This window comes from Halopelagius longus (assembly GCF_900100875.1).
Taxonomy (GTDB): Archaea; Halobacteriota; Halobacteria; order Halobacteriales; family Haloferacaceae; genus Halopelagius; species Halopelagius longus.
Genome location: NZ_FNKQ01000001.1, coordinates 57672 through 114676, shown reverse-complemented (window position 1 = coordinate 114676; position 57005 = coordinate 57672). Strand labels below are relative to the sequence as shown.

The 57005-nt window shown below is 64.8% G+C and carries 51 protein-coding genes, 1 tRNA gene and 1 other RNA gene (2 of these 53 cut by a window edge); 20 read left to right on the top strand and 33 right to left on the bottom strand.

Translation table 11 applies throughout. The features are described 5' to 3' along the window. Positions 1–389, top strand: the end of a protein-coding gene (locus BLS11_RS00530; RefSeq protein ID WP_092531439.1) for an MBL fold metallo-hydrolase. The gene continues 844 nt to the left of window position 1, outside the view; only the last 389 of its 1233 coding nucleotides appear in the window; its start codon lies off the left edge, out of view; its stop codon occupies positions 387–389. An 88-nt stretch (positions 390–477) separates the two neighbouring features. Here BLS11_RS00530 and BLS11_RS00525 read toward each other — a convergent pair whose 3' ends face one another. Beyond that, the gene (locus BLS11_RS00525) at positions 478–1248 is read right to left on the bottom strand and encodes an SDR family oxidoreductase (RefSeq protein WP_092531437.1); all 771 of its coding nucleotides are present in this window, start codon (positions 1246–1248) and stop codon (positions 478–480) included. A 70-nt stretch (positions 1249–1318) separates the two neighbouring features. Further along, entirely contained in the window at positions 1319–3127 is a 1809-nt protein-coding gene (locus BLS11_RS00520; protein WP_092534347.1) for an SLC13 family permease, read from the bottom strand. A gap of 212 nt (positions 3128–3339) precedes the next feature. Between BLS11_RS00520 and BLS11_RS00515 the strand changes: the two genes are divergently transcribed. From BLS11_RS00515 to BLS11_RS00505, 3 genes are all read left to right on the top strand, one after another. Then, the gene (locus BLS11_RS00515; RefSeq protein ID WP_092531435.1) at positions 3340–6678 is read left to right on the top strand and encodes a PAS domain S-box protein; all 3339 of its coding nucleotides are present in this window, start codon (positions 3340–3342) and stop codon (positions 6676–6678) included. A gap of 76 nt (positions 6679–6754) precedes the next feature. Beyond that, complete coding sequence (locus tag BLS11_RS00510) at positions 6755–8644, top strand: ABC transporter ATP-binding protein (RefSeq protein WP_092531433.1); 1890 nt, start codon at positions 6755–6757, stop codon at positions 8642–8644. Positions 8645–8730: 86 nt separating this feature from the next. After that, positions 8731–9075 carry a DUF8152 family protein gene (locus tag BLS11_RS00505; protein WP_092531431.1) on the top strand — a complete coding sequence of 115 codons (345 nt, stop codon included), beginning with the start codon at positions 8731–8733 and terminating at the stop codon, positions 9073–9075. On the opposite strand, the gene BLS11_RS00500 is transcribed toward BLS11_RS00505, so the two are convergent. The 5 genes from BLS11_RS00500 to rnpB form a co-directional block, all read right to left on the bottom strand. Then, positions 9072–9362 carry a WNWW family protein gene (locus BLS11_RS00500; protein WP_245698646.1) on the bottom strand — a complete coding sequence of 97 codons (291 nt, stop codon included), beginning with the start codon at positions 9360–9362 and terminating at the stop codon, positions 9072–9074. The two genes, BLS11_RS00505 and BLS11_RS00500, sit on opposite strands and share 4 nt — an antisense overlap. Before the next feature lie 48 nt (positions 9363–9410). After that, positions 9411–10280, bottom strand: coding sequence for a hypothetical protein (locus BLS11_RS00495; protein ID WP_092531429.1), 870 nt, complete (start codon positions 10278–10280; stop codon positions 9411–9413). A 53-nt stretch (positions 10281–10333) separates the two neighbouring features. Beyond that, a complete protein-coding gene (locus BLS11_RS00490) occupies positions 10334–11425 on the bottom strand; it encodes a zinc metalloprotease (RefSeq protein ID WP_092531427.1) in 1092 nt (363 codons plus the stop codon). Between the two features lie 54 nt (positions 11426–11479). After that, positions 11480–14146: a heavy metal translocating P-type ATPase gene (locus BLS11_RS00485; RefSeq protein WP_092531425.1), complete on the bottom strand. Its 2667-nt coding sequence runs from the start codon at positions 14144–14146 to the stop codon at positions 11480–11482. A gap of 129 nt (positions 14147–14275) precedes the next feature. Then, an RNA gene (gene rnpB, locus BLS11_RS00480) (RNase P RNA component) lies at positions 14276–14694 on the bottom strand. A gap of 143 nt (positions 14695–14837) precedes the next feature. On the opposite strand from rnpB, the gene BLS11_RS00475 reads away from it, so the two are divergent. Next, positions 14838–15440 (top strand): TIGR00296 family protein, encoded by a 603-nt coding sequence (locus BLS11_RS00475; RefSeq protein ID WP_092531423.1) that lies wholly within the window; start codon positions 14838–14840, stop codon positions 15438–15440. 116 nt (positions 15441–15556) lie between these two features. On the opposite strand, the gene BLS11_RS00470 is transcribed toward BLS11_RS00475, so the two are convergent. The 4 genes from BLS11_RS00470 to BLS11_RS00455 form a co-directional block, all read right to left on the bottom strand. Beyond that, on the bottom strand, positions 15557–16720 hold the full coding sequence (locus tag BLS11_RS00470; RefSeq protein WP_092531421.1) for a nicotinate phosphoribosyltransferase: 1164 nt from the start codon (positions 16718–16720) through the stop codon (positions 15557–15559). Positions 16721–16796: 76 nt separating this feature from the next. Continuing rightward, positions 16797–17291, bottom strand: a complete 495-nt coding sequence (locus BLS11_RS00465) for a DUF7979 domain-containing protein (protein WP_092531419.1) — start codon at positions 17289–17291, stop codon at positions 16797–16799. Positions 17292–17327: 36 nt separating this feature from the next. Next, the gene (locus BLS11_RS00460) at positions 17328–18689 is read right to left on the bottom strand and encodes an Hvo_1808 family surface protein (protein ID WP_092531417.1); all 1362 of its coding nucleotides are present in this window, start codon (positions 18687–18689) and stop codon (positions 17328–17330) included. Between the two features lie 53 nt (positions 18690–18742). Further along, complete coding sequence (locus BLS11_RS00455; RefSeq protein WP_092531415.1) at positions 18743–20212, bottom strand: Hvo_1808 family surface protein; 1470 nt, start codon at positions 20210–20212, stop codon at positions 18743–18745. Positions 20213–20355: 143 nt separating this feature from the next. On the opposite strand from BLS11_RS00455, the gene BLS11_RS00450 reads away from it, so the two are divergent. Beyond that, the gene (locus tag BLS11_RS00450) at positions 20356–20937 is read left to right on the top strand and encodes a cysteine hydrolase family protein (protein ID WP_092531413.1); all 582 of its coding nucleotides are present in this window, start codon (positions 20356–20358) and stop codon (positions 20935–20937) included. Positions 20938–21022: 85 nt separating this feature from the next. On the opposite strand, the gene BLS11_RS00445 is transcribed toward BLS11_RS00450, so the two are convergent. The 3 genes from BLS11_RS00445 to BLS11_RS00435 all read right to left on the bottom strand — a co-directional run bounded on the left by BLS11_RS00445 (position 21023) and on the right by BLS11_RS00435 (position 24557). Next, on the bottom strand, positions 21023–22789 hold the full coding sequence (locus BLS11_RS00445) for an alkaline phosphatase D family protein (protein WP_175454335.1): 1767 nt from the start codon (positions 22787–22789) through the stop codon (positions 21023–21025). 211 nt (positions 22790–23000) lie between these two features. After that, positions 23001–23522: a PaaI family thioesterase gene (locus BLS11_RS00440; RefSeq protein WP_092531409.1), complete on the bottom strand. Its 522-nt coding sequence runs from the start codon at positions 23520–23522 to the stop codon at positions 23001–23003. A 66-nt stretch (positions 23523–23588) separates the two neighbouring features. Continuing rightward, on the bottom strand, positions 23589–24557 hold the full coding sequence (locus BLS11_RS00435; protein WP_245698644.1) for a DUF8155 domain-containing protein: 969 nt from the start codon (positions 24555–24557) through the stop codon (positions 23589–23591). A gap of 52 nt (positions 24558–24609) precedes the next feature. On the opposite strand from BLS11_RS00435, the gene BLS11_RS00430 reads away from it, so the two are divergent. Then, positions 24610–25335, top strand: coding sequence for a lipoate--protein ligase family protein (locus BLS11_RS00430; RefSeq protein WP_092531407.1), 726 nt, complete (start codon positions 24610–24612; stop codon positions 25333–25335). Between the two features lie 41 nt (positions 25336–25376). Further along, positions 25377–26675 (top strand): dihydroorotase, encoded by a 1299-nt coding sequence (locus BLS11_RS00425; protein ID WP_092531405.1) that lies wholly within the window; start codon positions 25377–25379, stop codon positions 26673–26675. Between the two features lie 117 nt (positions 26676–26792). Here BLS11_RS00425 and BLS11_RS00420 read toward each other — a convergent pair whose 3' ends face one another. The 5 genes from BLS11_RS00420 to BLS11_RS00400 form a co-directional block, all read right to left on the bottom strand. Then, positions 26793–27161, bottom strand: coding sequence for a DUF7268 family protein (locus BLS11_RS00420; protein WP_092531403.1), 369 nt, complete (start codon positions 27159–27161; stop codon positions 26793–26795). An 18-nt stretch (positions 27162–27179) separates the two neighbouring features. Further along, a complete protein-coding gene (locus tag BLS11_RS00415) occupies positions 27180–28124 on the bottom strand; it encodes an ABC transporter permease (protein WP_092531401.1) in 945 nt (314 codons plus the stop codon). Further along, entirely contained in the window at positions 28121–29146 is a 1026-nt protein-coding gene (locus BLS11_RS00410) for an ABC transporter permease (RefSeq protein WP_092531399.1), read from the bottom strand. The genes BLS11_RS00415 and BLS11_RS00410 overlap by 4 nt, the downstream gene beginning before the upstream one ends. 23 nt (positions 29147–29169) lie before the next feature. Continuing rightward, positions 29170–30864, bottom strand: coding sequence for an ABC transporter substrate-binding protein (locus BLS11_RS00405; RefSeq protein ID WP_394327371.1), 1695 nt, complete (start codon positions 30862–30864; stop codon positions 29170–29172). A 104-nt stretch (positions 30865–30968) separates the two neighbouring features. Next, positions 30969–33440 carry an ABC transporter ATP-binding protein gene (locus BLS11_RS00400; protein ID WP_092531395.1) on the bottom strand — a complete coding sequence of 824 codons (2472 nt, stop codon included), beginning with the start codon at positions 33438–33440 and terminating at the stop codon, positions 30969–30971. 93 nt (positions 33441–33533) lie between these two features. Between BLS11_RS00400 and BLS11_RS00395 the strand changes: the two genes are divergently transcribed. After that, positions 33534–34043, top strand: coding sequence for a DUF7529 family protein (locus BLS11_RS00395; RefSeq protein ID WP_092531393.1), 510 nt, complete (start codon positions 33534–33536; stop codon positions 34041–34043). A gap of 21 nt (positions 34044–34064) precedes the next feature. Here BLS11_RS00395 and BLS11_RS00390 read toward each other — a convergent pair whose 3' ends face one another. Beyond that, positions 34065–34916, bottom strand: a complete 852-nt coding sequence (locus tag BLS11_RS00390) for a DUF5806 family protein (protein WP_449404956.1) — start codon at positions 34914–34916, stop codon at positions 34065–34067. Positions 34917–35013: 97 nt separating this feature from the next. Between BLS11_RS00390 and BLS11_RS00385 the strand changes: the two genes are divergently transcribed. Together BLS11_RS00385 and BLS11_RS00380 are read left to right on the top strand one after the other, a co-directional pair. Further along, the gene (locus tag BLS11_RS00385) at positions 35014–35382 is read left to right on the top strand and encodes a universal stress protein (protein ID WP_092531391.1); all 369 of its coding nucleotides are present in this window, start codon (positions 35014–35016) and stop codon (positions 35380–35382) included. Next, positions 35379–35924 (top strand): GNAT family N-acetyltransferase, encoded by a 546-nt coding sequence (locus BLS11_RS00380; protein ID WP_092531389.1) that lies wholly within the window; start codon positions 35379–35381, stop codon positions 35922–35924. The genes BLS11_RS00385 and BLS11_RS00380 overlap by 4 nt, the downstream gene beginning before the upstream one ends. Positions 35925–35958: 34 nt before the next feature. Here BLS11_RS00380 and BLS11_RS00375 read toward each other — a convergent pair whose 3' ends face one another. Then, positions 35959–36417 (bottom strand): universal stress protein, encoded by a 459-nt coding sequence (locus tag BLS11_RS00375; protein ID WP_092531387.1) that lies wholly within the window; start codon positions 36415–36417, stop codon positions 35959–35961. A 101-nt stretch (positions 36418–36518) separates the two neighbouring features. Between BLS11_RS00375 and BLS11_RS00370 the strand changes: the two genes are divergently transcribed. Together BLS11_RS00370 and BLS11_RS00365 are read left to right on the top strand one after the other, a co-directional pair. After that, complete coding sequence (locus BLS11_RS00370; RefSeq protein WP_092531385.1) at positions 36519–36986, top strand: universal stress protein; 468 nt, start codon at positions 36519–36521, stop codon at positions 36984–36986. 71 nt (positions 36987–37057) lie between these two features. Continuing rightward, complete coding sequence (locus BLS11_RS00365; protein ID WP_092531383.1) at positions 37058–38308, top strand: DHH family phosphoesterase; 1251 nt, start codon at positions 37058–37060, stop codon at positions 38306–38308. Between the two features lie 15 nt (positions 38309–38323). Here BLS11_RS00365 and arsN2 read toward each other — a convergent pair whose 3' ends face one another. From arsN2 to BLS11_RS00345, 4 genes are read right to left on the bottom strand one after another with little or no spacing between them, the layout of a single operon-like run. Next, positions 38324–38764, bottom strand: coding sequence for an arsenic resistance N-acetyltransferase ArsN2 (gene arsN2 / locus BLS11_RS00360; protein WP_092531381.1), 441 nt, complete (start codon positions 38762–38764; stop codon positions 38324–38326). 43 nt (positions 38765–38807) lie between these two features. Further along, on the bottom strand, positions 38808–39284 hold the full coding sequence (locus BLS11_RS00355) for a DUF5807 family protein (protein WP_092531379.1): 477 nt from the start codon (positions 39282–39284) through the stop codon (positions 38808–38810). A 57-nt stretch (positions 39285–39341) separates the two neighbouring features. Continuing rightward, positions 39342–39773, bottom strand: coding sequence for a DUF7112 family protein (locus BLS11_RS00350; protein WP_092531377.1), 432 nt, complete (start codon positions 39771–39773; stop codon positions 39342–39344). A 12-nt stretch (positions 39774–39785) separates the two neighbouring features. Then, positions 39786–40196 carry a 30S ribosomal protein S6e gene (locus BLS11_RS00345; RefSeq protein WP_092531375.1) on the bottom strand — a complete coding sequence of 137 codons (411 nt, stop codon included), beginning with the start codon at positions 40194–40196 and terminating at the stop codon, positions 39786–39788. Between the two features lie 137 nt (positions 40197–40333). Here BLS11_RS00345 and BLS11_RS19805 point away from each other — a divergent pair, with 137 nt between their 5' ends. Then, positions 40334–40456, top strand: coding sequence for a hypothetical protein (locus BLS11_RS19805; RefSeq protein WP_258555490.1), 123 nt, complete (start codon positions 40334–40336; stop codon positions 40454–40456). 90 nt (positions 40457–40546) lie between these two features. On the opposite strand, the gene BLS11_RS00340 is transcribed toward BLS11_RS19805, so the two are convergent. The 3 genes from BLS11_RS00340 to BLS11_RS00330 all read right to left on the bottom strand — a co-directional run bounded on the left by BLS11_RS00340 (position 40547) and on the right by BLS11_RS00330 (position 42623). Beyond that, the gene (locus BLS11_RS00340; protein WP_092531373.1) at positions 40547–40924 is read right to left on the bottom strand and encodes an Hsp20/alpha crystallin family protein; all 378 of its coding nucleotides are present in this window, start codon (positions 40922–40924) and stop codon (positions 40547–40549) included. Positions 40925–41068: 144 nt separating this feature from the next. Further along, the gene (locus tag BLS11_RS00335) at positions 41069–42166 is read right to left on the bottom strand and encodes an aminopeptidase (RefSeq protein ID WP_092531371.1); all 1098 of its coding nucleotides are present in this window, start codon (positions 42164–42166) and stop codon (positions 41069–41071) included. Between the two features lie 58 nt (positions 42167–42224). Then, complete coding sequence (locus BLS11_RS00330) at positions 42225–42623, bottom strand: CBS domain-containing protein (RefSeq protein ID WP_092534335.1); 399 nt, start codon at positions 42621–42623, stop codon at positions 42225–42227. A 127-nt stretch (positions 42624–42750) separates the two neighbouring features. Between BLS11_RS00330 and gnd the strand changes: the two genes are divergently transcribed. From gnd to BLS11_RS00310, 4 genes are all read left to right on the top strand, one after another. Further along, complete coding sequence (gene gnd, locus BLS11_RS00325) at positions 42751–43650, top strand: phosphogluconate dehydrogenase (NAD(+)-dependent, decarboxylating) (protein ID WP_092531369.1); 900 nt, start codon at positions 42751–42753, stop codon at positions 43648–43650. Positions 43651–43761: 111 nt separating this feature from the next. Further along, positions 43762–44349: a 2Fe-2S iron-sulfur cluster-binding protein gene (locus BLS11_RS00320; RefSeq protein ID WP_092531367.1), complete on the top strand. Its 588-nt coding sequence runs from the start codon at positions 43762–43764 to the stop codon at positions 44347–44349. A gap of 240 nt (positions 44350–44589) precedes the next feature. Further along, positions 44590–46008: an MATE family efflux transporter gene (locus BLS11_RS00315; RefSeq protein ID WP_092534332.1), complete on the top strand. Its 1419-nt coding sequence runs from the start codon at positions 44590–44592 to the stop codon at positions 46006–46008. 52 nt (positions 46009–46060) lie between these two features. Beyond that, positions 46061–46133 (top strand) — tRNA-Arg (locus BLS11_RS00310). Between the two features lie 364 nt (positions 46134–46497). On the opposite strand, the gene BLS11_RS18920 is transcribed toward BLS11_RS00310, so the two are convergent. Further along, the gene (locus BLS11_RS18920; RefSeq protein ID WP_139172747.1) at positions 46498–46842 is read right to left on the bottom strand and encodes an ArsR family transcriptional regulator; all 345 of its coding nucleotides are present in this window, start codon (positions 46840–46842) and stop codon (positions 46498–46500) included. A gap of 72 nt (positions 46843–46914) precedes the next feature. Further along, positions 46915–47712: a BRCT domain-containing protein gene (locus BLS11_RS00305; RefSeq protein ID WP_092531365.1), complete on the bottom strand. Its 798-nt coding sequence runs from the start codon at positions 47710–47712 to the stop codon at positions 46915–46917. 108 nt (positions 47713–47820) lie between these two features. On the opposite strand from BLS11_RS00305, the gene BLS11_RS00300 reads away from it, so the two are divergent. Together BLS11_RS00300 and BLS11_RS00295 are read left to right on the top strand one after the other, a co-directional pair. Next, the gene (locus BLS11_RS00300) at positions 47821–51618 is read left to right on the top strand and encodes a helicase-related protein (protein WP_092531363.1); all 3798 of its coding nucleotides are present in this window, start codon (positions 47821–47823) and stop codon (positions 51616–51618) included. A 79-nt stretch (positions 51619–51697) separates the two neighbouring features. Next, positions 51698–52234: a TBP family protein gene (locus BLS11_RS00295; RefSeq protein WP_175454334.1), complete on the top strand. Its 537-nt coding sequence runs from the start codon at positions 51698–51700 to the stop codon at positions 52232–52234. Between the two features lie 23 nt (positions 52235–52257). On the opposite strand, the gene BLS11_RS00290 is transcribed toward BLS11_RS00295, so the two are convergent. From BLS11_RS00290 to BLS11_RS00280, 3 genes are all read right to left on the bottom strand, one after another. After that, a complete protein-coding gene (locus BLS11_RS00290) occupies positions 52258–55884 on the bottom strand; it encodes an Eco57I restriction-modification methylase domain-containing protein (RefSeq protein WP_092531359.1) in 3627 nt (1208 codons plus the stop codon). Between the two features lie 83 nt (positions 55885–55967). Next, entirely contained in the window at positions 55968–56219 is a 252-nt protein-coding gene (locus tag BLS11_RS00285) for a hypothetical protein (RefSeq protein ID WP_092531357.1), read from the bottom strand. 84 nt (positions 56220–56303) lie between these two features. Further along, positions 56304–57005: the 3' portion of a competence protein CoiA family protein gene (locus BLS11_RS00280; protein ID WP_092531355.1), read on the bottom strand. 549 nt of this gene lie beyond the right edge of the window; 702 of the gene's 1251 nt are visible here — the last part of the coding sequence; its start codon lies beyond the right edge, outside the window; it ends in the stop codon at positions 56304–56306.

Sequence of the window (57005 nt, the reverse complement as noted above, 5' to 3'; positions counted from 1 at the left end):
GCATCGCCGCGCAGAACACGGTCATCGTGACGACCAGCGGGATGCTCTCGGGCGGACCGGCGATGACCTACGTGCCGGCGATACGGTCGAGTCCGACGAACAAAGTCGCACTCACGGGGTATCAGGTCGAGGGGACGCCCGGGCGCGAACTGCTGGAGTCGGGGCGGGCGGAACTCGACGGGCGCGTGATGCCCGTCAGCGCGCAGGTGGAGTGGTACGACTTCTCGGCGCACGCAGACCGAGAGGGCCTGTTGAGCCTGCTCGACTCCTACCGCGACAGTCGCGTCCTCGTCAACCACGGCGACCGCTGTGCGGCGTTCGCCGAGGAACTAAGAGCGGACGGGTTCGACGCTGCCGCGCCGGACATCGGCGACGCCGTCACGGTGTAGGTGTCGTCCGGCGGGACGCGTCCGCCCGCGACTTACGTCACCTCCGGCCCGCTTCGATATATGTACGCCGCCGGAGCGGTCGCTCTCCTCAGAGCGTACTCGTGAGGCCGCCGTCGAGGACGAGCGACTCCCCGTTGGCGTAGTCGGAGAGGTCGCTCGCGAGGAACACCGCGCCGCCGGCCACGTCTTCGGGTTCGCCGACGCGCCCCTGCGGAATCTGCCGAAGGAGCGCCTCTTCGGCGTCTCCGCCGACGAGTCCGGACTGCTCGGTGAGGGTCGTTCGGATGAGTCCGGGGTGGATGGCGTTCACGCGAATCCCCTCGCCGCCGAGTTCGTCGGCCAGCGAGTACGTCAGGAGCCGAACCCCTCCCTTGGAGGTGCTGTACGGTGTGGTGCCGCCGGCCCCCTGCAGTCCCTCGACGCTGGAGATGTTGATGATGGTGCCGCCGCCGTTCTCTACCATCCGCTCGGCCGCCACCTGCGCCCCGAAGAACGCGCCCTTGAGGTTGACGTCCATCAACCGGTCGTACTCTTCCTCGGTCACCTCGAGGAACGGCGTCCCCAAGGCGAACCCGGCGTTGTTGACCATCACGTCGATACCGCCGAACTCCTCGGCGGCCTCGACGGCCTCCTCGAGTTGGGTACGCTCGCTCACGTCGCAGTCGACGTAGACGGCCGACGCGTCCGTCTCCTCCGCGATGCGTTCGTGGGTCGGCGCTCCCCCCTCGCGCGGTTCCTCGCGGATGTCCGCGACGACGACGTCCGCACCGTGCTCTGCGAACGAAAGCGCGATGGCGCGGCCGATACCGCTCGCGGCACCCGTTACGACGCTCGTTCGTCCGTCTAGAAGATCGCTCACGTGTCAAAGATCGCTCAAGACCGGTTAAGTGTTCGGCTCGCGGCCGCCGACGAAACGACTGGGCCGCGACCTACGCGCCGAGACCCCAGAAGAACGCGATGCCGAGCACCGTGACGACCGACAGGAGAAACTGTAACGGCGCGCCGACGCGGAGGAAGTCCGAGAACGTGTAGCCGCCGGGGCCGTAGACGAAGAGGTTCGTCTGGTAGCCGACGGGCGTCATGAACGCCGTCGAGGCGGCGAACGTCACCGCGAGGACGAACGCGAAGGCGTTCGCGCCGATGGACTGGGCGGCGTTGGCGGCGACGGGAATCATCAGCACGACGCTGGCGTTGTTGCTGATAACGCTCGTCAGCAGGCCCGTCGCGAGGTAGAACACCCAGAGGACCCCGATTGCCGGCAGGAACGTCGCCGTCGAGGCGACGGCGCTGCCGAGAAGCGCGGCGGCCCCCGTCTGCTGGAGGGCGATGCCGAGGGGGATGACGCCCGCGAGCAGGAAGATGACGTTCCACTCGACGGAGGAGTACAGTTCGGTCGGTTCCAAGACGCCGGTGAACACCATCGCGACCACCCCCGCGAGCGCCGAGACGACTATCGGGAGGACGTTCAACGCCGGAAGCGCGACGACGCCGGCGATGATGGCGACTGCGAACGGAATCTTCTCCGTCCGGTACGTCGTCTCGTCGAACTCGTGGGCGACGATGAAGTCCTCGTTCTGGACGAGACGGGAGAGGCTGTCCGACGGGGCCTGCACCAACAGCGTGTCGCCGACCCGGATGCGGATGTCCTCGAACCGGTCGCGGACGACTTCGCCGCGGGAGCGGAAGGCGAGGACGTTCGCGTCGTACCGTTGCCGGAAGGTCGAACTGGAGAGCGTCTCGCCGACGAGGAACGACCCCGACGGGACGACGACTTCCACGAGGACGGGGTCCTCGTCCTCGGAGTGCAGGTCGTCTTCGCTCTGCGGCCCGCCCGCGAACGTGAGACCCTCCGCGTCGATGATGCGTTCGAGCGTGTCCCGGTTCGTTCTGAGGCGGAGCGTGTCGTTCTCGTGAATCTCCTTGCGGGCGAGCGGTTCGTCGAAGCGCTCCCCGTAGCGGACCAACTGGAGGGCGTCGATGTCGAGTTCGTCGTCGCCGAACGCCTCCTCGACGGTCTGGCCGGTGAACGACGAGTTCGCGGGGACGACAACGTCCGCGAGGTACGCCTGCAGGGCGTACTCCTCGACTAAGTCCTCGTCGGCCGGAATCCGCTCGGGAATCAGCCGGACGCCGACCGTCATGAGGTAGAGTGCGCCGACGGCGAAGACGACGACGCCGAGCTTCGTGAACTCGAACATCCCGAACGCCGAGAGACCGAGCTCGGGCGACTCCGCGCCGAGCTGCGCCGCGATGTCGCTCGCGAGGATGTTCGTCGAGGTGCCGATGAGCGTCAGCGTCCCGCCGAGCATCGACGCGAACGAAAGCGGCATGAGCAGCTTCGACGGCGACGTCTTCCCCTCGTGTGCGAGGTCGGAGATGACCGGCACGAGGATGGCGACGACGGGCGTGTTGTTGATGAACCCCGAGACGGGGCCGGTGACGCCGACGGTGGCGGCGAGCTGCTTGGTCCGGCTGGTCCCGGCGAACGCGGCCATCTTCCGGCCGATCAACTGGACGATGCCGGTCCGGTTGATCCCGGTGCTCAGGATGAGCATCGCGAGCACGGTTATCGTGGCCGGGTTGGCGAACCCGGAGATGCCCTCTTGAGGCGATATCTGCGTCCACGGTTCGAGGACCATCAAGAGGACCATCACGAGGATGGCCGTGACGTCGATAGGAAACCACTCGGTGGCGAACAGAACGAGCGCCAGAAGGATGAGCGCGAAGACGACGAGCATCTCGGCCGTCACCGGCGTCGAAGCCACGCTCTGAATCGGCGAGAACGCCGAGGAAAAAGGCATACCGAGAGGAGACGCTTCCGACGGAAAAAGGAGTGGTATCCGCCTCGACCGTCTGCCGTCGGTAGGCGGGGCACGTTCGAGTGCGAACCGAACGGAGAGCGCTCCGGGGCGACGCGCAGTTTAACTCGGTTAAGATACTCTACAGTGCAATGAGTACCAAATCGGACGCTACCGAGGGGGCATTCTGGGCGGATGCCGACGACGACGTAGCACGCCGGCGGTATCAGACGCTCCTCGATACGCTCGGCGACGGCATCTACCACCTCGACGCCGAGGGGCGGTTCGTCGCGGTGAGCGACGAACTCGTCGAGACGACCGGGTTCGCTCGGGAGGAACTCCTCGGCGAACGCGTCACCGTCCTCCTGACGGACGACGACGCAGACCGGGTGAAGCGGGCGGTCGCGCGCCGAGCCGAGTCGGAGAGCCGCGAAGCCGTCCCCCTCGAACTCGGCGTCCGAACCGCCGACGGCGGCACGGTCCCCTGCGAACTCCGGGTCAACCCGCTACTGGAGGACGGCGAGTTCCGGGGGAGCGTCGGGGTCGTCCGCGACCGTTCGGAGACGGACCGCCCGGATGCGCTCGATTCGTCGCCCGCGTCCCCCGAGTCGGTCAGCACCGTCCTCGACGAGGCGGACATCGGCGTGTTCGTCCTCGACGACGAGTTCCGCGTCGCGTGGGCCGACGAGACCGCAGAGGAGTACTTCGGCCTCGACCGGGACGACGTCGTCGGGCGGGACAAACGGGAGGTCATCCGGGAGACGGTCAAAGAGAGGGTCGTAGACTCCGAACGGTTCGAGGAGAACATCCGCGCGGCGTACGCGGACAACAGCTACATCGAGCAGTTCGAGTTCCGGGTCACCGAAGGCGAGGGACGCGAGGGTCGGTGGCTCGAACACTACAGCAAGCCGATAGCGTCGGGGCAGTACGCGGGGGGACGAATCGAGCTCTACTACGACATCACGGACAGAGCGGAGTCCGAGGACGCCCGCAAGGAGACCGAAGCGCAGTTTCGGTCGCTGGTCTGCGCCGTCGAGGAGTACGCCATCGTCCGTCTGGACGCCGAGGGCCGCGTCGCAAGTTGGAACGAGGGCGCAGAGAGGATCAAAGGCTACGACCGCGCGGAGATAGTCGGCGAGCACGTCTCGACGTTCTACACCGAGGAGGATAGGGCGGCCGGCGTCCCCGAACGGAACCTCGAACGGGCGACGGAGGAGGGAGTGATCGAGGACGAGGGGTGGCGCGTCAGGGCGGACGGGAGCCGGTTCTGGGCGAACGTGACCCTCACCGCCGTTCGCGGCGACGACGGGACTCACCGCGGATACCTGAAGGTGACGCGCGATGCGACCGAACAGCGCGAACGCGAACAGGAACTGCAGAGCGAACTCCAGCGCATCCTCAGCCGAATCTCCGACGCGTTCTACGCCGTCGACGAAGAGTTCCGCCTCACGCACGTCAACGAACGCGCCGAGGAACTGCTCCAGCGCTCCGAGTCGGAACTGCTCGGCGAGACGCTGTGGGACGTGTTCCCCTCAGCCGCCGAAATCGACGACGTCTGGGACGCCTTCCAGACGGCGAGGCGTTCCCAAGAGGCGACCAGTTACGAGCTGTACTACGACACGCTCGACTTCTGGGTCGAGGCGAACCTCTACCCCTCCGAGACCGGCATCTCCGTGTACTTCCGCGACGTGACGGAGCGGAAGAAGCGCGAACGGACGCTGGAGCAGTACGAGGCCATCGTGGAAACCGTCGGCGACGGCATCTACGCGGTGGACGCCGACTCGCGGTTCATCATGGTCAACGACGCGTTCTGCGAGATGGTCGGCTACGACCGCGAGGAACTGCTCGGAGAGCCCGCGGCGATAGTCCACGACGAGTCGGTGACGGCCCGGGCGGAGGAGTTAATCGAGGACGTACTGGACGGCGAGCGAACGCTCCCGAAGGTCGAATTCGACCTGCGGACGAGTTCGGGCGGGACGGCCCCCGTCGAGAGTCGCATCTCCCCCTTCCCGGACGGCGACACGTACGGCCGGTGCGGAGTGGTTCGAGACGTCTCCGAACGCGCCGAACGCGAGCGAGAGTTGGAGAAGTACGAGACGATAGTCGAAACCGTCGAGGACGGCATCTACGCGGTGGACGCCGACGGCCGGTTCACGATGGTCAACGAGGCGTACACGAAGCTGACCGGCTACGCTCGGGACGAACTGCTCGGCTCCCCCGTCTCGTTGGTCGTCGCGGACGACACCGCCGAACGCGCGGCGGAGATGGAGACGGCGTTGAAGGAGGGGGGCGTCGACGAACCGGTGATGGAAGGGGAGATACGAACGGCCGACGGACGCCGCGTTCCCGCGGAGGCGACGTTCGCGCTGCTTCCGGGCGACAGCCGCGAGCGCATCGGCGTCGCGCGCGACATCACCGAACGGAGGGCCAGAGAGCGCGCCTTAGAGGAGAGCGAACGGCGGTACCGGACGCTCGTCGAGCACTTCCCGAACGGAGCGGTCGGGCTGTTCGACGAGAGTCTGACCTACACCGTCGCCGGCGGCGAGATGCTGACCGAACTCGGAATCTCCCCCGAGGAGGTGGTCGGAACGAACATCGCCGAGCGCTACTCCGAGGAGTTAGTCGAGGAGATACGACCCCACTTCCGCGCCGTCTTCGACGGCGAGTCCCGGACGTTCGAGGTGGAGTACCACGGGAAGTCGCTGTTGGCGCACACGCTCCCCGTCCGGAACGCCGACGACGAGGTGTACGCGGGGATGCTGATGCTGCAGGACGTGACCGAACGGCGGGAGTACCGCCGGAAACTCGAGGAGTCGAACGAGCGCTTAGAGCAGTTCGCGTACGTCGCCTCCCACGACCTGCAGGAACCGCTCCGGATGGTCACGAGCTACCTCAAGTTGATAGAACGGCGGTACGGCGACCGATTGGACGAAGACGGCGAGGAGTTCCTCGGGTTCGCCGTCGACGGCGCAGAGCGGATGCGCGAGATGATAGACGGACTGCTCACGTACTCGCGAATCGAAACGCAGGGAGATCCGTTCGATCCGGTCGATCTGAACGACGTTCTCGGGCACGTCCGCGCGGACCTTCAGATGCGGATAGCCGAGAGCGACGCCGACGTCGCCGTCGAGCGACTCCCGACCGTCGAGGGCGACGCCAGCCAGCTCCGCCAACTCTTCCAGAACCTGCTGGGTAACGCGATCCAGTACAGCGGCGACGAACCGCCGCAGGTCGAAGTCACCGCAGAGCGCGACGGCGAGAGCTGGGTCGTCTCGGTGCGCGACGAGGGTATCGGCATCGACCCGGACAGTCAAGACCGTATCTTCGAGGTGTTCCGACGCCTGCACACGAACGACGAACTGCCCGGCACCGGTATCGGACTCGCGCTCTGTCGGCGCATCGTCGAGCGACACGGCGGCGACATCCGGGTCGAGTCGGAACCCGGCGAGGGAGCGACGTTCTCGTGTCGGTTCCCGGACGCCAGAGAGTAGTCCGCCCGGCGTTCGAGCGCCGCCGCAGCGCGCGAACGGCGGATTCATGCGGCTCCGTCAGAGTCACCGAGTAACGATGACCGCAGACGACGAGAGCGCGTTCGACCGCCTCCGTGCGGAGGTAGACCGGCCGCTGACGCGACTGTTTCGGGAGTACGGGGCGTCGCGGAAGCGGTGGCTCGCGCTCGGTCTGGCGGCGAACCTCCTCGCGCAGACGGCGTCGCTCGTCCCGCCGGTCGTCCTCGGGACGGCCATCGACGCGGTGTTCGGGTCGCAGACGACGCCCTACGCGCTTCCGCTCGTCCCCGCGGCGTGGATTCCGACGACGCCTGAGGCGCAGTTCTGGTTCTCGGCGTGGCTCATCGTCGGCGCGTTCGCCACCGCGGCCGTCTGTACGTGGGTGTACGGCGTCACGGCGAACTTCTTCGCGCACGACGTGATGCACGCGGTCAGGACGGACAGTTTCGAGAAACTCCTCCGCCTCGACATGCAGTTCTTCGACGACAAGCAGACCGGCGAGGTGATGGCCATCCTGAACAACGACGCGGGCAATCTGGAGGTGTTCCTCGACAACGCCCTGATGAACTCCCTGCGCCTCCTCGTGATGGTCGGCGGCATCGCGTTCATCCTCTTTTCGCTGAACCCGCAGTTGGCGCTGGTGACGCTCGTCGTCGTCCCGGGACTCGTCGGTTTCACGCTCTGGTTCATGCGCGCCGTCGCGCCGCGGTACCGCGCCCGCCAGTCGGCCGTCGCGTCGTTCAACACGCGCATCGAGAACGGCATCGGCGGCGTCGAACTCGTGAAGACGACCAACAGCGAGTCGTTCGAGAGCGGGCGCGTCCGCGACTCCTCGGCGGACGTCTACGAGACGACGATGTCGGTGCTGAAGCTGAGCTACCTCTACCGGCCGGGGATGGAACTGCTCGCCGGCCTCTCCTTCGCGGCGACGTTCGTCGTCGGGGGGTACTGGCTCCTCGTCGGCGCGCCGGGCCCCCTCGCGGGCGAGTTGAGCGTCGGGACGTTCGTCACGTTCATCTTCATGACCCAGCGGTTCGTCGCGCCGTTGGCCGAGGTGTCGAACATCGTCGACCAAGTGCAGAACGCCCGCGCGTCCGCGGAGCGCGTCTTCGGACTCGCCGACATCCCCGTCCACATCGAAGACCGACCGGACGCCGTCGCCCTGTCGGATCCCGAGGGCCGCGTCGAGTACGAGAGCGTCTCCTTCGCGTACTCGGACCCCGTACTGAGCGACGGCGGCGACTCCGCGGACGGCGGCGACGACCCGCCGGTGCTCGAAGACGTGTCGTTCGACGCCGCGCCGGGCGAGACGGTGGCGTTCGTCGGTCCGACCGGCGCGGGGAAGTCGACGCTCGCGAAACTGCTCCTCCGCCTGTACGACCCGACTGCGGGGAGCGTCCGTCTCGACGGCGAGGACGTGCGGGCGGTGACGCTCGATTCGCTCCGGAACGCCGTGGGCTACGTCTCCCAAGACACCCACCTGTTCGACGGCACCATCGCCGAGAACGTCCGGTACGGCCGGTTCGACGCGAGCGACGAGGCGGTTCGGGAGGCCGCGGAGGCCGCCGAGGCCCACGAGTTCATCGCCGACATGCCGGAGGGGTACGAGACGCGCGTCGGCGAACGCGGCGTGAAGCTCTCCGGCGGGCAACGACAGCGTATCGCCCTCGCGCGGGCCGTCCTCCACGACCCGCCGGTACTCGTGTTGGACGAGGCGACGAGCGCCGTCGACACGGAGACCGAACGGGCGATTCAGCGCTCGCTCGACCGGTTGGCCGAAGACCGGACGACGCTCGTCATCGCGCACCGACTCTCGACGGTGGTGGACGCAGACGAGATACTCGTCCTCGAAGACGGCCGCGTCGTCGAACGGGGGACCCACGACGACCTGTTGGCGCGCGGGGGGCGGTACGCGTCGCTGTGGCGCGCGCAGACGAACGGACGGTAAGGAGCCGAGTGCACAGTTTCTGCGGGCGCGGCGCGCGCTGCGAGACACGCGGAGGACTCATCCGTCTCCGCCCCGGACGGAGGGGTATGACCGCAGACAGGAACCGCGCCCCGATTCGCGAGCTCGTGGCCGACCTGTCGGACCACCTCGAATCGACGGCGGAACTGCCGGTCGAACGACCCGAGAGCGCGTACCTCGGCGAGGCGGAGGCCGTCGCCTCCGACGTCGCCTCGTTGTGGCTGGCGGGCCACCCCTCGCGGGCGGGCGACGCCGACGTCTCTCTGACCGTCGTCCGGTCGCGCATCGAACACGTCGAGGAGCTGCTGTCGAGCGTCGAATCGACGGAGAGCGACGCGGCGAACGAGCACGTCGCGGCGGCCAAGGAGTTGACCGAGGAGATCCTCGCCCGCCTCGACGACCGCTCGGATTAGAAGCGCGTCACCTGAAACTCGCGGTACCCGCCGTACGCGACTTCGAGCGACCCGAGCCACCAGTTCCACCGGTCTGCGACGCCGGACCCCTCCGGCGCGTCGCCCATCTGGCGGACCACCTCCTCGACGGTGAGGGGTTCGCCCCTATCGGCTTCCGGTTTTCCCGACTCCGCGAGGTCCCGCGCCTGCCGAGCGACGACGCTCCGTTCGCGTTCGCTGCCGCCGAACGCCCGTTCGAGTTCCGTCGCCAGTTCCTCGGGGTCCAGAGGGGGCGGAGAGTCGGACACGGCCGGCGCTTGGGGACCGAAAGACAAGAATGGTCGCCGCGTCGGCGGTCACGACGCCCACGCCGCCACCAGGAAGAGGACGCCGAACGCCCCGACGATGGCGACGGAGGATGTCATAACCGGGGCTTCGTCTCCGCCGCCGGCGACGGCCGCGACGAGTCCGACGAGGCCGAAAAAGAGGAGGGCGAACGCGACGAGGGCGGCCTTCGCCGCGCGGGAGGTTTCGCTCGGGTCCGGACCGTAGTCGCGCGACTCGATCTCCGAGAGGGCCTCATCGACGGCCGGAAACTCCGACTCCGGCACCACCAGCACTGGAGCCCGCGAGAAGGAGGGAGACCCGGCGTACCGGAGGCGGACGACGTGCGTCGACCCGACCCTCCACGACCGATGCGAGCGGAGCGTTCGAACGTCGCGCGACCGTGGTTTCGGTCCCGTGAGGATGCGGAGCGTCCCGTCTTCGACGTCGAGTTCGCCCGTCGCGTTGCGGACGGCGACGGCCGTCTGCAGGGCGATGACGACGCCGACGAAGAGGAATTTGCCGTACGGGAGAGAGAGCACACCGACGAGGAGGGCAATCGAGAACGGGGCCGCGAGGAGGACGTACGTCGGGCGCAGGTCGGGGACGTACGGAAACAGGGTGCGCAGGTCGCCGGCCCCGTGCGCCGTGACGAGATACAGGAGCGAGAACGGACCGCCGACCAAGAGCAACGTCACGGCGACGACGAGGAGGTCGGACGCTCCGTCGGTGGCGGCACTGAACGCGAGGAAGGCGACGGCGACGACGGCGACGACGAGAATCCCGACGAAGAATCCCGCACCGAGGTGGACGAGGGCGTCGCGGAGGCGGCCCGAGGAGGACCGCTCCCACGAGACGGTCGGCACGGCGGCGTCTGCCGGTTCCGTGGTGGAGGGGACCATACCTCCCGTTTCCCACGGTCGGAGTTAATTATTTGTCCCCGACCGTTTCGAACTCACCGCCACCACTCGCTCCGGCGTTCCTCGTAGGTGGCGTCGCGGAACGGCGGCGGTTTCTCCGAGTCGTCCTCCATGCCGAGGGCGTACGCGAACCAGTAGCCGACGTGCCACCCGACCGCATCGGCGTCCGTGTCGGCCGCGACGACGATTTCGAGGCCGGAGTACGTCTCGACGGCCCCGTCGCCGTCGGGGTCCCACCCGGTCGTCCCGGCGCAGGACGCCGCCTCCGCCGAACAGGGCGGCGTCTCGGCGAATCTGACGGTTACCTCCGCGTCCGCGGGGTCGGAGACGTACTCGACGGAGACGTTGTCGGGGACGCCCGGCGGGGCACCCTCGTAGTAGCCGAAGGCGTGTTCGACCTGTTCGCGCGCCGCCTCGGGTTCTCTCGCGCCCGACGTGTTCACGTGGACGGTGAACTCCTCGTCCTCCCACGGGAACTCGCGTTCGGTCGCGTTCGGTTGCGACTCCGTGTAGAGGATGGACCGACTCGCCATCACGTCGGCGGGGGCGTCGTCGTGTCGCAGGCCGAGGGTGTGCCCGAACTCGTGTTTCAGGACCAACACCGTCGAGGAGTTCGAGAAGCCGGTGCGAATCGACACCCTCGCCGGACGGCGAATCTGGCGGCTGTCTTCGACGAGGGGCGCGCATCCCGCCGCCTCGGCGGCGTTCTCGCAGTCCTCGATGTTCTCGACGAACCGAACGACGATGTCGGGGTTCTCGGCGTCCGGCCGAACGGCGTACTCGACGGGATAGCCGGCGTAGTGTTCGGCGCGTTCCTCCCAGTAAGCCGTCGCCTCCCGGACCAACGGAGCCCAGTTCCGATCGGTGTCGGCCGTATCGCGGACTCCGACGACTATCGGGTCGTCGCCCCACGGACTCTCACGGTCGGGGTGCGCCGTCGCCGTCGGGTCGGCGTCCGTCGCGGTTCCGTCGGGCGTCGGAGAGTCCGCGGTTCCGTCGGTGGGCGCGTCCGTCGGCGTCGAGGGACCGACCGAGGGGTCGTCCGTCGGGATATCGACGGGGACGGCGCACCCGGCGAGGACGACGAGTACCGCCAGAGCGACGGCCCGGAGCGAGGCGCGAGACATTCGTTCGGTCGGAGATGAATTGGCGGGATAAAAGAGCGTTCGCCCGGGGGAAACTTACCGGTAGTCGGCCGCCTCGGCGTCGGGTTCGACGCCCGCCAGTCGCAGGGCGTTCGTCGTCACGCCGAGACTCATGCCCATGTCGCCGACGACGATGGCGAAGGCGACGGAGATGAGACCGAGGGGCGCGGCGACGGCGAGGACGGCCTTCACCGCGAGCGACGACCAGACGTTCTGCTCGATGATGCTCGTCGTCTTCCGCGAGAGCGTCACCAGATACGGTAGGCGCGTCAGGTCGTCCGAGAGGAGGGCCACGTCAGCCGTCTCCAACGCGGTGTCGGTCCCGGCCGCGCCCATGGCGATGCCGACGCTGGCGGCCGCGAGGGCGGGCGCGTCGTTGACGCCGTCGCCGACCATGGCGACGTTCCCCTCGGCTTCGAGTGCGCGCACCGCCTCCACCTTCTCCTCGGGGAGGAGGTCCGCGCGCACGTCGTCGACGCCGAGGCGTTCGCCGATGACCTCGGCGGTCCGTTCGTTGTCGCCGGTGAGCATCACGACGCGTTCGACGCCGAGTTCGCGGAGGCGCGAGACGGTCCACGCCGCCTCCGGGCGGACGGTGTCGGCGACGGCGACGACGCCCTCCAGTTTCTCCTCGGTGCCGACGAGGACGACCGACTTCCCCTCCGACTGGAGGCGCGGGATGACCTCGTTCGCCAGATCGACGTACGACCCGTGTTCGCACTCGCGGGCCGACGCCTCGGGCGTGACGCCGCCTGCGGCGGGACCGCCGTCCGTACGAACGTGGGTGTGTTCGAGGTCGAATCCGAGTTCGGCGAACAGCGACGGTTTCCCGGCGTAGTGCGTCTCGCCGTCCAACTCCGCGCGGACGCCCTTGCCCGTGAGGGCCTCGAACCCCTCGACGTCGCGGTTCGGCACCGACTCGCCGTCGGCGCGGGCGACGATGGCCTTCGCGATGGGGTGTTCGCTCCGCGCTTCGAGGGCGGCGGCACAGCCGAGGAGTTCGGACTCGGAGGTGCCGTTGACGGGCACCACGTCGGTGACGCCGAGTTCGCCCGTCGTGAGCGTCCCGGTCTTGTCCACGGCGATAGTGTCCACCTCGTTCATCGCTTCGAGGTACGTCCCGCCCTTCACGAGGACGCCGTTGCGCGCCGCCGAGGTGATGCCCGAGACGACGGAGACGGGCGTCGAGATGACGAACGCGCAGGGGCAGGCGACGACGAGGAGCGTCAACGCGCGGACGAACCACGTCTGCCAGTCGCCGGCGAAGGTGAACGCGTACCCCGCCGCGCCGACCGAGACGGGGTCCGCGATGAGGAGGGGCGGCACCGCCGCGGTCAGGAGTGCGCCGACGACGATGACGGGCGTGTAGTACCGCGCGAAGCGGTCGATGAACTGCTCGGATTCGGTCTTCTCGCGGTTGGCCTCCTCGACCATCTCGACGACCTGCGAGAGCGTCGAGTCGTCGGCCGTCGCCGTCGCCTCGATTTCGAGGTAGCCGTCCTCGACGATGCTGCCGGCGTACGCCTCGTCGCCGGGCGAGAGGTCCACGGGGACGGACTCGCCGGTGATGGGCGACTCGTCCACGGCGGACTCGCCCTCCGTGACGACGCCGTCCAACGGGACGCGTTCGCCCGGGCGGACGAGAACCGTCTCGCCGACGACTACGTCCTCGGCGGCGACGACGACTTCCTCCCCCTCGCGTCGGACCGTCGCCGTGTCGGGCGACAGTTCCATCAGTTCCCGCAGGGAGTTGCGCGCGCGGTCCATCGAGAAGCGTTCGAGCAACTCGGCGACGCTGAAGAGGACCGCGAGCGTCGCCGCCTCGAACGGCAGGTTCACCGCGATGGCGCCGACGATGCCGGCGGACATCAGCAGGTCGATGTCGAGGTTGCGGTTCTTCGCCGAGTAGTAGCCGTTCCGCAGAACCGGCACGCCCGCGGCGGCGATGGCGACGGCGTAGGCGACCCACGCGGTCGATATCTCGTAGCCGAAGGGGGCCGCCAGCAGGGCGTCGAAGCCGGTGAGCAGGAACTCCAAGGCGAGGCCGACGACGAGGAACGCCGCGCCGACCCACGTCTTCAACGCGCGCGGACTCGTCCACACGTCGCGGGACTCGCCGGCGTCGGCGTCGTCGTCCACCACGTCGTACCCCGCACCCTCGATGGCGGCGACGAGTCGCCCGCGGGATGTCGCGTCGGGGTCGAAGGAGACGCCGACTTCCCCGAGGGTGGGTTGGGTGTCGACGTCGCCGACGCCCTCGACGGACCGGAGCGCAGACTCCACCTTCCCGGCGCAGGAGGCGCAGTCCATCTCGGGCACGTCGAACGTCGCCGTCTCCTCGCCGAGGACCGAGTAGCCGGCGGCCTCGACGCGTTCGTGGACGGCGTCGCTCGTCGTCTCGGCGGGGTCGTAACTCACGTAAAGCGTCCCCGTCGTCGGTTGCGGGTCCACGTCCTCGACCCCGGGGTCGGCGCGGACGCTCTTTTCGACTTTCTCCGCGCAGGAGGCGCAGTCCATCTCCGGAACCGAGAGGCTGAGACTCTCTGCCGTCCCGTCGTCGGGACCGCCGAGGGTCACTGCCCCGTCGGTCGGCGTCTCCCGCGGCGCGTCGGCCCCCGGTTCGCACCCGCAGTCCCCACCCGACCCGCACCCGCCCCCGGACGGGCCGTGGTCGTGACCGCGGTGCTCGTCGTCTCTAGTCATACGCGTGCCTAGGCGACAGGAGGTTATTAATCCAACTACCAAATACGGCCCGTTTAGTGGGTATTCTTAATAACTTAATCGAACCATAGTAATAACAACGCGCGAACTCGTCGCTCTTCGGTCGGAATCGGCTGAGAGGAGTAAGCCCCCTTCTGTTCGTCCCGGCATTCGGCTGAGCGTCCGCGTCCTCCCCGGAGAGACTCCGGGGGCACCCCGGATGTCCCGAGGGTGCTGTCCGGACTACCTTAGCGGCGCGGACTTGCACCGGTGAGGATTCGCCGTTCCATCCCTTCTCGACCGTCTGCTCGCGGGCGCGGTGCGCCCGTTCGCTTCGAGGCGGCTAACGCCGCCTCGCACCCTCCGCGGGTTAACTCCCTCCCCTTACGGGTCGGTTCGCACGCATCATCGGTCGGGTCGAGGGGTCTCGTTTCTGTTCCAGAGCCAGCCGTCTCCGACTCCGGGCTTGCGCCCGGTCACCCGTCCGGACGGTGGGGGGACTTTCCTCATGCGTCGCGGGTGCGACGCACGGGAACCGGGCTCTCTCTGCCGTTCGAAACTACTCGGTTTCCCCGCATAAGACGTTCGATCGGCCGACACCGCTCCGTTTCTCTGCTTCGAGGCCGGGAATCAAGCCCCAAAACCGGTGGTGACAAGGGAAGCGTTCAAGTTAAACGAATGCATAAGAATAGATATGTCCGAGGCGCAGACCGTACACCTCACCTACGAGGATGGGGCGAGGGCGGTCGAGTTAGCGCGGGAATCGGTCGAATCGTACGTTCTTCACGGTCAACGTGAACAGCCGGGTAGCATGCGCGATGCATTTTACGCTCGAACCGGCGCGTTCGTACGCATCCAATCCACCCGGGGACGGGGCCGGCTACGGGGGTGCGCCGGCGCCTACCGGGGGAAAGACCAACTGGGTCACGCCATCGTAGACGCCGCCATTCAGGCCGCATCCGGCGATTCCTGCGGATCCGAGATAGAACAACCGGAACTTCCGAACCTGAACATCTCGGTCTGTATCGTCTGTAACCACGTCTTAACGAACGACCCCGTGGCCGACATCGAACTCGGCACCCACGGCGTCGCCATCGACAAGGACGGAAAGCACGGCTGGCTCTACCCGACGATACCGGTCGAGAACGGCTGGAACGAGGAGCAGTTCCTCACCCACGCCTGCCGGAAGGCGGGGCTGTCGCCGCTCGCGTGGCAGGACGAAGACGCCATGGTGACGCTGTTCGAGGGACAGGTGTTCCGCGAACGCGCCGACGGCGGCAGCGTCGAACAGCTGTAAGAAGAAGGGGGACGGGGGGAAAGAGGAGTCGGCGCGCCTTCGGCCGCCGGCGGCTCTGCGCCTCTCGTTTGCGGTTTTCGATTTTTTCGCGGACTGTCGTCGGAGCGACTGCGCCGTCAGTCGTCCGCGTCGCCGTAGCCGGTCAGTTCGGCGTCTCGCGCGGCGCGTTCGGCCGCCGCTTCGACGTCGAAGGAGGCGTCTTCGACGAGTTCGCCGTCGCGGACGAGCGGTTCCAGGAGCGCTTCGCCGTCTTCGGGGCCCTCGCGCCCGCGGAGTCCGACGTGGTGGCCGCCGTCGGCCGTTCGGTACACCTCCTTCGCGCCGGTGAGTTTGCCCCGCTTGGCCGTCGGTTCGCCGTCTACCTCCACGATGTCGAGCGCGAAGTCCACCGGGTCGGCGTTCGAGACGTAGCCGCCGACGCCGAACCCGTCTGCGGCGTCGCGGAGGTGCCGCAACTCCTCGGGGCCGAGGCCGCCGGAGACGAACACCTCCACGTCCTCCTCCTCGTAGGCGTCGAGCGTCCACTGCACCTCGCGGACGATGTGCCGGAAGTCGCCGCGGCGCGAGGAAGTGGTGTCGAGGCGGACGCTGTCGAGTCCGTCGCCGAGCGTCTCCACCGCACGGAGCACCTCGTCCGTCTCGTCGCTGTAGGTGTCACAGAGGGCGACGCGCGGGACGGACTCGTCGACCGCCTCGTCGAACGCCGTCCACGCCTCCTCTTGGTTCCCGCGGCCGAAGCATATCAGCAGGGCGTGCGGCATCGTCCCCGACGCCTCGTGGCCGAGAATCTCGCCCGCCGCGACGTGGGAGATGCCGTCCAACCCGCCGACGAGCGCGCTTCGCTCTATCATCGCGGCGATGGAGGGGTGGACGTGCCGCGCCCCGAACGAGAGGACGGTGCTATCGGGTGCGGCGCGGCGCACGTCCAGCGCCGCCGTGGCGACGCCGGAGGCGTGCGAGAGAAAGCCGAGAAGCGAGGTTTCGAACCGAGCGAACTCCAGATACGGTCCCTCGATTCGCATCACCGGCCCGCCGTCGAACAGGCGGCCCTCGGGGACGGCGTCCACGTCGACGTTCCGGCCTTCGAGGAGGGCGGCGGCGTCTTTCACGCCGGAGAGCAGTTCGTACTCGCCGGTCGGAAACTGGTCGGCGGTCACCTCGGCGACGACGTGCGGGTTCTTCCCCGCGTGCCGGAGCGTCGTCTCCGTTCGCTCGAAGTAGGCGTCGGTCGCCGACCCATCGAGAATCGCGTCCTCGCCGACGATGTCGAACGTCGTCATAGGGGTGGCTATTCGCGGAACCACGAAAAGGTCACGTGTTCGGTACGAGCGACCGAAGGCGAGTCGTCTTCGGCGGTCAGCACACCGCGACGACGGCGCGGTAGACGTTGCCGTCGTGTTCCACGTACGGGCGGTCCACCCAGAACTCGTAGCCGTCGCCGCCTTCGATTTCGGCGTTCCCTTCGACGAGCGCCGTGTCGAACTCGGCTTTTCGCTCGGCGGAGAGGTTACCGTACGCGACGACCGTCTCGTCCGACGGGCGTTCGACGGCTTCGAGGTAGAGAACCGGGGGGCAGTCGTGCGTCGACGACGACGCCGCGGCCGCCTTCGTCCCGTTCGTCACCTTCGTCGGCGTCGTCGCCTCCGCGTCGTTCGTCTCCGCCTTGTTCGTCGAGTATCTCGCTATCGCTCCGTCTGTCGCCGTCTCCGTCTCCACTGCCGCCGTCGCGTCAGTCTCCGCCTGTCCGTCCGGCGCGGGCGAACCCGGCGCGGGCGAACCCGGCGCGGCCGAACAACCGGCGAGAACGACGAGGACCGCGATGGAGACGAGAAGTGGTGTGCGGGGGTGCATACTCGGCCCGAGGCCGTTCGCAGGTAAGTGTCTTCTCTACCGACCCGGCGCGTGGACGCCGTCCAACCGGTCGGTCGTCGGCGCGTTGACGACGGTGACGCGCGTCCCGTTCCGCGTGACGCGGAACGCGTCGGCGTACGGACCGTCCGCGACGACGTACGTGTTCGGAGCCGTCCGCGTGGCGTTCAGCCCCTCCCGAAGCGCCGTCTCGTAGGCGGACACGAACTCTTCGGCGTCCGCCGCCGTCTCCCACTCTATCGCCCAGACGTAGCCGAACTCGCCGTCGTCGCTCCGGTACGGGACGACGGTGTCGCCCGCCCACCCGTCGCTCGCGTTCGAGGAGTAGTTGTACCGCGAGTACGGCTCCGCGTTCCGTTCGAGCGCCGACGAGGGTATCGCCCCGTGCCGGTAGAGCATCACGAAGATGGGCGCTTCGCCGACGGTGTTTCCGACCGGGTGGCGGTCGAACCGCGACCACGCGCCGTTCGACCGGTTCGGCACCGCGACGGTCCGCGGTCGGTCCTCGGGGTACGCCTCGGGGTGGACGAGTTGCTCCGTGGAGGCGGGCGGTCTGGCGTACGCCTCGTTTACGGCCGTCCACCCGCCGCGTTCGCGGAGCGAGTGGACGAACGTCGGTCCGTCGCTGTACGGCGCGTAGACGGTCAGGTACACACCGGCGTCGAAGTTCTCGCGGTTCGGATTCGTCTCGGGCCGCCGGACGCAGTCCCACTCGTCGCCGCACCGTTCTTCGTACAACTGCTCGACGTACCGCGCGTCGCCCTCGACCAGTCCGTCCTCGGCGAGTCTGCCGTCGAGCGTCTGCGGCACGCCCCCGATGTCGAACCGCTGGTACTGGAGGGCGTGCATCAGTTCGTGCGACAGCGTCGCCCGGTCTATCACCGGATTTTCGGCGTCGCTGACGACGACGATGCGCTCCTCGGACGGCGAGTAGTAGCCGAGAACCGCGTCGCCGTACAGGTCGTCGAACGCCGCCTCGACGGTCCTGTCCTCGCCGATCAGAAGGAGCGCCTCCCACACTTGGTCGTTCCACCCCGGCCCGGCGCCGCCGTCTCCGCTCGATTGGTCGCGGTACTCGGCGCGCGACATCACGTCCACCTCCACGGACTCCTCGAACTCCAGCCCCCGGATGCGTTCGACGCGGGCCGCCGTCCGAGCGACGAACGCCTCGCGTTCGGAGGCGTTCAGCCCGTCCGACTGGTTCACCGCGACGGACTCGTTGTACCAGTAGCCCGCCTCCCAGCCGATTCTGTCGCTCTGGGGGTCCTCGGGCCAGCGCCACTCGTTCGGCGTCGGGTCCGCGACGGGGGCGGCACAGCCCGAGAGCACGAGCGTCGCTACCGCGAGAACGGCGACGAACCGGACGCGCGCGTCGTTCACGCGTCGAAACACGGTGCGACCGGACAAAAGAATTCGCGGCGGCGGACGCGCCGTCAGGACTGCGGCGGGCGGATGTCGTCGAGGTCATCGGGCGTCGGCCCGTTGACGATGACGACGCGGGTGCCGTCGCGGGTGACGCGGAACGCGTCCTCGAACTCGCCGTTCGGGACGACGTACGTGTTCTCGCCGCGTTTCGTCGCGTCGTGCGCCGAGAGGATGTTCCGATACGCGTTCTGGAACTGCCGGGCGTCGGACTCGGAGTCCCACTCGGTCACCCAGACGTAGCCGTACTCGCTGTCGTTGCCGGACCCCTTCTTGTACGGGAACAGGCGGTCGTTACCCCACCCGTTCGAGGGCTTCGCGTCGTAGTTGTACGAGTCGTAGCGGCTGTCTATCTGGAGGATGGTCCGCGGGTTGAGCGTGTCGGCGCCCGTCGTCCGCGCCTGATACCAGAACATGGCGAAGATGGACGCCTCGCCGACGGTGTCGGAGCCGCTTTGACCCTGATTCCGGAACGTCGACCAGCCGTTTCGGCCCCGGTCTCTGAACTCGATTCGGACGGGCTTCTCGTCGGTCCGGTGGATGACCTGCTCCGAGGACTCGGGCGGGTTCTTTAGCTGCCGGTCCACCGCGTCCCACCCGCCGCGTCGGTGGTGCTCTGAGATGAACACCGGGCCGTCGGAGTACGGTTGGAAGATGGTGAGGAAGATGCCGAGGTTCGGACCGCCGCCCGAAGCGTTCCCGGAGGACTCGGACGAACCGCTCCCTCGCGGTGCGGCGACGCAACTCCACTCGCCCTCACAGAGGTCGGCGTAGCGGAGTTCGACGTACTTCGCGTCGCCCTCGACGGCGCCGTCGATGGCCAAGTCGCCGTCTTGGGTCTGCCCGGAGTACTTCCGCTTCGTCAGGTCGTAGTGTTGGTCCTGAAGGGCGTGCGTGAGTTCGTGGACGAGCGTCGCGTTGTCGATGGTCGGCGAGTCCGGCGAGTCGGTGATGATCTTTATCGCGTCGTCGCGGGGGGAGTAAAAGCCCGCGACGGCGGACTCGCGCGTTCCGCTGATGCTCGATTGGCTGTCCTGCGCCTCGCCGGTGATGAACAGTGCCTCCCACACTTGGTTGTTCCACTGGTCGAACTCGCTCGGTCCGGTCGCGGAGGGCGTGCCCGTAGAGCGGTTCCGGTACTCGGCCCGCGAGAGCACGTCGACCGACACCCGCTTTTGGAACTCCTTGTGGCGGACGTACTCGACGCGCGCCATCGACCGCCCGACGAACGCCCGCAGTTCCGCGTCCGAGAGGCCGTCGGACTGGTCCACCTCGATGGGTTCGCCGTACCAGTAGCCGTCCTCCCACCCGAGGGCGTCCTCCTCGGGGTCCGAGAAGTTCTCGTCCGGCGTCGCGGGCGTCGGTGCGTCCGAGTCAGACCCGCCGGCGTCGGCGTTCGGGTTCAACGCGGGCGCGGAACACCCCGCGAAAACCAGAAGGAAAGCGAGGGACGCGGCGACGAGTCCGTGGCGCGGTGGCATTGTCCGGCCTGATGGCCCGGGGGCAGAAGTACCTTTCCGCATCGGCCGGCGACGCCGGGGCCGCCGCGAGGCGGTATCGCACGGAAGACGGCCCGAGGAGGAGGCGGCGTACAGTTTTGTGGACCGGTAGATAACCTAGTCGTATGAGCGAGTACTCGTTCGACCCCGAGCGAACCGCCGTGATAGCCGTCGACATGCAGAACGGCTTCTGTCACCCGGACGGGAGCCTGTACGCGCCCGGGAGCGAGGCGGTGATAGACGACGTGGCCGCCCTCGTGGACGACGCGCGAGAGGCGGGCGCGCAAGTCGTCTACACCCGCGACGTGCACCCGCCGGAACAGTTCGACGACGCCCACTACTACGACGAGTTCGAACGCTGGGGCGAACACGTCGTCGAGGGGACGTGGGAGACGGAACTCGTCGAGGAACTCGACGTGCGCCAGGAGGACCACGTCGTCGTCAAGCACACGTACGACGCGTTCCACCGAACCGAGTTAGAGGGGTGGCTAAACGCCCACGGCATCGAGGATTTGGTCATCTGCGGGACGCTGGCGAACGTCTGCGTCCTCCACACCGCGGGAAGCGCGGGCCTGCGCGACTTCCGCCCCGTCCTCGCCGAGGACGCCATCGGCGCGATAGAGGACGAGCACAAGGAGTACGCCGTCGACCACGCGGGGTGGTTGTTCGGCGAGGTGACGACGAGCGACGAGATTCGCTTCGCGTAGTCGGCGACGGGAAGCCGGCCTCGGCGGGTCGGTTGGCCCGCGAGGGCGTCGAGAAAAACGGAGCGGTCCCGGACGGAGACGGAGGTCAGCCCTCCCAGTCCGGGTCGTTCGCCGCGCGTTCTTCGAGTTCGACGCCGCCCTCCGGGACGTGGTACTCGCGGAGCAACGTGCGGTGTGCGTCCGGTTCGTCGACGGTGTCGTCGACGGCGTACGCCCGCCACGTGCAGCCGTCCGGCGCGAACTCGGCGACGGCGTAGCCGTTGTACTGCGAGTCGAACCACTCGATGTGGGGGTTCTCTTCTAAGACGACTTCGCGGTGTTTGTCGGCCGTCAGGGCCGGCGACTCGGACTCGACGTCGGTGGAGTCCTCCGCCCCCCAGAAGTTCGAGGCGTCGGACTCGCTCGATATCGCCGGCGCCATCAGTTCGACGCCGACGCGCTCATCCGCCGGAGGAATCGGCGACCGGTTCTCGACGCTCTCCCAGTCGTTCAGCACGTACGACACCATGTAGTTGTGCATGTCGCCGGTGAGCGCGACGTAGTTCTCGACGCCTTCGTGGGCCAATCGGCCGACGATTTCGCGCCGTTCGTGTTCGTACCCGTCCCAGTTGTCGTAGTCGCGGTAGAACTGCCCGTCGTCGTTGCTCGACCGCCAGATGGGCGAGAACGGCACCTCGTTCCCCCACGTCAGCCACGTCGCGTCGCTTCCGAGAGCGGTATCGAGGAACCACTCGCGCTGTTCGAAGCCGAGCATCGTCCGGTCGCCGTCGTCGGCCTCGGGCGCGTTCGGCGGGACGCCGCCCTCCCGCCGCCCGGCGTCGTCGCCGCCCGGCGGCATCGACCGGAAGAGGCGTTCGTCGGTCATCAGGAGTTCGACCAAGTCGCCGAAGCGCACGCTTCGCCACATCCGGAACCGGTCGTGGAGGTGGTCGGCGTCGGCGTCGTACTGGACGCGGGCGGGGTTGTACTCCCACCACGCCCGAATCGAGTCCCGGTACAGCCGGGTCATGAACTCGTCGTCGTCGTTCCGCGGGTGGTCGTCCGACCACGGGCGGTCGTTCTCGTAGTCCCAGAACGGGTTGTTGACGTACTCGTGGTCGTCCCACGTCGGGATGAACGTGTGGTTGGCCAGCGCCCGCTGGAAGAACTCGTCGCCGCGGTACGTCCGCCAGAGGTGCCGGTAGTCCTCCAGCGTCCACGCGACGTCGTTTCCGCTGGGGAGCGTGACCGACCGGCCCTCGAACCGCGAGTCGCCGGCGTACTCGTAAATCTGGTCGCCGAGGTGGACGAGGTAGTCGACGTCCTCCTCGGCGACGTAGCCGTACGAGGGGTAGTACCCGTCCTGATACGACTGACAGGAGACGACGGCCAAGCGGAGGCGCTCCGGACTCGCGTCCGGCGCGGGGAGCGTGCGACAGCGACCGACCGGACTGTTCGCGCCCGCGTGGTGGAACTGGAAGTACAGGTGGCAGTCTGCGGGGAGTTCGCCGTCTACGTCCACCTTCACCACGTGGTCGTGGTCGGGCGTCACCGCGTCCGCGGCGACTTTCCCCTCGTACACCGTCTCCGAGAACGACTCGTCGGTCCCGACCCGAACGTACGTCGGGTCCGACTCCGAGTGCGCGCCTTCGGCCAGTTTCGTCCACAGAATCGCGCCCGCCTCCGTCGGTCCGCCGCTCGCCACCGACAGCGGAAACGCGCCGGCGTCGGCGTCGGTCGTCCAGTCGGCCGCACCCTCCCGAACGGACTCCGCGCTCGCACCGCGAACGATGTCCGCGTCGAGGAGCGCAGTGGCGACGCCGCCGGCCGCCGCCGCACCCGCCGTTCGGAGAACGTCCCTCCTCTTTGTCACATTCTCGCCGTCTGTATTGTCCGTCATGAGACACAGAGGCAGTTGTTCGATTCCGTAGTAGCCATTTATAATAGTAATATTGACAAGTATGAAGCGGAGGGGAGAGATACGAGCGGACCGTTCGGGTCCGGACGAAGGCACTCGTGTCGGACGGTCAGTCGCCGCGTCTCCCGGTGCCACGAAGGCGAAGCGACGGCGGACGAAGGAGTCCTCAGCGGAACAGCCTGTAAGCGGCCTGTCCGGTGGCGACGGCTTGAGAGTCGGGCGTCCCCTCCCACCGGTCGGCGGCGTCGTCGGACGCCTCGTCGGGAATCTGACTGACGACGGTGACGGTGCTGACGCCGATGGTACCGCCCGCGCGGACGACTTCGGCCGTCGCGCGGAGCGTTCCGGACGCCCGGCGGAGGTAGTTCACGTTCAGGTTCACCGTCGCAACGCCGTGGGCCATCGGGTCGTCGAACGTCGTCCGCTGGGCGATGCCGCCCGCGGTGTCGATAAGCGTCGCCGCGATGCCGCCGTGGACCGTCGGTGGGTCCGTCGTGTTCGTGAGTTTCTCGTCGTACGGTATCGTCATCACGACGCGCCCGCGTTCTATCTCCTCGACGCGCGTGTTCAACCACGAGAGGTAGCCGTGTTCCTGTTCGATGTACTGCTGGACGAACGCCGCGGCTTCGCTCGGGAACTCGACGTCGTCCCGTCCGTCGCCGTCGCGGTTCTCGTCACCGTCGGCCATTGGTGCCACGGCGCACGCGAACCCTATGTAGTCGGCGGTTCCGGCACTCCGGCGAGGGTTCGCGGGTCAACCCAGTCGAATCGGGTCGTCGCTCTCCCGAATCTCGACTCGGACCGCCTCGCCCACCTCGAACCCGTGGTCCGGGCAGACGAGTTTCGCGCCGAAGTCGCGAGTCGACCCCGCAAAGAGGGAGACGCCGGTGATTCTGTCGCCGTCGACCACCACGTCGAACGCGTCCCACGCGACGTTCCGGCCCTCGACGGCCCCGACGGGGTGGCCGAGGAACGACAGCGTGCGGCCGTCCGCGCCGTCCGAGAGGACGCCGCCCGCGGCGTAGTGCGCCAACCCGCCGTCGAGAGCGACCGCGAAAGGCTCTGCGTCGCCGTCGGAGCGCGCTTCCGCCGCGACGGCGGCCCACCGGTCGCCGGGCGCGGGGTGGACCGGTTCGTCGAGAATCGCGTAGGTCTCGCCCGTCTCGACGACGGTTCCGGTGCCGTCCCACCGGACGGGTTCGACCGGCGCGTCGGCGACGACCGGAAGCGACCCTGCCGCGCGGTGGGGGTTCTGGTCGCGGCGGCGGAAGCCGAGGTGGACGTGGTTGCCGACCCACGGCGCGAAGAAACCCGAGCGAATCATCGGCCCGAGTCGGTCGCCGACGGCCACCGAGTCGCCCGCCTCGACTTCGGGTTCGACGTGGAGGATGCGGGCGACGTACTCGCCCGCGTCCACGAGGATGAGGTACTCCTCCTCGTGGGCGTAGGGTTTCGGCGGCGCACTGACGGTCCGCGTCTCCACCACCTCGCCGGCGACGGGCGAGAGGCCGTCGTTCGACGTCGGGTAGAGGTCTATCGCGGAGGCGTCGTCGTGCGCCGGGTACGGCGAGTTGTACAGCGAGAAGCGACGGTACAGGTCGAGTACGTCCGCGGGCACCGTCACGAACTCCGCGTCGGCGGGGCGGGCGGGCGGGCGTCCCGGTCCGTCCCGATTCGGGTCGCTCTCCGCGCGGGCGCGTCCGGACTCGGCGTCGCCGTCCATGCCGAAACGGGGGGACCGGGAGGGCTTAGACGCGTCGGCGCCACCGCCCCGTATGGACGCCTTCGAAGGCGACCGAGTTCGAGTCGTTCGCGGGCGCGCGCCGACGCGAGAGGCGGACCGGACGGTGACGGCGGCGATGCTGGCGGAGACGGGGCGAGACGGCGTCCCCGCCTTCCGCGCGTGGACGCCGCACAGACAGGTCGCGTTCGGCCGCCGGGACAGTCACGCCGACGGGTACGAGGCGGCCCGCCGCGCGGCCGACGAACGCGGCTTCCCGCCGGTCGAACGGAGCGTCGGCGGGCGGGCCGTCGCCTACACCGGAGCGACGACGCTGGCGTTCGCCCACGTCGTTCCGACGGAGGACATCCGTACCGGCCTCGACGACCGGTACGACGCGGCGACCGAATCGGTCGTGGACGCGTTGGCGTCCCTCGGCGTCGCCGCGACGCCGGGCGAACCGCCCAACTCCTTCTGCCCCGGCGCGCACTCGGTGCAGGCCGACGGGAAGCTATGCGGTATCGCCCAACGCGTCCGGAGCGACGCCGCACTCGTCTCCGGCGTCGTCGTCGCGGGCGAACGCGAGGAACTCGCGGCGGTGTTAGCGCCGGTGTACGAGGCGCTCGACGTGCCGTTCGACCCCGAGACGGTCGGCAGCGTCGCCGAAAGCGGCGGGCCGTCCGACCCCGAGGAGACGCGTCGAGCGCTGGAAGCCTCGTTCGTCGGCGACGCCGAGTGGGACGTGACGGACGCCGCGGCGTTCGTCTCCGACGAGGAGTAGCGAACCGCGGGGCTTAGGTCACCGCCCTCGGACACACGGGTATGTCTACGCTCATCGTCGATGCGACGCTCGCAGACGGACGCGTCCGCGACGTGCGGGTCGAAGGCGAGGAGATAGCGGCGGTCGAACCGTCGCTCGACCCGACGCCGGACGAACGAGTGATAGCGGCCGACGGGCGGCGACTTTTCCCGGGCGCGATAGACGCCCACGTCCACTTCCGCGAACCGGGCTACGCCCACAAGGAGACGTGGGAGACCGGTTCGCAGAGCGCCGCCGCGGGCGGCGTCACGACCGTCGTCGACCAACCGAACACGACGCCGCCGACGACGACGGGGGCGGCGTTCGACGAGAAGGCGGAACTCGCGGCGGAGTCGCTCGTGGACTACGGCATCAACGGCGGCGTCACCGCCGAGTGGGACCCCGAGTCGCTGTTCGACCGACCGCTGTTCGCACTCGGCGAGGTGTTCCTCGCCGACTCGACGGGCGACATGGGTATCGAGGCGGACCTCTTTTCCGACGCCGTCGCGGCGGCGGCCGACGCGGACGTGACGGTCACCGTCCACGCCGAGGACGCGGACCTGTTCGACGAGGCGGCGCGGGAACGCGACGCCGGCGGGACGGGGCGGGACGCGGACGCCGACCCGTGGAGCCAGTACCGCGCCGCGGAGGCGGAGGCCGCCGCCGTCGAACGCGCGGTGGAGGTGGGTTCGGACTCCGAGGCGGCGATACACGTCGCGCACACGAGCACGCCCGAGGGCGTCGACGCCGCGAGGGCGGGCGGCGCGACGTGCGAGGTGACGCCGCACCACCTCTTTCTCTCCCGCGAGGACGCGACGGAACTCGGGACGTTCGGGCGGATGAACCCGCCCCTCCGGAGCGAGGAGCGTCGCGCGGGGATGTGGGAGCGACTGGTCGAGGGCGACATCGACATCGTCGCCACCGACCACGCGCCCCACACCGTCGAGGAGAAGGAGACGGGTCTCTGGGACGCCCCGAGCGGCGTTCCGGGCGTCGAGACGATGCTTCCGCTCATGTTGGCCGAAGCGGAGGCGGGGAACCTCTCCTACGAACGCGTCAGGGACGTGACCGCCGCGAACGCCGCGGAGATATTCGACCTGCCGAAGAAAGGGCGCGTCGAAGTCGGGCGCGACGCGGATTTGGTTCTCTTCGACCCCGAGGAGACCCGCGAGATTCGCGGCGACGAACTCCACTCGAAGTGCGGGTGGACGCCGTTCGAGGGACGGACGGGCGTCTTTCCCGACCTGACGATGGTCCGCGGGACCGTCGTCTACGACGAGGGGACGTTCGTCGAGGCGGTCGGACGGAACGTCCGCGAGTAGGCCGGAGAGGGCGAACTGCCGGCGGGCGCGTCCCGAGTCGGATGCCGGACTATCGCGAACCGACTCGGGGCGACGTTCAGGTCACGGCGCGAGTGGCCCCGTCCTCGTACTTGAACGTCAGGTCAGGAGCGTGCCGAGCGTCGCCGCCGCGACCATCGCACCGGCGCCGAAGCCGCCGATTCGCGCCATCGCGCGGCGGGAGTCGCGTTCGGTCCAGTCGGAACCGGAGTCGAGTCGTCGCGCCATCTCCTCGAACGCGCGACCGGCGAGCATCGACCCCGACCAGCCGAGGAGGCCGAACCCGAAGACGAGAGCGCCGAGCAGAAACGCCGAGTTCGCGGCCCACGCGACGTTTCGGGCGACACCGCCCGCGAGCGTTCCGACCGCGCCGACGCCGAAGCCGACGACGAACGCGCCGCCGACGATGCGGACGCGGCGGCGGAGCGAGGGCGGTAATCGAGACGAAAGAGAGTCCGTGCGGGACATGGCGGCGTGGTCGAGGCGTCAGTCGACCGCTTCGCGCATCCGCGGGTCGAGCGCGTCGCGCATCCCGTCGCCGAGGAGGTTGAACCCGAGCACCGTCACGGCGAGGAACAGGCCGGGGAAGAACGACCACCACCACTCGCCGGTGAGAAGTCCCTCGTTCACGCCGTTCGCCAACATCAATCCCCACGACGGCGACCCGGCCTCGGCGCCGAAGCCGAGGAACGACAGGGCCGCGAGGTCGATGATTGCGAGGCCGAAGTTGAGCGTGCTCTGGACCGTAATCGGCGCGAGGCAGTTCGGCATCACGTGCCGGACGAGGACGCGGGCGTCCTTCGCGCCGAGGGCGACGGTGGCGTCCACGTACTCGTCTTCGAGCACCTTCAGGGCGGCACCGCGAACGACGCGGGCGAACCGCGGCGTGTAGACGAGCGTAAGTGCGGTCACGGCGCGCCACAGGCCGAGGCTGTCCGGGAATATCGCCACGAGCGCCAACGCGAGCAACAGCGACGGGAACGCGAGGAACACGTCCATCGAACGCATGATGACGTTGTCCGTGATGTCGCCGTAGTACGCGGCGATGACGCCGAGCGCGACGCCCGCGGTGGTCGAGATACCGACCGTGACCGTCCCGAACTTCAGCGCCAGCCACGACCCGTAGAGGACGCGGCCGAACAGGTCGCGCGCTTGGATGTCGGTTCCGAACGGGTTCTGTGCGGTCGGCGGCCCGAGACTCGGGTTCGTCCCGAACTGCGACTGTTGCAGTTCCGCGAGGCTGGGCGCGAAGCCGAACATCGCACCGAGGCGGGCGTACAGTGCGACTGCGACCATCGCGAGGATGAGAAGGATTCCAGCGAGAGCGAGGCGGTTCGACAGGAGGTCCGAGAGGAACGGCGACGCGCGCAGACGGCTCACGAGACCGCGGTGCGTCGATTCGGCGTTCTCTCCGTGTGTTTGCGTGCTCATTGTTCGATTCGTGGGTCGAGATACGAGTACGTCACGTCGACGCCCAAGTTGACGAGCGTAAAGAGGAAGGCGAACACTAGCACCGTTCCCTGCACGACCGGGTAGTCGCCCACCTCGATGGCTTTGACGAGCATCGTTCCGATACCGCCGATACCGAACACCGTCTCGGTCAGGACGGCCCCGCCGAGGAGCGTCCCGAACTGGATGCCGATGACGGTGATGACCGGGATGAGAGCGTTCTGGAAGCCGTGCTTCATGATAGTTATCTTCGCGCCCTGCCCCTTCGCGCGAGCGGTCCGCATGTAGTCTTGGCGGATGACCTCGAGCATGGACGACCGCATCATCCGCGAGATGAGGGCCATCCCGTAGATGCCGATGACCGCCGCGGGGAGGAACATGTGCGACGCGGCCGAGAAGAACGCCGCGAAGTTCCCCGTCTGCAGGCCGAACACCAGCGAATCGACGGTGATGAGGCCGGTGTACACCGGCGGGTCGAACTGCGAGGCGATGCGGTTCGACGCCGGAAGCACGTTCAGGAACTGCGCGAAGAGCAGGATGACGAGCGGTCCGCTCCAGTAAATCGGGACGCTGATTCCGGTGAGCGCACCGATGCGGGTGACGTGGTCCGTCGCGGTGTCCTGCTTGACGGCGCTTATCACGCCGGTCGGGATGCCGAGCAGTACGCCGATGAGTTGCCCGTAAATCGCCAGTTCGAGCGTGACCGGCAGGCGGGCGCGCAGAATCGTCAGGACGGGCGTGCCTCGCTGGATGATGTAGGAGTTACCGAGATCCAGCGTCACGACGTTCAGGAGGAACTCGCCGTACTGGACCCACAGCGGGGCGTTCAGTCCGAGGTCCGCCCGGACCTGTGCGACCTGTTCTGCCGTCGCTCGCTGTCCGGCGATGACCCGCGCGGGGTCGCCCGGACTCAGGTGCAGGATGGCGAACACCAGCGTCGCGACGCCGAACAGCACCGGCACCAAGAGCAGAAGTCGCTTGATGAGAAAGCGCTTCGAGACCATATGAAAAAGTGGCTATCGCGACACTACTTGAGGCTAACGAGGTTGAGGAACGGACCGCTGATGGGAGCGAGTACGAACCCCTCGACCGATTTAGAGACGCCGCGCAGTTCCTTCGCGTGGTTCAGGAACACCCACGGCGCTTCGTCGTGGGCTATCTGCGCCGCCTGCTTGTACTTCTCCTCGCGCGCCTTCGTGTCGTACGTCTTCTGCGCCTCTTCGACGAGCGACATGTACTCGCGGTTGGCCCACGCGGCGACGTTCAGCGTGTTGTACCCGTCCGCGTCGAAGCTGACCCAGTCCTGCCCCTCGGTGAGTTGGTCTTCGGACACCTGCGGGTGCAGCAACGCGTAGAAGAAGTTGTCCGGGTCGGCGTTGTCGGTGTACCAGCCGAGGAAACACGCGTCGTGCTTCCCGGAGCTCGTGTAGTCGAGGAACGGGTTGAACGACTGCTGGTTGATGTTGACTTCGAGGCCTATCTCCCCGAGGTTCGACTTCACCAACTGCGCCGCCTGAAGCGGCGAGGGGTTGTAGCCGCGGGGGTTTTTGAACGTCGCGAGTTCGAAGCTGAAGCCGTCGCCGTACCCCGCCTCGTCGAGGAGCGACTGCGCCTTTTCGAGGTCCTGCGGGTACGGGTCTATCCCCTCGTTGTAGCCGAGGACGTTGCTCGGGATGGGTTGACTCGCCTGCTTCGCGATGCCTTGGAAGATGTTGTTGACGAGCGACTCCGTGTCGATGGCGTAGCTGATGGCCTTTCGGACCTTCTTGTCGCGGAAGGCCTCGATTTTCTCCATGTTGAACGCCATGTAACCCGTGTTGATACCCTCCTTTTCGACGAGCTCGGCGTTCGAGGAGTTCTCGACGACCTTGGAGGCCTGCGCGCCGATGCCGTCGATGATGTCCGCGCCGCCACTGTCGAGCGTCTGCGCGCGCGTCGTGTTGCTCTCGACGGTGGTGAACACGACTTCGTCAACCTTCGGCGCCTCTCCCCAGTAGTCGTCGTTCGCGGAGAGTCGGATCCGCTGGTTGGACGTGTCCCAATCTTCGAAGACGAAGGGGCCGGTGCCGACGGGGTTGTTCTTCAGGTCGGTTCCGTGCTCCTCGATGGCCTTCTTCGAGAGCACCGAGGAGGCGAACATCGCGAGGTTTCGGAGGAACGGAGCGTACTTCTGTGACAGCTCCATCGTGAGCTTGTAGTCGCCGTCGGCCGACACGTCGTCCACCCAGTCGCCGAGCGTGAACGGGCCGTACGCCGAGGTGTAGGTGTCGCCGGGGTAGTGCTCGTAGTCCGGGTTGGTAAAGCGGTTGAACGTCGCGACGAAGTCCTCGGCGGTGAACTCCTCGCCGTTGTGGAACGTGACGCCCTCGCGGAGCGTGAGCGTCGCCGTCGTCCCTTCGAGGTTCCAGTCGGTCGCCAGCCCGGCCCGGAGCTTGCTCTTCCCGGGCGCGAACATGATGAGCTGGTCGTACATCTGGTTCATGACCTTCGTGTCCTCGCCGCTCGTCGTGTTCTGCGGGTCGAGCGAACCGGAGTCGTTCCCGCGGGCGAACGTCAGCGTCGTCGCGTCGCCCTCCTGGCCGGTCCCGGTGCCGTCTGCCGTCCCTTCGGGGGAGCCGGTTCCGGCCTCGTCGGGGTCCGCGGCGCAACCCGCGATCGTCGCGGCCGCCGCGGCGCTTCCGGTCGCCTTCAGAAACGTACGTCTATCTATGTCACGGGGCATATTATCAGACATACGTAGTCATTACCTAAATGTGTCGATGTATTATATGATCCGGACGGAGGGAAGTTGACCGACGTTTCGAATACGTTCGCGGGACGGGCCCGTTATCGGTCGACGAGGTGGCACGCCGCCGGATGCTCGTCCTCCGAGAGATGCGGTTCCGACCGTTCGCAGACGCTCTCGAACCGGTCGCGGAGTCGGTCGGCCGCGGTCTCCCACTCGCCGGCGGCGACGGCGTCGAGTGCGGACTCCACGACGGCGCGGTTCTCGCCCGCGAGCGGTTCGGTGAAGAACCGGTCGTAGAGGAGGTCGGCGACGGAGTCCGCGGAGACGCCGCCGTCCGCGGCGGCGGTCGGCGTCTGGTCGGGCGGCGACCCCCCTCCCGTCCGTTCGGCGGCGGCCTCGCGGGCCGCTTCGAGGTCGATCTTCCGGTCTTCGACGCGTTGGCGGAGGTCCATCACCTCGCGGTAGGCCGCCTGTTCGATGTCGATCTCCGCGGGCGGGATGACCTTCGGACACCGCGTCCGGAAGTGACACCCCGAGGGCGGGTCGATGGGCGATGGCACGTCGCCTTCGAGGATCACGCGGTCGGTGTCCGCCGTCGGGTCGGGGACGGGGATGGCCGACAGGAGCGCCTGCGTGTACGGGTGCCTCGGGTCGTCGAAGAGGTCGCTCGTCGGCGCCGTCTCCACGACTTCGCCGAGGTACATCACGGCGATTCGGTCGCAGATGTGGCGGACGACCGAGAGGTCGTGTGCGATGAACAGGTACGTCAGTCCGAACTCCTCCTGCAGGTCTTCCAGCAGGTTGAGGATCTGCGCTTGGACGCTCACGTCGAGTGCGGAGACGGGTTCGTCGCAGACGATGAAGTCGGGGTCGACGGCGAGTGCGCGGGCGATGCCGACTCGCTGACGCTGTCCGCCGGACATCTCGTGGGGGTATCGAGTCCGCTGACTCGGATCGAGCCCGACGGCGTCGAGGAGTTCGTTCACCCGGCGGCGACGCTGGTCGCGTCGGTTCTCGCCGTCCCGGGGCGACTCCTCCGGGAGGTCGTGTATCTTCAGCGGTTCGGCGATTATCTGGCCGACGGTCATGCGGGGGTCCAGACTGGACATCGGGTCCTGGAAGATCATCTGGAGGTCCCGGCGGCGCTCTCGGAGTTCCGACCCTTCGAGGTCGGTGAGGTCCTCGCCCGCGAAGAGAACGCGGCCCTCAGTGGCGTCCAGTAGTCGGAGGATGGTCCGGCCCGTCGTCGATTTCCCGCAGCCGGATTCGCCGACGAGGCCCAGCGTCTCGCCCTCGTAGATGGAGAGGTCGACGCCGTCGACCGCCTTCACGCTCTCGTCTTCGAACCCGAGCCACTCGTCGAGGAGGCCGTCCGCCCGCGAGAAGTGCTTCTTCAACCCCTCAGCGCGGAGGAGTTCCTCGCCGATGTCGCTCTCGGTGGCGACCAACGAGTCGCCGTCGCCGTACTCGCTCTCGTCGAAGTCCTCGAAGATGCACTTCGCGCGGTGGTCCACGCCGTCGGACCCGTGCTGGAGGTACGGTATCTCTCCGCTGGTACACTCCTCGGTGGCCCACGGACACCGGGGCGCGAAGTGGCAGCCGTCGGGCATGTCGATGAGGTCGGGGACGTTCCCCTCGATGGGGGTGAGCCTGTCTTTCTCCTCGGTCGGGATGGACTCCAACAGCGCGTAGGTGTACGGGTGCGAGGGGTTCCGGAATATCTCCTCGACCGGTCCCTCCTCGACGATTTCGCCCGCGTACATCACCGCGACGCGGTCGCACGTCTCGGCGACGACGCCGAGGTCGTGCGTTATCATCAGCATGGACATCCCGAGGTCGTCCTGCAGGTCGTTGATGAGATCGAGGATCTGCGCCTGGATGGTCACGTCGAGGGCCGTCGTCGGTTCGTCGGCGACGAGCAGTTTCGGGCGGCACGCGAGTGCGATTGCGATGAGGACGCGTTGGCGCATCCCGCCGGAGAACTCGTGGGGGTACTCGTCGATGCGCGCGGTGGGTTCGGGGATGCCGACCTCCGAGAGGACCTCCACGGTTCGTTCGACGACCGCCTCGTCGAGTTCGCCGCCGCCGATCTTCGGCAGAATCTCGCGGACCGCGTTGAGCCACGAGTCCTTCTTCCGTCCGCCGTACTGGTGGAGTCGGAGGCTCTCGGCCACTTGCTCGCCCACGGTGAGTGCAGGGTTGAGCGAGGTCATGGGGTCTTGGAATATCATGCTCATCTCGCCGCCCCGGATCGACCGGAGGGCCGATTCGGGCGCGGCGGTGATGTCTATCTCGTCGCCCTCGACGAACTGCGGGTCGCGGTACGCCTCGCGGAACTCCTCCGCGAGGGAGGGCGACGTGAGCGTCACCTCGCCGCCGACGACTTCGCCGGGGTCGTCCACGAGGCCCATCGCGGAAAGCGCCGTCACGCTCTTTCCGGAGCCGGATTCGCCGACGAGACCGACCGTCTCACCTTCGTCGATTTCGAGGTCGACACCGTCTACCGCCTTCACGCGACCGCGTTCGGTCGCGAACTGCGTCCGGAGGTCCGAGATGGAGAGGAGAGGCATTGGCACACAATCTCTGCCTGATTCGCAAATACCTTTGCAATTGTGGAAGTCGGGAGTGGAACACTTTTCCGCCGCGGCGGACCAACTGAAGGCATGGACGACCCGAATTCGGAGGAGGGGGCGCATCCGCTCTCCGGCGTGATGCAGTTTTGGGACGACGTCGTCGGAGACGCCGAGGCGACGGCCGAGGAGTACCGCGAGGCGGGGTGGGACGTGGTCGAACTCCACCCGGGCGACGTGACGCCCGTCCCCGCGATGCTCGACACCGAACCGTCGGCGGAGTACGGGTTGAACGTGCTCGTCCCGGGAGAGGAGTTCGACACCGTCGAGGACGTCGTCGAGACGGCCGAGTTCGACTCCTACGACGCGTACCGCGCCGAACGCGGCGGAACGGTTTTCCTCGTCGTCGCGATGCTCGCGGAGGATTCGGGGCGAGCGGTCGTCGTTCCGATGTACTACCGGACGAAAGAGGCCGCGCCGATGCTCGAACGGGCGGCCGACGCCGACGAGATGCGAGTCATCGTCCGGCCCCTCTCGGACGACAAGCGCGTCGTCTTCGAACAGCGCGACCCGAATCCGCTGTTCCCCGAAGGCGGCGCGTAGGGCGTCCCCGACCCGTCGCCCTCAGTCGTCGGCCGCGTCGTCCGCGAGTTCCTCCTCGCGGAACTCCTCGCTCGCCTCCCTGACCTCGCGCATCACGCTTGAGATGCGTTCTTCGGCCTCGAGTTCGTCCTCGACGGAGAGGTCGACGCCCTCGACTTCGAGGAGGAACTTCGCTATCTCGGAGACTTCGTACATCAGTTCGTCGAGTTCTTCGGCCGTGAAGAAGCCCGACATCGCGCCGTATAGGAACGTCGCGCCCGACTTCCGGACCTTGTCCTCGAACGAGGAGCGGGCTTGGTTGACCGCCTGCGGCGTGTACGTGTCCGTCATGAACGGGACGAGTTGCGGGAGGTTGTTCCCTATCTTCGTCATCTCGACGCCCGTCTCCGTGCGGAAGTCGGCACAGAGGCGCGCGATGGCCCACTCGCGGGCGGTGACGTACGTCCGGTCGCGCAGGAACTCGTTGACCCGGTCGTACTCCGCGCCGTCCATCTTCTTGAAGCGCGCGTACTTCTGCACGTCGCTCGGCGGCGCGTCGGCGGGGTCGTCGTCACCGTCGCTCTCTGCGGCGTCGGAACTCTCGGAATCCGCGCTCCCGTCGGCCGCGTTCTCGGCGTCGGGGTCGTTTGCGGCGTCCACGCTCTCGTCGTCGGTGCCGGTTTCGAGGCCGCCTGCGTCGTCGTTCGCGGACTCGCCGTCGGTTTCGATTCGCTCGTCGTCCGCCTCGGTTCGGCCGTCGTCTCCGTCCGGTTCGTCGGTCGGACCCGCCTCCTCGTCGCCCGCCGTCCCCGGGGGCGACGAGCGGGGGTCGTCGCCCTCGTTCGCCGGCGCGTCGTCGGCGGGTGTGGGGTTCTCGTCGCTCATACGCGGGATTTCCCGGCGTACCGGAAAAGGGTTCCGTCGGCGGGGTCCGCCGGTCGCGGGGGCCCACGGGCAACTGTTTTCTACCGGCCACACGACATAGCCTGCCATGAAGGTTCTCTTGGGAATCGGGGGAAGCGACGACTCGGTCCGGGCGTTAGAGCAGACGGTGTCGCGCACCGCAGTCGCGGGCGACGACCTGACCGTCGCGATAGTGGACAACCCGGCCTCGGACCGGTCGAAAGACGAACTGGAGGAGATGGCCCGCCGACTCCTCGAAGACGAGGGGGTCGACGCGGAGATTCGGCGAGTCGAAGGCGACCCGGGGAGTCGTCTCGTCGGCCTCGCCGAAGAGGAGGAGTTCGAGAAGATAGTTCTCGGCGGGGGGAAGCGGAGTCCGATGGGGAAGATAAACATCGGCGGCATCGCCGAGTTCGTCCTGTTGAACTCCCACGTCACCGTCTCGCTAGTCCGATGACACCGGAGCGACGCTATCCGGGCGACCCCGCCGGGCCGTTCGAGGGGCCGCCGCAGTCGTTCGAGGACCGCGAGGGAAGGAAGATAGAACTCCGGGCGTACGACGGGTCCGAAGCGGAGTTCGAGGCGCTCGTCTCGATGTACCTCGAGTTCGACCCGGCGGACCGGGCGCAGGGCATCCCGCCGGGACAGGAGAGTCGGGTCCGCGACTGGTTGGAGAACATCCTCGACGAGGAGTGTCTCAACGTCGTCGCGTGGCACGGCGACGAGGCCGCCGGGCACGCGACGCTCGTTCCCGACGGCGACGCGTACGAACTCGCCATCTTCGTGCTCCAAGAGTACCAAGAGGCAGGCATCGGGACGAAGCTGATGCGCGCCCTCCTCGGTCACGGGTGCGAGTCCGGCGTCGAGAAGGTGTGGCTCACCGTCGAACGGTGGAACCGCGCGGCGGTGAGTCTGTACAAGAAGATAGGCTTCGAGACGACCGACTCCGAGAGCTTCGAGGTGGAGATGGCGCTTCGACTCAACGAGAGCGAGTCGTAGATTCGGACGCGGCCGTTCGGCGCGGCGGCGCGTCTCAGACCGACAGCACCGGCTGCGTCGCGTACAGCAGGACGTACTCCGCGGCCTTCGCCAACACCTCGCCGGGGTCGCCCGAGACGGGTTCCCGCGGGACGACGACGAAGTCCGCGTCGAGTTCCTCGGCGGTGTCGAGGACGACGCTCCCCGGATGCCGGAGCTTCATCTTCGTCGAGAAGCCGTAGGCGACGGAGGTAGCGAGGTCCACCTCGTACTCCGCGGCGATGTCCTTCGTCGTCTGCGTGATGGCCTCGCCGTCGGCCGCCACCTCGTCGTCGTCCACGGCACCCGTCTCTATCGCGCGGACCACGTCCTCGCCGAGGACGTGAACGGCGTGCACGCCCGCGTCGTACTCGGCGGCGATGGCGCAGGCGCATTCGACGGCGGCGGCGGATTCGTCGCTCCGGTCGACGGGAACGAGGACGAGGTCCACGTCCAGCGGACGGCGGTCGGTCATATCCGCCCATGCGACGGCCGACGGGAAAAAGCCTCACCTCCGCGTCCCAGAAGCGATAACGACGGCTTGGATTTATGCCGCCCCACGGTGAAACCGCGCCCATGTTCGACACCATCGTCATCGCGACGGACGGGTCCGAGAGCGTCCGCCGGGCTATCGACGTCGCGTTGGACCTCGCAGACCGGTTCGAGGCGGGCGTCCACGTCCTCTACGTCGTCGACGAGAGCGAGGTGGAGTCCTCGCCGGAACGACTCCGCGACGAGATGCGCGAGGCCCTCGCGGACCGCGGCGAGCAGGCCCTCGCGGAGGTCCAAGAGGAGACGGAGCGCGAGGTGACCACCGCCGTCGTGGAGGGACGACCCGCCGGCGTCATCGGCGACTACGCCCGCGAGAACGACGCAGACATGGTGGCGATGGGCACCCGCGGCCGCCACGGCGAGAACCGCTTTCTCATCGGCTCGGTGGCCGAACGCGTCGTTCGAACGTGCCCCGTCCCGGTGTTGACCGTCCGCCAACTGGCCGACGGCGAGACGGAGGACGGACCGACCGGGACGCCCGAGATGGCCTGAGCGCGATTTCGAGAGGCCGCCGACGGCGAGGGACCACCGGCGTTTTCATCCCCGGCCCCCTCGCCTCGGGTATGGAAGACGAACTCATCGACAGCTCTCGGCTCTCGCTCTCGCGGAAGTCCCAGCTTCCGGGCGCGGGATTCTTCTACCCCGATTCGCTCGACGAAGACCGCTCCGAGGAGTTGGTGAAAGAGGCCGTCGAGGACGCCGAAGTCGTCGTCGTCGCCGACACGGACGCCGACGGACTCGGGTGCGTCGCCCTGCTTCGGGAAGCGTACGGCGCGGCACTCGACCCCGAACCGTTCGAGGAGGAGATTGCGGAGCGAATCGAACGGCTGGAGGGGACGACCGACCCCGAAGACGACGAGGAGGAGGCGGAAGTCGACGTGCCCGAGGAGGAGGACGTCGCGCCGGGGTCCGCAGTCGCCCTCGTCGGCTCCGGCCCCTACTCGCTCGAAGACGACTTCGACAACGTCGCCGAGTACGCGCCGGAGGGCGTCGACGTGTTCGTCTGCGACCTCTGCCCCGACAAGTACGAGTACGTCGAGGAGGAACTCGACCGACTCGTCGAGACGGCCTCGGAGGTGCGCTGGTTCGACCACCACCAGTGGAAAGACGACGTGGCCGACGCCGTCGAAGAGGCGGGCGTCGGACTCGTCGTCGGCGAGTCCGACGAGGAGTGTTCGACGGACGTGACGCTTCGCTCTCTGGACTACGAGTTCGACGACCGGTTCGCCGAACTCGCGGCGGTCACGCGCGACCACGACCTGTGGATACGCGAGGACGCCCGCAGCGACGACTTGGCGGACTACGCCTACTGGACGGACGCCGAGGAGTACGTCACCGTCGTCGGCGCGTACGGCGCGGACCTGCCGGACGTGGCCGCGGAGTTCGTCGAACTCCGGCGCGTCGAGAAGGAGCGACTCATCGAACGCGCCGTCTCGCGCGCGGAACTGAAGTCCGTCGGCCCGTGGACCGTCGGCGTCACCTACGGCCGGTGTTCGCAGAACGAGGTGGCGGAAGCGCTCCGCGAGGAGGGCGCCGACGCCGCCGTCGTCGTCAAACCCGCCGGAAGCGCCAGCATCCGCGGCACGGAGAACTTCGAGCTGTGTCACGAAGTCGCCGGGCAGGTCAACGGCGGCGGCCACCCGAAAGCCGCGGGATGTAAGCCCGACATCTACGACGACATGCTCGACTACGCGAACCACTGGACGACGCAGGGAAGCGCCGCAAAGCGCGTCATCCTCGCGGCGTTCGAGCGAGTCGCGGAGCGAGCGGAACAGGGCGTCTACGACGACGAGGGCGTCGAAACCGACCGCTGAGGGACCGAATCGGAGTCACAGCGACTTCTTCATGCAGACGGCCGACGCGGGACAGAGTTCTTCGAACTCGGTCGTCTCGCGTATCGCTTCGGGCGTATCCGAGCGGTTCGTCTCCTCGTACCCCCTGTCGGCGAAGAACTCGGCGGCGGTGGTGGTGAGGAGGTACAGCGTTTCGACGCCCGACTCGCGGGCCTCCGCTTCGAGTGCGTCGCAGAGCGCCGTTCCGTACCCCTCGCCCCGCGCCGACTCCTCGACGGCGACGGAGCGGAGGAGTCCGTACGACCCGTACGCCTCGACGCCGCCGACGCCGACGGCCTCTCCCCCATCGTCTCCGACGTAGAAGCAGTCCGGCTTCGACCGCACGTCCCGGGCGGGCAACCCGTTCGCCTCCAGTACCGTCTCGACGTACGAGAGGGAGTCCGCCGCCCCTCGGAGCGTCACGGTCGGTTCGTCCATGCGACGGAGTACCACCCGACGCGACAAATACGTTTTCCGGAACCTACTGCGCCTCGGCGGGTTCGTCCTCGCCGGGTTGGACGCCCGTCTCCGCCTCCGCGCCGACGACCCACCGGTCGGAGTAGTCCGTCCCGCACTCGCAGTGCGCGTAGGCGTGAATCACGTCGCCCTGTTCGTACAGGCCGCCGACGCCCTCGTTCTGTTCCTCGGCGAACGCGAAGATGAACCGAGTCTGGTGGTTCTCGTCGGGCGCGCGGTTCGGACACTCGCCGCCGCCTAAGTCGCGGTCGACGTGGCTCTTCGACCCCGTCGCTTGCTGGGCGAACTCCATGGCGTCCATGCCGGTTCCGGCGGCGAACGCGCGGCGGCCGTCGTCGCCGTCCACGACGAGGACGTAGCCGTTCTCCACCTCCTCGCCGAGGTTCGGTAGTTTCCCCTGACTGTCGAGGTACTCGTGGGTGAGAAACAGCGCCACGTCGTCTACGCGTTCGCCCGCGAGGAACTCGTCGAGTTTGCTCATACCCTCTCTGACGCGCGGAGGCGTAAAAAGCGCCTGAACTCGGAGACGAACGACCGGCTACTCGCCGCCGAACTTCTCGGCGATGTCGGAGAGAGAGGCGTTCGGTCGCTTCGGCACGGAGTAGACGGTGCGTTTGCCGGGTTCGCGCAGGCCGTAACAGAACCCGGGTTCGAGTTCGTCGAGTTCGACCGCCGACCCGGGGTCGCGACCCGTCTCCGAACACCACTCGGCGAGGCGGTTCTCCCCCTCGCCGGGGTTCCGAGCGAGTCGCTTGTTGTCGTACGCGCCGCGAACGAGTCGCCCGGACGCGTCCGCATCGACGCGGGCGTGGTAGTGCCCCCCGCCGACGAGGAGGCGAATCAGGTCGCCCTCCTCTAAGTCCGCCTCGTCGGGGAGGCGGAGGCAGGGCCGTCGAGTCCCGCCGCTACGCGCGACGTTCGCGCGAAACGTCGTGACCGAGGCGTGGTCGCTGGGGACGCGTTCGGACACGAGTCTGCGTCGTTACTCGTCTTCGTCTTCGTCGTCGCCTTCGTCGCCCTCGCCGAGGGCGGCGGCGACGTCGCCGTCGCCGCCGACGACTTTCGCGTTTATCTGTGCGGTCTCCTCGGAGACCTGCCGACCGCGGACGGTGACGCGCTTGCGTTCGCCCTCGCGGTTCGGCTTGTAGCCGACGCCACCCTCGAGGAGGAGTTCCTTGAGGTTCGAGCCGGCGACGTTGTCTCGCATCGGGCGTCCGGCCTGGTCGGAACCGCCGGTGAGTTCGAGCGTGAAGCCGTCGAGTCCGACGGGCGCGCCGTCTACCTCGTCGCCGATGTCGCGGCCGAGGAATCGGTTCGCATCCTGTCCGTCGACCTCGAACTGGTAGGTGTTCCCGGTGTCGGGGTCGGAGACGACAACCTTGAAGTCTGCCATGGGTGGAACGAAACGACCGCCGATAAAAAGTACGTCGAAAGCGACTCCGGTCGGCGACGGAGCCGACAGGTCGGCGTTCGGTACACTCACCGCTGTCCACGATAATGATTAACGCGGATAAACTCGTAGCCGACGGCATGACGGACTCGTTCGATCGGTCGCTGTGGTACGAGTGCGCGCGGTGCGGCTTCCAGTCGGAACCGGGCGACCCGACGACCGTCTGCCCGCGGTGCGGAGCGACGATGCAGGCGCTCGACTGAGAGCCGACTCGGCGTCGGGGGTCGGACCGCTACCGGGAGTCGGCGGAGAAAAAATCGGCGTCCGGGCGGGCCGGCGGAGTCACCGGTCGATCAGCTCTCGATGGGAATCTCGGTACCGCGGGTCATCTGCCCCTCGATGGGCAGGCGGACTTCGAGGAGGCCGTTGTGGTAGGAGGCTTCGGCCTCTTCGGGGGTGACCCGCTTCGGCAGGCGGAACGACCGGTGGTAGGTCTTCTTGCGGTTGCGCTCCTCGTCGACGCGTTCGGCGGCGACGGTCAACCGACCGTCGTGCCACCGCAGATCGATCTCCTCGGGGTCGAACCCCGGCACGTCGATGCTGAGGACGAACTCGTCCTCCGCTTCGTACAGTTCGTACCCCTCGTCGGGTCGGTTGGCGAACGGTCCGTCCGAGAGGATTCGGCCGGGAAGGTCGAGACCTTGCGTCCAGGACGTGGTGGTCGGGAGCATCAGTCTCACCTCCGAGTACAGGCGATAATTGCCGCTCCGCGGACTAAAATCTTGTCCGATACTGTGCGACAAAATGCCGAATTAACGGAATTTAATCCGCCTAGAGGCGACGCACGGCCGCTTATATCGGTTCGCGTTCGCCGGTCACTCCTCGAACCCGTCCTCCCACCGGAACCGACCGTTCCGTTGGACGACGTCGCCGTCCACTTCGAGTCTGGACTCGTCGCTCACGTCGGTTATCATGTCCGTGTGGACGGCGGAGTCGTTCCCCGCCTCGCCCTCGGGGAGACAGGAGTCGTACGCGCGCCCGACGGCGAGGTGGACGGTGTCGCCCATCTTCTCGTCGAAGAGGATGTTGTCCGTAAAGCGGTCGATGCCGCGGTTCATCCCGATGCCGAGTTCGCCGAGGCGGCGCGCGCCCTCGTCGGTGTCGAGGATGTCCCCGAGGGCGTCCTCGCCCGTCTCGGCGGCGTACTCGACCACCTCGCCGCCCTCGAACGTGAGGTGGACGTTTCGCACGCGCGTGCCCGAGAGCGTCATCGGCACGTCGAAGAACACCTCGCCCTCCGGGTCGTACGGCGCGGTGAACACCTCGCCGGAGGGGAGGTTGTGGGAGTCGTAGGCGACGGAGGCGGCGGAGTTGACGGCGGTGCGGCCCTCGATGGACATGGACAGGTCGGTGCCGTCGCCTTTCACCAACCGCACCTCGCTCCCCTCGTCGAGTACCTCCTTCATCTTGGCCATCTCCTCGGCCAACGCCTCCCAGTCGCGGAGGACGGCGTCGTAGACGAACTCGCGGTACTGTTCGACGGACATCCCCGCCTGTTGGGCCAGCGAGCGGGTGGGGTGGACGGTGGACACCCAGTCGGTGTCCATGCGGGCCTCGCGGACCGCCTGATTCGCGCGCGAGGCGGCCTGTCGCGTCTCTCCCGGCACGTCCGCGGTGGCGAACGTGTTGCGGCCGCCGCCGAGGAACAGCACCGAGTCGGCGTTCTCGTAGAGGGCGAGTTCGTGGTCCGACGTCTCGAAGTCGCCGTCGTGCGCGCGGAGGTACGCGCGGGACACCTCGTCGGAGGCGTACGTCGTCACGACGTTCGCGCCGCGTTCGCCCAGTTTCTCGGCGACGGCGACGGCGAGTTCGTGCGCGCCCTCGGCGACGCTTACGACCACGTCGTCGCCGGGTTCGACGCGCGCACTCCAGTCTACGAGCACTTCGGCGTGCTCTCGGATGCGTAGGTCCATACCCGCGAGTCGCCCGCGGCGGAGAAAAATCTCCCTTACTCACCGTCCGGCCGAACCCTCACTCGGCGAGTTCGAGGAGGGCGTCGAACTCGCGGGCGTACGCCGCCAACAGGTCCTCGAACGTGACGACGCCGGCGTACTCGTCTCCCTCGTCCACGACGATCGCCGCGCGGGCGTCCCGCCGGGCGAACAGGCGCACGAGGGCCTCCCGGTCGGCCGTTTCGTGTACTGTCACCGGGTCGTCTCCGACCAACTCCCCCACCGCCATCTCGCGCACGTCCTCGTCGGCGACGACGGCGCGGCCGACGGTTTCGGGCGTGAGGAGTCCCAGCGGGCGGTTCTCGTCCACGACGACGACGATATCCGCATCGCGCGTTCGCATCGCTTCCGCCGCGTCGGCGACTGTCGTCTCCGGTGCCGCGGTCAGCGCATCCGTACGTGTCAAGTCCCCGAGCATGGACGAGACTACGACGCGAACGTCCATAGGCGCGACGGGCGTTTCCGGAGGCGAGAACGGAGGCCCGAACGCCGGCCCATCCCTCGGAATCGGAACCACTACCTCCCCCGCCGATGGACGGCCACGCATGCAACTGGGCGTCATCGGACTCGGCCGCATGGGGCAGATAGTCGTGACCAGAGTCGTAGAGGCGGGCCACGAAGTCGTCGCCTTCGACCTCAGCGCGGAGGCCGTGGCGACGGCCGCCGACGCGGGCGCGACGCCCGCAGAGAGCGTCGCCGACCTCGCGGACCGCCTCGGCGACGACAAGCGCATCTGGCTCATGGTCCCCGCGGGCGAGGCGGTGGACGCGACGTTGGAGGAACTCGCGCCCCACCTCGATTCCGACGACGTGGTGGTCGACGGCGGCAACTCCCACTTCGAGAAGTCGGTCCGCCGCGCCGAGGAGACGACGGCGGCGTACCTCGACTGCGGCACCTCCGGCGGCCCCGCGGGCGCGGAACTCGGCTTCTCGCTCATGGTCGGCGGCCCGCAGTGGGCGTACGACGAGATGACGCCCGTCTTCGACGCCGTCGCCACCGGCCCCGACGGTCACGACCGAATGGGTCCCGCCGGGTCGGGCCACTACGTGAAGATGGTCCACAACGGCGTCGAGTACGCACTCATGCAGGCGTACGGCGAGGGCTTCGAACTGCTGGCGAACGGCCGGTACGACCTCGACCTCGAATCCGTCGCGAAGACGTGGAACAACGGCGCTGTCATCCGGTCGTGGCTGTTGGAACTCTGCGAGGAGGCGTTCCGCGAGGAGGGATCGGACCTCGGCGACGTGGCCGACCACGTCTCCGGCGGGTCCACCGGGACGTGGACCGTCCAAGAGGCCCTTCGGCAGGAGGTGCCGGTTCCGCTCATCTATCAGGCCCTCGCCGAACGCTTCGGCAGTCGCGACGAGGCGCGGTTCTCCCGCCGTCTGGCGAACCGACTCCGGTACGGGTTCGGCCGCCACGAAGTCGTGCGCGAAGAGGAGTGAGTTACGGGACCGGAATCCCGTCCGAGACGGCGTAGTACGCCCGTCGAATCGGGAGCCACCGTCGCCGAGATAATCATAATTTCCTTAACCCCCGACTCCGTAGCGCCCCTCATGGTCGAAATCAACCTCGTGGGTCTGGGTCTCGGCGCGACCCTGACGCTCGTCGCAGTCGTCCTGCACTTCTCGCGGGGCACCGAGTGGCAGCCCAGCGCCGACATCTCCCAAGAGGTCCTCGAACGCCGGGCGAGCACCGTCCCGGAGACGGACTTCCCCGAACCGATGAACCGGTCCATCGGCGGCGGCGGCGTCGCGGCGGGCGCCGTCGGCGCGGGCGAAGAGGGCGCAGAACTCGAAGACAGCGACGGCGAGGACGCCGGAAGCCCGGCGGACATCCCCGAGGACGAAGTCGAGTACTTCGAGGTGGAGTTCGCAAAGCAGGGCGAAACCGTCGAAGTCGCCAACAACAAGACCGTCCTCGAATCCGGCGAGGACGAAGGCTGGGACCTCCCGTACGCCTGCCGGCAGGGCCAGTGCGTCTCCTGTGCCGGCCAGATCACCTCGGGCGGTAACTCCGAGGACTACGTCGTCCACGACGACCAGCAGATGCTCGACGACTCCGAACTCGGCGAAGGGTACACGCTCACCTGCGTCGCCTACCCGCGCGCGGACTTCACTATCGAGACGGGCGAGGCGCCCTAACGTCGAGACGCGCGTCTCGAACGACCCCGAGGTTCTCGTTTTTCCGACTCCGCCGCCGTCCGAACGCCGACAGCGGGCGGTTCGTCCCCGGAGTTCGGCGTCGTATTTCGATTCGAAACAGTCGGCAACCTATTCGACAATCCACAAGTTGAAGCGGAAGAGCGTCGTTCGTACCGCTCAGTGCCCTCCAACCCCGCAACGGCCGGCGGGTCGCTCACCGAGGGCGGCCTGAAGCGCCCGATGTTCGCGCTCGCGTGGCCCATCATCGTCACCGAACTGCTGCAGGTCGCGTACAATCTGGCAGACACCGTCTGGCTCGGACGCCTCTCAACGGACGCCGTCGCCGCCATCAGCCTCGCGTTCCCGCTCATCTTCCTTCTCATCTCCGTCGGCGGCGGGTTCACCGTCGCCGGGAGCACCCTCGTCGCGCAGTACACCGGGGCCGACAGCGAGGCGTCGGCGGGAACCGTCGCCGGCCAGACGCTCGGCTTCATCACCCTCATCGCCGTCGTCGTCGGCGTCCTCGGCTTCTTCGCCACGGACGCGATGCTCTCGGTCCTCCCGAGTTCCCCCGCGACGGCCGAACAGGTCGTCCCGATGGCCGCAGATTACATGCGCATCTTCTTCCTCGGCCTCCCCGCGCTGTTCGGCTTCTTCGTCTTCTCGGCGCTGATGCGCGGGTACGGCAACACGCGCGCGCCGATGGCCGTCATGTTCGTCAGCGTCCTCGTCAACGTCGTCATCGACCCCGTCTTCATCTTCGGCTTCGAGTCGAACCCGCTTTTCGGCATGCTCGGCGCCTCCGGCGTCGAAGCGGCGTTGTTCGCCGCCACCGGTTTCGAAGGGATGGGCATCGAGGGTGCGGCGCTGGCGACGGTGCTCTCCCGCCTCGTCGCCACGGTCATGGGCGTCTACATCATCTTCTACACCAGCGCCGGGCCGAACGTCTCGCCGTCGGACTTCCGGCCCCGACCGAACGTCGTCCGGAAAATCGTCCGAATCGGCGTTCCGAGCGCAGTCGAACAGTCCGCAAGCGCCCTCGGACTCATCATGCTGACCGCGATGGTCGTCACGTTCGTCCCGGAGGTACTCGCGGCGTACGGACTCGGCAACCGCCTCGTCTCTCTGATATTCCTCCCGGCGTTGGGGTTGGGGCGGGCGACGAACACCATCGTCGGGCAGAACCTCGGCGCCGGGAAACCCGACCGGGCCGAACGCGCCGTCTGGATGGCGGTGAAAGCCGGGTCGAGCGTGATGATACTCATCGGCGTCGTCGCGTACGTCTTCGCGGAACCCATCGTCGGCGTCTTCATCGGCACGGGGACGGACGCCGCCGCCCAAACCGTCGCGTACGGCGCGGACTACGTCCGCGTCCGCGCGTTCGAGTTCGGCTTCATCGGCCTCCTGCAGGTCGTCCTCGGCGCGTACCGCGGCGCGGGCAACACGAAGACGGCGCTTGCGTTCTCGCTTTTCGCCCTCTGGTTCGGTCGCATCCCCGTCGTCTACTACCTCTCGTTCGTGCGGGACTTCGGCGAGACGGGCATCTGGATCGGAATCGCCTTCGGCCAGATTCTCGGCGCCGTCGCCGCCGGCCTGTGGTTCACCCGCGGGACGTGGAAAGCGTCCGTCATCGACCGCGGGCAGGCGACAGGGGACTGACGGTACGACCTTTCACAACGGTTATACTGCGCGACGGTGTACGAACGCCCGAGGGCCCGTAGCTCAGCGGACAGAGTGCTTGGTTCCGGACCAAGATGTCGCGGGTTCAAATCCCGTCGGGTCCGTCATTCTCCATGACGGTCTGAATTCAACAGACGGCGGTAGATCGTTTATGTACCCCGTCCTTGTCCGTAAGGTGAGTTCGTCATGCTACATATCCCGGGTCGTCGCCGTCACGTGATTCTCTAGAGTCAAACGTGACCAAGATAGGTAATTCTATCCATTGTATTGTCATGAACCGCTTATTAGCGAGGGAGATAGAATGGATACAGTCTACAGTGAATTCTAGAAATACGTCAGAAAACTAATCCACCGGTGCTACACGATTGAATGTAATCGGGATATCAATACAAATCGTTGTTCGTTCATCTTTATGTCTCGAACAGTTCTCCCAACCTTCTTTTTTAACCGCCCGACCATACCAGCCTGTCACCACGGTCGATCTATCTCTTCGAGTCTCTCGATTTTAGTCGTCTTCTGAACCCGAGAATACTGTCGCCTCCATGGTCGTTCCGGAAACAACCCTCTCTCGTCGAATTCTTTCCAGGCATCGTTCGTAAGTCGACAAAAGGTGTGTGAGTCCGTCTCCATCAGTTCGATAACACCTGTCTGTTCTAAAGTCCTAAGATGACTCTGTAGCTCTCCAATCGGAATTGACGGACTCATGTATTCTAATTCTTCTACAGTCGGTGCCCCTGTGGGATGACCAACGATATCTGCGACGAGGTTAGCGTAATCTGATTTTGTGGCAGTCTCAGTGACGTCTGCGCTCATGGTTGGCCTTTCTCGCTCTCTCGTGATAATCCTTGAGCCGTCTTGTCATGACTCGTTCCGGTGGTGACTAGTCTACGGCGATTCTAACTGTAATCGAAGTCCACTCAAGAGCATCTTCTCGGCGACCGCTTCCATGTCTTGCTCCTCGTCCTGCGATACCTTCTGGAGTAGGGTGACCGCAGATTGAGGGAGTTCCAATTTCACTTCTTGCGTCTCACCGGATTTGAATCCAATCTTTCTCTTTACTGCCTCCGCGACAAACGTCTCCACTGTCTCTGCTTCCGGCGTAGTTTCGACTGCTGTCTCAACCATCGCAAAGAGACCCTCTGGGAGGGTGACTTCTACTACTTCCGCGTTCTCTGGAGTCTCGATAGATGGGTGGTCGCCATCAATCACCCCCTTCAGGAGGTTCCGAGTTGAACGATTACAGAGACCCGATAGGTCCTCTCCTTGTTCCTCGGCAGTGGCCTCTGCTAGATGGAGAGCCAACGGACTGAGTTCGATCTGAACACGCTCTTCGGCACCTTTGGGGAGTGTGGACTGCCCACCTGATTCGTCAAGTACTCCGTCGACGTGCTTGAACCGTTCCGGAAAGAGAGAGTAGAATCCGTGTTCGGTGAGGGTAGGCGTTTCATGCTCTTGGAGGAACTCGATTTTCTCCGTTCCGGGGTTGTCGCCGACGACTAGGACGTCGGTTTTTTGTGAGATGTTGTTCGTCACCTTACCGCCGTAGCTTTCAACGATCTCCTTGAAATCAGCACGAGTTACCTCCTCTAGTCTTCCCGTACAGACGACTTTGCACCCATCGAGGTCAGACGCGTTCCGGAAGTCTGCACCACCGACATCGTCGGGGATTTCGGTTGAGGGCATGGGATGCAGAGATGGTTTATTCAGAGTTAGTTATATGTTCGCACCCTCGGTTAGTCCTTCGGCGTTCCGGGGAAACATTAAGCAACGATGACGAGACAGACGTGATAGATGCAATACGTCGAACCGCTCGTCGACAACGCTGATACGAAACTTGAGGACGTCTATCAGGAGGTAATCCGTGAATCAGAGGAAGTGCGGATCGCGACTGGCTACTTCTATCTCTCCGGTTTTGACCTCGTCAAAGATGACCTGCAAAACCTTCTCGATCCAGATGTCCTCGATACTGCTCCGATGCGCATCCTCATGGGGAGACAGACAGACCGTCGAACCGTCGAGGAAGTCGACGAAGGGCAGTCTCTTCGAGAGCAGTTCATCTCTGACCTCGAAGATGACATTAATCAGTTGAACAACGCTCAGTTAGGCCGTCTCGATAGGCTTCGAGACTTCATCGCTCAGGACATCGTTGATATCCGTGTCCGGGACCCTGAACAGGGGTATTTCCACGCAAAAGGTGCCTGCTTCCGCGAAGCAGTTGATGACTCCTCACGTCGAGAGGGAGAAAAGGACAAACGAGGATCAGTCACCATCATCGGTTCATCAAATTTCTCGCAGACGGGTCATCGACACAACGTCGAACTCAATCTTACAAGCCAAGAACCGAGTGATGCTCAAGCCTTTGAGGAGTGGTATGACAATCAGTGGGCAAACTCTGACAAGTTCTCTGAGGAGATCATCGACGTCATAGATAACAGCGACCGCTATCGCGAGTGGAAGGAGAAACAGAAGACGGAAGAGGAGGAAGAAACAGAAACCCTTGGAACGTACCTCGAACCGTTTGAACTCTACAAACTGCTCGCCTACGATGAACTAAGTGGCAACGTTAGTGCACGAGATAGTCCGTTGTACTACTTCCAGAAACTCGGCTATGAGAGCGCACGTGAGAAACTCTCCCAGTACGACGGCTGTATCATCTCCGACTCTGTTGGGCTCGGGAAGTCATTTATCGGTGGTGAACTCCTCTACGACTATCGACAGCGCGGTGATCGCTGTCTCCTCATTGTTCCGGCGAACCTGACCGATCAGTGGGAAGACCTCCTCCAAGATGGAACCGACGAGGACGGCAACCCCTACTTCGGGCTGGAGATGGACGGAACTCACCTCGATGTAATGAGCGTCAGTAAGTTCCAGAACCTCACCTACGAGGAGGTTCAGGACCTCCGCGACGACTTCGACGTTCTACTCATTGACGAGGCCCACCGCTTCCGTAACTTTGGGAAGTGGCGACCGAGCCCCGACCATGACGATGACTACAAAGGGACGCGGCGGCACGCGAACCTCCGGCAGTTGCGTGGGAAGACGATGATTATGCTGACCGCGACACCCATTAACAACAGCGCTACTGATCTAAAGAACCTCATCAGTCTATTCACAAGCCCAGAGGAGATTCGTAACAAGGCCTCACTCGACTTCGACGCCTTCGACGAATACATCGAACTCGCGGAGATACGCAAGCGCATCGCCGCTGGGAAGGAGGAGGTCTCCGACGAGAAGCAGCAGCAAATCACCGAGCAGTTGCAGCGCCAGTCGAAGGAGATCTCGAATATCCTCAACGAGGTCATGGTTCTGCGGACGCGCAAGCACGTCAAGGACCAGATTCAGGACGACGAGGACTTCGAGATGAGTTTCAAACCACCGAAACTCCACAAGGAACAGTACTCGCTGCCGCCCGCCTACCAGCCTATCTACCGAATGCTTCCCGACGTAATGGACGCCCTCCATCTCCCGCACATCACGGTGAAGAACCCGAAGGCAGGGAGTACACTCAAAGCCCTCTACAAATTGAATCTCCTCAAGCGATTGGAGTCCTCGACATACGCGTTCGTGCAGTCCATCGAAACATTGCACCAGAGTGAGCGGCGACTGCTCGGTCTGCTGGAGGATCTGCCTGAAGACGAAGACATCGAACTGCTCCGTGCGGTACAGGACGGAGAAGCCCCTGCAACCATCGACGACTTCGTTGAAGGGAAGGACGCCGCCGAAGATCTCGAACAGACACTCGAAGAATTCGGCTTCGACTCGACCGCCGTGCAGGCTGATGGGGGTGAATCGGAGACGCAGGACGAACTGGTAGACGCGACTATTGGGGAGGTCAAGACTTACATCCGCGAGGACCTGACGCTGATCGCGTACTTCCTCACGCAGTTCATCGGGGATGTGGCACGGGATACTGGAGACGTGAGTGACCACGCAGTCACGGTTCGACAGTGGCTCCACGACCATAACGCAGGCACGCTCCCTGATGTCCCTGAGGAAGAGATGAATCCCATCCTGTACCCGAGGAGCGACCTGACGGAAGTAGACTCCGCGACTCGGGACTTCTACGAGGCCGTGTTCTCCTTGCGTGAGTTCCGCGACCCGAAAATCGACCGCCTCGCAAGCGTCCTCCAGAGTCACGATAAGAAAGTCCTCATCTTCACCCAATATCGAGGAACGGCCGATTACGTGTATCGGACGCTCCGCGATAACCCGGACTCACCGTTGACAGCGGGGAACAGCGCGGTCGTGAAAGGCGGCGATGAGAACAAGCAAGACATCATCCAGCGGTTCGCACCGCAGGCATCCGGGTATCAGAGTACGCTCGCAGAGTCGGACGAAACTGAACTCCAGTACGTCGTCGCGACCGACACGCTCAGCGAGGGTGTGAACCTACAGGACGTTCAGGTCGCGGTCAACTACGACTTGCCGTGGAATCCGATGCGCATCGTCCAGCGGGTCGGACGCATTGACCGTATCGGGAGTACGGCGGAGAAGCACGTCCACAACTTCTACCCTGACGGGGACATCGAGGCGGCCATCAAGTTGCTGAAGCGACTGCAGGCGAAAATCAACGACATCGCGCTCATCGTCGGGAAGGAGAACAACATCCTCGACCCGAACGAGGATCAGATTCTAGAGAAGGCGGGCGTCGATACGCAGAAGACCATCGGGGAACTGGAGGTCGATGAAATCGAGGACTCGCTACGGCGGTCTCGCGAGGTTTCTGACGTGAATGAACTTGACGATACCTCGAAGAACCCCCTCCTACGAAATGCGGGAAGTAACGAGGAAGCCGCATACGATCGCTTCCTGCTCAAACGCGAGTTGAACGAGGAGTACGGGCTCACGGCTGACGACTTCGAGTACGCCGAGGACTTTTTCGACGACCCGCCGGAAGAAAGAGAGTTCCTCTATACGAATGCTATCAACCACGACAGGGGGCCGCGTCCGGGTGTTTTTGGGCTTGCGCACCTCTGGTTCGATAGTGAAGATGAGAATGCCCCACTCGGACGTGTTCGACGGGCATTCTACTACAAGCCGTTCAGCGACGACGTGAAGGAGCGGTCTGTACAGACACTCTCCATCAGTCCGTCTGTCGAAGGTGAGCCGGTCTCGGGGAACACCGACCACGTGATGGCGAACCGCGAGGAGATTACGGACGTTCTCGACGAGAGGCTCGAATCGATACGCGAGGGGCAGGTTGAGGGCGCGTTCAAACAGGGTGACTCCTACTCAAAGGAGCAGGAGACAATTCTGGACTTCATCGCCCACTATATTCAGACGAACTTCGGGGATGACCCCTGCTCACGTGAAGAATACGAGACGATAGGTGAGTGGGCAGATGACCTCCACGGTCGGCTGAAGGGCATTAAACTAGGGAACACCGACGAAGACCGGATTCTCCGCGAGACATTCCGACATCATGTGGAGTACGAGTCGTTCCCGGACTGGCCGTCAACCGAGTTCCTCGAAGAACTAGAGGCATTCCTTGAAGAGAATATTGAGGCGTCTACTGAGTATCAGGCTAAACTCGTTAGAGAGAGTCAGGTGAAGGCTCAACTTGTCTGTTGGGGAGTGATTGGAAAATGATGGTATGTATCCATGAATGACTGCACAAATCGGGTGGAGCCGGGTTGTATTTCATCAATATGTCCCTATGTCAAGTAACGTGGTACAGGTAGTAAATGCGGTTGGTGGTGGCGAACTGGGAGTTGAACTCCAACTGGATAAACTATTAGCAGACTCTTCATTCGAGTATAGTTACGAATCCGGGGACTCAATGGCTTATGTGACTATCTCAGGCGACTTACCTACGGTCACTCTTTTCCAAAGTGGAAAATACAGCATTGCGGGAGGCAATTCAGTCAGTCAATTGTTCGAAGTCGATGGAATGTTTAGGGATAAAGTATCAGAAATAACTGATTTTAGTCTCGAGAGTACACCTGAATTCGAGATTAGATACTTAGTCGGTATTGGCGAACTTGGCAATGAAGTAGATTTGTCTATCATATTTAAGGAATTACCGTCTGATAAAGTAGAATATGAACCAGAACAGTTTCCCGGTTTATTTTATCGGCCCTCGAAGGAGACTACTATTACAGTATTTTCGACGGGAAAGGTGTCAGTAAACGGTCCGCGCTCTGAAGAGGCCCTTCAAAAAGAATTCACCCGGCTGAAAGACAAATTGGACAATATACAGAGATAATCCCTTTAATAAAACATGTTGAACTATGAGTATGGACCTTCCCGCTTAAGAAGGTCATATTTCTCAAGGACCGTATCAAAGTATTCGTCGGTCATTACACGTGGTGAGGATACACGGTGGAAAGTATCGAGAACGAATTCTGTGTCACGGTGAGTTAGACCGTACGCATGGAATGAAGCCGCATCTATCTCTGCCCGTACATCCATCCTCTTCGATTTATCCTCAACTGGCTCAATACCACCCAGCCGATTCCTCATCTCCTCAAAAGCAGTCCCATAACAGTTGAGACGAGCAGCACGCTCCCAGATGTAGTTGAACCAATCATCGCCCTCAGTAAGCCTCGGCACCTGTGATTCCGTTAGTTTGTACATCACGAGGTTCCTCTCGATCTTCCGTCTCATCAAGTAGTCGAACGGTATGCTATTTAACAGACCAAGTGCTACGAATAATTCTCGGTCAGTAAACACTCGTTCATAGACTGAGTGGAGGGGGAACTCAGAGAGGTCCTCGCGATTGATGTTGAATGTGTATGGCCGAATCGTGTTAATCGCATGGTGACAGACGATACCCTTTGGGATGGCCGCACAGATAAACGTGCGCTCGTCAGTCGGTTGAGCAATGTTTCTAAAGACGATACGATATTCGCTACAGTCAAGTTTGATATCTTCTAAAGAAAGCGGCTTCCCTCGCTCCTGTTCTAATAGGTCATTCACGAACCCCTTCTGAGATCCATTACCATCGAACTCGTTGTAGATGGCCTTTTTTAGACCCATCTCCGGGTCTCGCGAACGAAACGCCTTCTCTCGAATGCGACGTTTCGCACTTTTCTCTGGGTCATGTTCCTCGTCTACGCTCCAGAGTGTCGGAGATTCCAACCCATCGATGAATTCAGGGGTATAGCTGTATGAATATATGTTTGACCCTCCATATACAGGATAATCTCCTTCTTCCTCAGATTCAACGTAACGGTCCCTGTCTGAGGAACGATTGATCTCCTGATACGGCTTCATCTTCCAGCCCTGAGAATCGTCACTTAGTGGGGGGTGCTTTATGTACTTTGACAGGATATCCACTTGTTGTTCAGATTCAATAAGAGGGAATATCTTTGCCTTCGGGGAATACTTTTCCAGCACATCATGGGGAACTGTGACGGCAGATGAATCAATATCCATTAAAACATCTAATTCACCCTTTCGATGTATCGACTTTAACGCCTCAGTTTTACCGCTGTTTTTGAAGGTTAACACCCCGAATTTGTACTGGCCGTGGAGGTCTGCAAATATGCCGCCATTTTGGAATATTGCTAAGTCTCGTATCTCTGTCTCATTCAGTAATTTCATTCTGAGGTCTTTCCCAGCAGACCCGACAAAAGTAGTCCCCGGGAGGATTTGAGCGACATACGATTTATCGCTCGCCAAGTCAAAAATTCGCTCCAAGAATAACATCGACAGGTCATTCTTTTTGCCGACAGAATCACCATCTATCTCAGGATCTTGGAGTTCATACTGCGAATTGTTATTGAAATACGATGCCCGGGTTTTCATGCTATTCTGGTACTCTTCCCACCCCTTGGCAATCGATGGGTCCTCCAGCAGAGTCTCTTGCTTTTGATCCTTCTCGGATGGACCTCGTTGCCGAAATACCTCATCGAACTTAGTGAAATAATCCTCCCTATTCGGTTCGATAACGTCCCACGGTGGATTTCCAACTATTACATCAAAACCACCATCGGCGTACACAGAGGCAAATTCGAGAACCCAGTGAAATGGAGAGTGGTTCTCTACATCCTCCTTAGTGATGTCTTTGACTCCAGCATCACGGAATCCTTCCAAGACCTTCTCATCAAGGTCGTTCTGGTGCGCGGAAAGACGGCGTTCGGCTTCTTTCCGCCAATTCGTCGCCTCTGTCGCGGTATCGGCGTCCCGATGCTTTTCTACTGCATCAATGATGTCTTCGTACTTTTCACGTACGCTTTCACCTACACCACCACCGAAGTTTGATAGTGGCGCGTCACCGTCCTGATTCACTTCCATCAGTTCGGTGAATCCGATGAGCGAGTTCCCCTGCCGAATGTTGAAGTCAATGTTGGGGAGCGGCTCGACCTCACCGGGCTCGTCCTCAATGTCTGCAACCATTGAGAGCCAGAGGCGGAGTTTGCAAATTTCGACTGCACCCTCGTCGATGTCCACCCCGTAGAGGTTGTTCAGAATGATAGTGCGTTTCGCATACAGCGATGCGCTGCCCTTCCCGGACGCGATAATGTCCAACTCGTCGCGCGTTCGTGAAGAGAGTTCCCAGCCCTTCCCCTCGTCTTCGAGGTGCTGGAAGAACTCGATACACTGCATATAGAGGTCGAGGAGCACCTCCTGTCCGGCGAGGAGGAACGCTCCACTACCGACTGCAGGGTCAAGGAGTTTTGCTTCCTTCAGGATGTCGTGGTAGAGCGTTTCGACGTGCCCAACATCGACGTTCTCGGTCGGAGCCTGATGAGTGACCATTCCACCGTCAGCGATAGCCGCTGTATCAGCACTCACGCCCGGGTCAGCGAATCCGAACACGTCATCAATTTCCTCGTAGTTCGCGCCGACGGTTTCGTTGAGTTGGTCAAGGAGATACGGATGAATCGTCCGCCGAGCCATGAAGCCCGTGATTTCCTCAGGCGTGTAGTACGCGCCCATCTCTTTCTGATTGACCGTCTGCTCGAAAATGTGCCCGAGGACCGCCGGGGAGAGGTTCTTCGGGTCTACGATGTCGAGTCGTTCGTCAACGTTCCAGTTCCAATCAGAGAGGAAGTCCAGAATCTCGTCAAATAGTTCGTTCGTCTCTTTAGCGGACTCGCCCAGTTTTGCATCCTTGAACTCTTCCTCAACGGGATTCTTCGCGAACAGACCACCGTTCAGGTATGGAAGTTTACCGAAGTCCGGGTTCTGCTTATCCTCCGCGAGGTAATCGAAGAATAGGGGCGCGTAGAACTCCTCGTAGCGATCGTCGCCCTCGTTTACGACCTCTACAGGTTGCTCGTGAAGATAGTCGGGGTTGCGGTCGAGCAGGCGCTTTTCCTGAATGAAGTAGAGGAAAATCATCCGGTCGAGAATGACCTGCACATACCGCTGCTTCGCATCACCCCGGTCGTCGGGGATGCCGGAGACCTCCTGCACGAGGTCGGTGCGTAAGGTCTCGAACTGTTGGTAGAACTCCTTGACGACCTGCCGAGTATCGTATAGCGTGTCGTAGATGGCCGCCGACGAGCCGTACTCGATGGAGTTCAGTTTCTGCAGGATGGTGTTCTTCTCGCCGCTCTCGCTTTGGAACTGCTTCTTGGTGAAGGAGAGTTTCTGGTGCTTGATTCGACCGTGTTGTTGGCCTTCCCAACTGCGAACGCGTGTGATGAAGGTGAAGTCCTCGTAGTTGTTGGTGGCGACGAAGTTCGTGTGGCGCGTGCGATTTTGTGGCTTGAAGTCGGTCGCTGACTCGCCGGGTCCGGCCTCGACGATGGTAACGAACTCGTCATCTGCGAGTTGGAGAACGAGTTCGTGGTCTTCCCCGAGGTTCGGTCGCGGTTTGAGCCCGCGTTTCTCGAAAGAGGTGGCAATGTCGTTGAGAGAGTCCCAATTCGCAATATCGCCCGCAGTAATCTGCTGGAGAGTCATGGCAGGGACTCATTCTAATGGTATATCAATTTGGTGTGAACAGTCTCTGTTCGTTCCGGTAGGAACGAGCAGGCAGTCTATACTCAGTACGGACGTTCTCCGTCCGGAGTGAGGTATACCTGATTCTCCCAATCGTCATCTGCTACAATCCACTCACCAGCAGCCACTAAATCGATGAATTCGTCTCGGCTGTGCTCGAACTTTTGACCGGGAGATGGGCCGACTAGGCGGATCTCTTCTCCGTCGGTGGTTAGTTCGTAGAACAACGGTTCATCGTCGGATTGAGGGCCGAGTGCCCCCTCCCAATCTTCAAGATTTAGATGCACGTCAGCCATTCCTCTGGTAGTTGGTTGCAGTTCTTGTTTATATACCTGTTTCCGGACCGCAGAAGTGCTCTCTTGTCACCTACACAGCATCTACTAAGCGGATTTTCCGTACCAGAGCCGGATTTCAGCGCACAGTTCAACGAGTTTGTCGAAATGAACAGGACCAAGATCGACTACTATCGAATTTGTGTCCCTGCCGAAGCAAGCCTGAACGGTATCTGAGTGAGTTCGATAAATACCGACCCACACTTTGTCAATACTCCCAGTCCAGACGGCTGTGCGCTCTCCATTCTGGGGAGCAAGTTTCTGAGCGGACTCCAACTCGTAACACGCCTGAATAACGAATTCTGTCAGTTGTTCCCCAATTGGTTTCTTAGTGTAGGTTTCAATTTCGGGTCGAAACCCTCCACTATACTTCTTCACCCAGAACCGACTAGGTCGGTGACTGTGGGCATCGAGACCTATTTCAAACGTATCTCCTTCTCCTCTCCAAAAGCGCTTGCTAAGATAGCACGATCGACCAGCGGACTCTACCTCTTGCTTTCTACTCTCAACTGATTCTCGACGAGCGTTTTCTTTCTCCCTGATGAGGCCGTACACCCACGAACGGTACAGTTCTTTTACACCGGGTGATGAGGGTGAGAGATTGAGATGTATGGTCTGTTTGAGAGACCAACTTGGGTTTGTGGGAGAGGTTGATTTATCTGGCTGTGTAGTGCCGAACTCAGTAACTGAGAGTTGACCTGCAGAGTCAAGACTCAGATAGGGTGCGAGGTCCGTCTCTGTGATATTGAG

Bases quoted from the DNA above. Each gene is read 5' to 3' on its own strand.
- BLS11_RS18920 (WP_139172747.1), bottom strand. From the start codon at position 46,842: ATGAGCGCAGACGTCACTGAGACTGCCACAAAATCAGATTACGCTAAC.
- BLS11_RS00320 (WP_092531367.1), top strand. From the start codon at position 43,762: ATGGTCGAAATCAACCTCGTGGGTCTGGGTCTCGGCGCGACCCTGACG.
- BLS11_RS00465 (WP_092531419.1), bottom strand. From the start codon at position 17,291: ATGCACCCCCGCACACCACTTCTCGTCTCCATCGCGGTCCTCGTCGTT.
- BLS11_RS00430 (WP_092531407.1), top strand. From the start codon at position 24,610: ATGGACGCCTTCGAAGGCGACCGAGTTCGAGTCGTTCGCGGGCGCGCG.
- BLS11_RS00450 (WP_092531413.1), top strand. From the start codon at position 20,356: ATGAGCGAGTACTCGTTCGACCCCGAGCGAACCGCCGTGATAGCCGTC.
- BLS11_RS00395 (WP_092531393.1), top strand. From the start codon at position 33,534: ATGGACGACCCGAATTCGGAGGAGGGGGCGCATCCGCTCTCCGGCGTG.
- BLS11_RS00405 (WP_394327371.1), bottom strand. From the start codon at position 30,864: ATGCCCCGTGACATAGATAGACGTACGTTTCTGAAGGCGACCGGAAGC.
- BLS11_RS00400 (WP_092531395.1), bottom strand. From the start codon at position 33,440: ATGCCTCTCCTCTCCATCTCGGACCTCCGGACGCAGTTCGCGACCGAA.
- arsN2 (WP_092531381.1), bottom strand. From the start codon at position 38,764: ATGGACGAACCGACCGTGACGCTCCGAGGGGCGGCGGACTCCCTCTCG.
- BLS11_RS00300 (WP_092531363.1), top strand. From the start codon at position 47,821: ATGCAATACGTCGAACCGCTCGTCGACAACGCTGATACGAAACTTGAG.
- BLS11_RS00305 (WP_092531365.1), bottom strand. From the start codon at position 47,712: ATGCCCTCAACCGAAATCCCCGACGATGTCGGTGGTGCAGACTTCCGG.
- BLS11_RS00425 (WP_092531405.1), top strand. From the start codon at position 25,377: ATGTCTACGCTCATCGTCGATGCGACGCTCGCAGACGGACGCGTCCGC.
- gnd (WP_092531369.1), top strand. From the start codon at position 42,751: ATGCAACTGGGCGTCATCGGACTCGGCCGCATGGGGCAGATAGTCGTG.
- BLS11_RS00370 (WP_092531385.1), top strand. From the start codon at position 36,519: ATGTTCGACACCATCGTCATCGCGACGGACGGGTCCGAGAGCGTCCGC.
- BLS11_RS00340 (WP_092531373.1), bottom strand. From the start codon at position 40,924: ATGCTCCCGACCACCACGTCCTGGACGCAAGGTCTCGACCTTCCCGGC.
- BLS11_RS00520 (WP_092534347.1), bottom strand. From the start codon at position 3,127: ATGCTCGTCGTCTTCGCGCTCATCCTTCTGGCGCTCGTTCTGTTCGCC.
- BLS11_RS00435 (WP_245698644.1), bottom strand. From the start codon at position 24,557: ATGGACGGCGACGCCGAGTCCGGACGCGCCCGCGCGGAGAGCGACCCG.
- BLS11_RS00510 (WP_092531433.1), top strand. From the start codon at position 6,755: ATGACCGCAGACGACGAGAGCGCGTTCGACCGCCTCCGTGCGGAGGTA.
- BLS11_RS00440 (WP_092531409.1), bottom strand. From the start codon at position 23,522: ATGGCCGACGGTGACGAGAACCGCGACGGCGACGGACGGGACGACGTC.
- BLS11_RS00505 (WP_092531431.1), top strand. From the start codon at position 8,731: ATGACCGCAGACAGGAACCGCGCCCCGATTCGCGAGCTCGTGGCCGAC.
- BLS11_RS19805 (WP_258555490.1), top strand. From the start codon at position 40,334: ATGACGGACTCGTTCGATCGGTCGCTGTGGTACGAGTGCGCGCGGTGC.
- BLS11_RS00380 (WP_092531389.1), top strand. From the start codon at position 35,379: ATGACACCGGAGCGACGCTATCCGGGCGACCCCGCCGGGCCGTTCGAG.
- BLS11_RS00470 (WP_092531421.1), bottom strand. From the start codon at position 16,720: ATGACGACGTTCGACATCGTCGGCGAGGACGCGATTCTCGATGGGTCG.
- BLS11_RS00495 (WP_092531429.1), bottom strand. From the start codon at position 10,280: ATGGTCCCCTCCACCACGGAACCGGCAGACGCCGCCGTGCCGACCGTC.
- BLS11_RS00415 (WP_092531401.1), bottom strand. From the start codon at position 28,124: ATGAGCACGCAAACACACGGAGAGAACGCCGAATCGACGCACCGCGGT.
- BLS11_RS00475 (WP_092531423.1), top strand. From the start codon at position 14,838: ATGTCCGAGGCGCAGACCGTACACCTCACCTACGAGGATGGGGCGAGG.
- BLS11_RS00315 (WP_092534332.1), top strand. From the start codon at position 44,590: ATGTTCGCGCTCGCGTGGCCCATCATCGTCACCGAACTGCTGCAGGTC.
- BLS11_RS00410 (WP_092531399.1), bottom strand. From the start codon at position 29,146: ATGGTCTCGAAGCGCTTTCTCATCAAGCGACTTCTGCTCTTGGTGCCG.
- BLS11_RS00345 (WP_092531375.1), bottom strand. From the start codon at position 40,196: ATGGCAGACTTCAAGGTTGTCGTCTCCGACCCCGACACCGGGAACACC.
- BLS11_RS00335 (WP_092531371.1), bottom strand. From the start codon at position 42,166: ATGGACCTACGCATCCGAGAGCACGCCGAAGTGCTCGTAGACTGGAGT.
- BLS11_RS00290 (WP_092531359.1), bottom strand. From the start codon at position 55,884: ATGACTCTCCAGCAGATTACTGCGGGCGATATTGCGAATTGGGACTCT.
- BLS11_RS00385 (WP_092531391.1), top strand. From the start codon at position 35,014: ATGAAGGTTCTCTTGGGAATCGGGGGAAGCGACGACTCGGTCCGGGCG.
- BLS11_RS00285 (WP_092531357.1), bottom strand. From the start codon at position 56,219: ATGGCTGACGTGCATCTAAATCTTGAAGATTGGGAGGGGGCACTCGGC.
- BLS11_RS00420 (WP_092531403.1), bottom strand. From the start codon at position 27,161: ATGTCCCGCACGGACTCTCTTTCGTCTCGATTACCGCCCTCGCTCCGC.
- BLS11_RS00455 (WP_092531415.1), bottom strand. From the start codon at position 20,212: ATGCCACCGCGCCACGGACTCGTCGCCGCGTCCCTCGCTTTCCTTCTG.
- BLS11_RS00490 (WP_092531427.1), bottom strand. From the start codon at position 11,425: ATGTCTCGCGCCTCGCTCCGGGCCGTCGCTCTGGCGGTACTCGTCGTC.
- BLS11_RS00365 (WP_092531383.1), top strand. From the start codon at position 37,058: ATGGAAGACGAACTCATCGACAGCTCTCGGCTCTCGCTCTCGCGGAAG.
- BLS11_RS00515 (WP_092531435.1), top strand. From the start codon at position 3,340: ATGAGTACCAAATCGGACGCTACCGAGGGGGCATTCTGGGCGGATGCC.
- BLS11_RS00330 (WP_092534335.1), bottom strand. From the start codon at position 42,623: ATGCTCGGGGACTTGACACGTACGGATGCGCTGACCGCGGCACCGGAG.
- BLS11_RS00375 (WP_092531387.1), bottom strand. From the start codon at position 36,417: ATGACCGACCGCCGTCCGCTGGACGTGGACCTCGTCCTCGTTCCCGTC.
- BLS11_RS00355 (WP_092531379.1), bottom strand. From the start codon at position 39,284: ATGAGCAAACTCGACGAGTTCCTCGCGGGCGAACGCGTAGACGACGTG.
- BLS11_RS00485 (WP_092531425.1), bottom strand. From the start codon at position 14,146: ATGACTAGAGACGACGAGCACCGCGGTCACGACCACGGCCCGTCCGGG.